General features: G+C 72.5%; 50 protein-coding genes and 1 pseudogene (2 of these 51 cut by a window edge). 12 read left to right on the forward strand and 39 right to left on the reverse strand.

Going from position 1 to position 56,888, the window contains the following annotated elements; all coding sequences use genetic code 11:
- Together ppdK and dusB are read right to left on the reverse strand one after the other, a co-directional pair.
- Window positions 1-690 carry the 5' portion of a pyruvate, phosphate dikinase gene (gene ppdK, locus ABZ842_RS05350; protein WP_361531979.1) on the reverse strand. 2,028 nt of this gene lie to the left of the window's left edge, so the window shows 690 of its 2,718 coding nt (coding positions 1-690); it begins with the start codon at window positions 688-690; its stop codon lies off the left edge, out of view.
- Between the two features lie 443 nt (window positions 691-1,133).
- The gene (dusB, locus tag ABZ842_RS05355) at window positions 1,134-2,330 is read right to left on the reverse strand and encodes a tRNA dihydrouridine synthase DusB (protein ID WP_361531982.1); all 1,197 of its coding nucleotides are present in this window, start codon (window positions 2,328-2,330) and stop codon (window positions 1,134-1,136) included.
- Window positions 2,331-2,403: 73 nt separating this feature from the next.
- Here dusB and ABZ842_RS05360 point away from each other — a divergent pair, with 73 nt between their 5' ends.
- Window positions 2,404-3,849 (forward strand): MFS transporter, encoded by a 1,446-nt coding sequence (locus ABZ842_RS05360; protein WP_361532673.1) that lies wholly within the window; start codon window positions 2,404-2,406, stop codon window positions 3,847-3,849.
- 96 nt (window positions 3,850-3,945) lie between these two features.
- Here ABZ842_RS05360 and ABZ842_RS05365 read toward each other — a convergent pair whose 3' ends face one another.
- Together ABZ842_RS05365 and ABZ842_RS05370 are read right to left on the reverse strand one after the other, a co-directional pair.
- The gene (locus ABZ842_RS05365; protein ID WP_361531985.1) at window positions 3,946-4,182 is read right to left on the reverse strand and encodes a DUF6243 family protein; all 237 of its coding nucleotides are present in this window, start codon (window positions 4,180-4,182) and stop codon (window positions 3,946-3,948) included.
- Between the two features lie 215 nt (window positions 4,183-4,397).
- Complete coding sequence (locus tag ABZ842_RS05370) at window positions 4,398-5,783, reverse strand: glycine--tRNA ligase (protein ID WP_361531988.1); 1,386 nt, start codon at window positions 5,781-5,783, stop codon at window positions 4,398-4,400.
- Between the two features lie 144 nt (window positions 5,784-5,927).
- Between ABZ842_RS05370 and ABZ842_RS05375 the strand changes: the two genes are divergently transcribed.
- The 4 genes from ABZ842_RS05375 (at window position 5,928) to ABZ842_RS05390 (ending at window position 9,288) form a co-directional block, all read left to right on the forward strand.
- Window positions 5,928-6,938: a metal ABC transporter substrate-binding protein gene (locus ABZ842_RS05375; protein WP_361531991.1), complete on the forward strand. Its 1,011-nt coding sequence runs from the start codon at window positions 5,928-5,930 to the stop codon at window positions 6,936-6,938.
- Window positions 6,935-7,714, forward strand: a complete 780-nt coding sequence (locus ABZ842_RS05380; protein WP_361531994.1) for a metal ABC transporter ATP-binding protein — start codon at window positions 6,935-6,937, stop codon at window positions 7,712-7,714. Before ABZ842_RS05375 ends, ABZ842_RS05380 begins: the two co-directional genes overlap by 4 nt.
- A 3-nt stretch (window positions 7,715-7,717) precedes the next feature.
- The gene (locus ABZ842_RS05385) at window positions 7,718-8,590 is read left to right on the forward strand and encodes a metal ABC transporter permease (protein ID WP_361531997.1); all 873 of its coding nucleotides are present in this window, start codon (window positions 7,718-7,720) and stop codon (window positions 8,588-8,590) included.
- A 266-nt stretch (window positions 8,591-8,856) separates the two neighbouring features.
- Window positions 8,857-9,288, forward strand: coding sequence for a transcriptional repressor (locus ABZ842_RS05390; RefSeq protein WP_361532000.1), 432 nt, complete (start codon window positions 8,857-8,859; stop codon window positions 9,286-9,288).
- Between the two features lie 63 nt (window positions 9,289-9,351).
- On the opposite strand, the gene ABZ842_RS05395 is transcribed toward ABZ842_RS05390, so the two are convergent.
- The 6 genes from ABZ842_RS05395 to ABZ842_RS05420 form a co-directional block, all read right to left on the reverse strand.
- Window positions 9,352-10,176: an isoprenyl transferase gene (locus tag ABZ842_RS05395; protein ID WP_361532003.1), complete on the reverse strand. Its 825-nt coding sequence runs from the start codon at window positions 10,174-10,176 to the stop codon at window positions 9,352-9,354.
- A gap of 82 nt (window positions 10,177-10,258) precedes the next feature.
- The gene (gene recO, locus ABZ842_RS05400; protein ID WP_361532006.1) at window positions 10,259-11,005 is read right to left on the reverse strand and encodes a DNA repair protein RecO; all 747 of its coding nucleotides are present in this window, start codon (window positions 11,003-11,005) and stop codon (window positions 10,259-10,261) included.
- 86 nt (window positions 11,006-11,091) lie between these two features.
- Window positions 11,092-11,802, reverse strand: coding sequence for a response regulator transcription factor (locus ABZ842_RS05405; protein ID WP_361532009.1), 711 nt, complete (start codon window positions 11,800-11,802; stop codon window positions 11,092-11,094).
- Entirely contained in the window at window positions 11,799-13,133 is a 1,335-nt protein-coding gene (locus ABZ842_RS05410; protein WP_361532012.1) for a histidine kinase, read from the reverse strand. The genes ABZ842_RS05405 and ABZ842_RS05410 overlap by 4 nt, the downstream gene beginning before the upstream one ends.
- Window positions 13,134-13,198: 65 nt before the next feature.
- Window positions 13,199-15,322 (reverse strand): MMPL family transporter, encoded by a 2,124-nt coding sequence (locus tag ABZ842_RS05415; RefSeq protein WP_361532015.1) that lies wholly within the window; start codon window positions 15,320-15,322, stop codon window positions 13,199-13,201.
- 154 nt (window positions 15,323-15,476) lie between these two features.
- Entirely contained in the window at window positions 15,477-16,271 is a 795-nt protein-coding gene (locus ABZ842_RS05420) for a helix-turn-helix transcriptional regulator (protein WP_361532676.1), read from the reverse strand.
- Between the two features lie 114 nt (window positions 16,272-16,385).
- On the opposite strand from ABZ842_RS05420, the gene ABZ842_RS05425 reads away from it, so the two are divergent.
- The gene (locus tag ABZ842_RS05425; protein WP_361532018.1) at window positions 16,386-17,861 is read left to right on the forward strand and encodes an MFS transporter; all 1,476 of its coding nucleotides are present in this window, start codon (window positions 16,386-16,388) and stop codon (window positions 17,859-17,861) included.
- A 37-nt stretch (window positions 17,862-17,898) separates the two neighbouring features.
- Here ABZ842_RS05425 and ABZ842_RS05430 read toward each other — a convergent pair whose 3' ends face one another.
- The gene (locus tag ABZ842_RS05430) at window positions 17,899-18,603 is read right to left on the reverse strand and encodes a TerB family tellurite resistance protein (protein ID WP_361532021.1); all 705 of its coding nucleotides are present in this window, start codon (window positions 18,601-18,603) and stop codon (window positions 17,899-17,901) included.
- A 220-nt stretch (window positions 18,604-18,823) separates the two neighbouring features.
- The gene (gene leuA, locus ABZ842_RS05435; protein ID WP_361532024.1) at window positions 18,824-20,584 is read right to left on the reverse strand and encodes a 2-isopropylmalate synthase; all 1,761 of its coding nucleotides are present in this window, start codon (window positions 20,582-20,584) and stop codon (window positions 18,824-18,826) included.
- 698 nt (window positions 20,585-21,282) lie between these two features.
- Between leuA and ABZ842_RS05440 the strand changes: the two genes are divergently transcribed.
- On the forward strand, window positions 21,283-22,347 hold the full coding sequence (locus tag ABZ842_RS05440; RefSeq protein ID WP_361532027.1) for a M4 family metallopeptidase: 1,065 nt from the start codon (window positions 21,283-21,285) through the stop codon (window positions 22,345-22,347).
- A 71-nt stretch (window positions 22,348-22,418) separates the two neighbouring features.
- Entirely contained in the window at window positions 22,419-22,685 is a 267-nt protein-coding gene (locus ABZ842_RS05445; RefSeq protein ID WP_361532030.1) for a protealysin inhibitor emfourin, read from the forward strand.
- Window positions 22,686-22,715: 30 nt separating this feature from the next.
- Here the strand turns inward: ABZ842_RS05445 and era are convergent, their stop codons facing one another.
- The 19 genes from era to hrcA form a co-directional block, all read right to left on the reverse strand.
- Window positions 22,716-23,660, reverse strand: a complete 945-nt coding sequence (gene era, locus ABZ842_RS05450) for a GTPase Era (RefSeq protein ID WP_361532033.1) — start codon at window positions 23,658-23,660, stop codon at window positions 22,716-22,718.
- A complete protein-coding gene (locus ABZ842_RS05455) occupies window positions 23,647-24,672 on the reverse strand; it encodes a DUF916 domain-containing protein (protein WP_361532036.1) in 1,026 nt (341 codons plus the stop codon). The genes era and ABZ842_RS05455 overlap by 14 nt, the downstream gene beginning before the upstream one ends.
- Window positions 24,673-24,733: 61 nt before the next feature.
- The gene (locus ABZ842_RS05460; protein ID WP_361532039.1) at window positions 24,734-26,101 is read right to left on the reverse strand and encodes a beta-xylosidase; all 1,368 of its coding nucleotides are present in this window, start codon (window positions 26,099-26,101) and stop codon (window positions 24,734-24,736) included.
- A gap of 234 nt (window positions 26,102-26,335) precedes the next feature.
- On the reverse strand, window positions 26,336-26,821 hold the full coding sequence (locus ABZ842_RS05465; protein ID WP_361532042.1) for a hypothetical protein: 486 nt from the start codon (window positions 26,819-26,821) through the stop codon (window positions 26,336-26,338).
- A gap of 464 nt (window positions 26,822-27,285) precedes the next feature.
- A complete protein-coding gene (locus tag ABZ842_RS05470) occupies window positions 27,286-27,663 on the reverse strand; it encodes a cytidine deaminase (protein WP_361532045.1) in 378 nt (125 codons plus the stop codon).
- Window positions 27,664-27,676: 13 nt separating this feature from the next.
- A complete protein-coding gene (locus ABZ842_RS05475; RefSeq protein WP_361532048.1) occupies window positions 27,677-28,048 on the reverse strand; it encodes an MmcQ/YjbR family DNA-binding protein in 372 nt (123 codons plus the stop codon).
- Entirely contained in the window at window positions 28,045-29,346 is a 1,302-nt protein-coding gene (locus tag ABZ842_RS05480) for a hemolysin family protein (protein WP_361532051.1), read from the reverse strand. The genes ABZ842_RS05475 and ABZ842_RS05480 overlap by 4 nt, the downstream gene beginning before the upstream one ends.
- The gene (ybeY, locus tag ABZ842_RS05485; RefSeq protein ID WP_361532054.1) at window positions 29,343-29,840 is read right to left on the reverse strand and encodes an rRNA maturation RNase YbeY; all 498 of its coding nucleotides are present in this window, start codon (window positions 29,838-29,840) and stop codon (window positions 29,343-29,345) included. The genes ABZ842_RS05480 and ybeY overlap by 4 nt, the downstream gene beginning before the upstream one ends.
- A 14-nt stretch (window positions 29,841-29,854) precedes the next feature.
- Window positions 29,855-30,955, reverse strand: a complete 1,101-nt coding sequence (locus ABZ842_RS05490; RefSeq protein WP_361532057.1) for a PhoH family protein — start codon at window positions 30,953-30,955, stop codon at window positions 29,855-29,857.
- Window positions 30,956-31,360: 405 nt separating this feature from the next.
- Window positions 31,361-32,404 (reverse strand): PfkB family carbohydrate kinase, encoded by a 1,044-nt coding sequence (locus ABZ842_RS05495; RefSeq protein WP_361532679.1) that lies wholly within the window; start codon window positions 32,402-32,404, stop codon window positions 31,361-31,363.
- Window positions 32,405-32,624: 220 nt separating this feature from the next.
- A complete protein-coding gene (locus ABZ842_RS05500) occupies window positions 32,625-33,959 on the reverse strand; it encodes an enolase C-terminal domain-like protein (RefSeq protein ID WP_361532060.1) in 1,335 nt (444 codons plus the stop codon).
- 118 nt (window positions 33,960-34,077) lie between these two features.
- Window positions 34,078-35,085 carry an adenosine deaminase gene (locus ABZ842_RS05505; protein ID WP_361532063.1) on the reverse strand — a complete coding sequence of 336 codons (1,008 nt, stop codon included), beginning with the start codon at window positions 35,083-35,085 and terminating at the stop codon, window positions 34,078-34,080.
- Window positions 35,086-35,182: 97 nt separating this feature from the next.
- On the reverse strand, window positions 35,183-36,091 hold the full coding sequence (locus tag ABZ842_RS05510) for a ribonuclease Z (protein WP_361532066.1): 909 nt from the start codon (window positions 36,089-36,091) through the stop codon (window positions 35,183-35,185).
- 13 nt (window positions 36,092-36,104) lie between these two features.
- Window positions 36,105-36,464 carry a histidine triad nucleotide-binding protein gene (locus ABZ842_RS05515; protein ID WP_361532069.1) on the reverse strand — a complete coding sequence of 120 codons (360 nt, stop codon included), beginning with the start codon at window positions 36,462-36,464 and terminating at the stop codon, window positions 36,105-36,107.
- Window positions 36,465-36,518: 54 nt separating this feature from the next.
- Entirely contained in the window at window positions 36,519-37,082 is a 564-nt protein-coding gene (locus tag ABZ842_RS05520) for a hypothetical protein (RefSeq protein ID WP_361532072.1), read from the reverse strand.
- Window positions 37,083-37,515: 433 nt separating this feature from the next.
- Complete coding sequence (locus tag ABZ842_RS05525; RefSeq protein ID WP_361532075.1) at window positions 37,516-38,259, reverse strand: 16S rRNA (uracil(1498)-N(3))-methyltransferase; 744 nt, start codon at window positions 38,257-38,259, stop codon at window positions 37,516-37,518.
- Window positions 38,256-39,350, reverse strand: coding sequence for a nitronate monooxygenase (locus tag ABZ842_RS05530; RefSeq protein ID WP_361532078.1), 1,095 nt, complete (start codon window positions 39,348-39,350; stop codon window positions 38,256-38,258). Before ABZ842_RS05530 ends, ABZ842_RS05525 begins: the two co-directional genes overlap by 4 nt.
- Window positions 39,351-39,511: 161 nt before the next feature.
- On the reverse strand, window positions 39,512-40,651 hold the full coding sequence (dnaJ, locus tag ABZ842_RS05535) for a molecular chaperone DnaJ (protein ID WP_361532081.1): 1,140 nt from the start codon (window positions 40,649-40,651) through the stop codon (window positions 39,512-39,514).
- Window positions 40,652-41,680: a heat-inducible transcriptional repressor HrcA gene (gene hrcA, locus ABZ842_RS05540; protein WP_361532084.1), complete on the reverse strand. Its 1,029-nt coding sequence runs from the start codon at window positions 41,678-41,680 to the stop codon at window positions 40,652-40,654.
- 210 nt (window positions 41,681-41,890) lie between these two features.
- On the opposite strand from hrcA, the gene ABZ842_RS05545 reads away from it, so the two are divergent.
- Both ABZ842_RS05545 and ABZ842_RS05550 read left to right on the forward strand, forming a co-directional pair.
- Window positions 41,891-42,613, forward strand: a complete 723-nt coding sequence (locus ABZ842_RS05545) for an MBL fold metallo-hydrolase (protein ID WP_361532087.1) — start codon at window positions 41,891-41,893, stop codon at window positions 42,611-42,613.
- Between the two features lie 10 nt (window positions 42,614-42,623).
- Window positions 42,624-43,439 (forward strand): DUF3097 domain-containing protein, encoded by an 816-nt coding sequence (locus ABZ842_RS05550; protein ID WP_361532090.1) that lies wholly within the window; start codon window positions 42,624-42,626, stop codon window positions 43,437-43,439.
- A 166-nt stretch (window positions 43,440-43,605) separates the two neighbouring features.
- On the opposite strand, the gene hemW is transcribed toward ABZ842_RS05550, so the two are convergent.
- The 3 genes from hemW to lepA all read right to left on the reverse strand — a co-directional run bounded on the left by hemW (window position 43,606) and on the right by lepA (window position 49,053).
- Window positions 43,606-44,838, reverse strand: coding sequence for a radical SAM family heme chaperone HemW (hemW, locus tag ABZ842_RS05555; protein WP_361532093.1), 1,233 nt, complete (start codon window positions 44,836-44,838; stop codon window positions 43,606-43,608).
- A 138-nt stretch (window positions 44,839-44,976) separates the two neighbouring features.
- A complete protein-coding gene (locus tag ABZ842_RS05560) occupies window positions 44,977-46,890 on the reverse strand; it encodes an AMP-dependent synthetase/ligase (protein WP_361532096.1) in 1,914 nt (637 codons plus the stop codon).
- A gap of 294 nt (window positions 46,891-47,184) precedes the next feature.
- Window positions 47,185-49,053, reverse strand: a complete 1,869-nt coding sequence (gene lepA / locus ABZ842_RS05565; protein WP_361532099.1) for a translation elongation factor 4 — start codon at window positions 49,051-49,053, stop codon at window positions 47,185-47,187.
- A 263-nt stretch (window positions 49,054-49,316) separates the two neighbouring features.
- On the opposite strand from lepA, the gene rpsT reads away from it, so the two are divergent.
- Window positions 49,317-49,583 carry a 30S ribosomal protein S20 gene (gene rpsT / locus ABZ842_RS05570; RefSeq protein WP_361532102.1) on the forward strand — a complete coding sequence of 89 codons (267 nt, stop codon included), beginning with the start codon at window positions 49,317-49,319 and terminating at the stop codon, window positions 49,581-49,583.
- Window positions 49,584-49,829: 246 nt separating this feature from the next.
- Here rpsT and holA read toward each other — a convergent pair whose 3' ends face one another.
- Complete coding sequence (gene holA, locus ABZ842_RS05575; RefSeq protein ID WP_361532105.1) at window positions 49,830-50,828, reverse strand: DNA polymerase III subunit delta; 999 nt, start codon at window positions 50,826-50,828, stop codon at window positions 49,830-49,832.
- A 203-nt stretch (window positions 50,829-51,031) separates the two neighbouring features.
- Between holA and ABZ842_RS05580 the strand changes: the two genes are divergently transcribed.
- Window positions 51,032-51,280, forward strand: coding sequence for a hypothetical protein (locus tag ABZ842_RS05580; protein ID WP_361532108.1), 249 nt, complete (start codon window positions 51,032-51,034; stop codon window positions 51,278-51,280).
- Between the two features lie 35 nt (window positions 51,281-51,315).
- Here the strand turns inward: ABZ842_RS05580 and ABZ842_RS05585 are convergent, their stop codons facing one another.
- From ABZ842_RS05585 to ABZ842_RS05600, 4 genes and pseudogenes are all read right to left on the reverse strand, one after another.
- A complete protein-coding gene (locus ABZ842_RS05585; protein WP_361532111.1) occupies window positions 51,316-52,125 on the reverse strand; it encodes an arylamine N-acetyltransferase in 810 nt (269 codons plus the stop codon).
- A gap of 151 nt (window positions 52,126-52,276) precedes the next feature.
- Window positions 52,277-54,925: pseudogene (locus ABZ842_RS05590) on the reverse strand (ComEC/Rec2 family competence protein); the annotation flags it as partial.
- The gene (locus tag ABZ842_RS05595) at window positions 54,922-55,779 is read right to left on the reverse strand and encodes a ComEA family DNA-binding protein (RefSeq protein WP_361532114.1); all 858 of its coding nucleotides are present in this window, start codon (window positions 55,777-55,779) and stop codon (window positions 54,922-54,924) included. The gene ABZ842_RS05595 and the pseudogene ABZ842_RS05590, both read right to left, overlap by 4 nt.
- Window positions 55,780-56,308: 529 nt before the next feature.
- On the reverse strand, window positions 56,309-56,888 hold the 3' portion of the coding sequence (locus ABZ842_RS05600) for a DegV family protein (protein WP_361532117.1). It continues 266 nt past the right edge of the window; the window shows 580 of its 846 coding nt (coding positions 267-846); its start codon lies beyond the right edge, outside the window; the stop codon is at window positions 56,309-56,311.

The raw sequence follows: 56,888 nt of genomic DNA on the forward strand, positions 1-56,888 counted from the left end.
GCGGTAGAGCTTGGCGCGGTCGCCGTTCCACGACTCGAAGACGGCCTTGATCGCGAGGTCCATCTGCTCGCGGGCGTCCTGCGGGAAGTCCCGCCCCGCCTGTGCCTTGACGATCTTTTTGAAGTGCTTGACCAGCTTCTTCAGGTCGTCCGCGGCCAGATCGGTGTCCACGGTGACGCCCTTGGCGGCCTTCGCCTCCTCCAGCGCCTCCTCGAAGAGTTCGCCGTCGACGCCGAGGACGGTCTTGCCGAACATCTGGATGAGCCGGCGGTACGAGTCCCAGGCGAAGCGCTCGTCCCCGGCCTGCTGGGCGAGCCCGGCCACGGACGCGTCGGACAGTCCGATGTTGAGGACGGTGTCCATCATGCCGGGCATGGAGAACTTGGCACCGGAGCGGACCGACACGAGGAGGGGGTCGTCGGCCTGCCCGAGCTTCTTGCCCATCTTCCCTTCGAGGGCGTCGAGGTGCGCACTCACCTCGGCGCGCAGCGCCGGCGGCTCGTCGCCGCTGTCCAGGTAGACCTTGCACGCCTCGGTGGTGATCGTGAAGCCCGGAGGGACGGGCAGGCCGAGGTTGGTCATCTCGGCGAGGTTGGCTCCCTTGCCGCCGAGGAGGTCCTTGAGGTCGCGATTGCCTTCGGTGAAGTCGTAGACGAACTTCTGCCCTTGGAGCTCTTTGGTTTCCGACACGGCTCTCGACTCCTCCGAGGCTCGCTGGCTGCCCTGACGGCGAGGAACATACCCAGATCGAAGGCGTCTGGGTACGTCCACTTGGTCGTCATACGGCTGTAACCACTCGTCCGCCACCGGATCGAAAGTGAACTGATGGGCCGGCGGCCGAGAAGCTTTGCTTCATGACTTGAAGCCAAGGAAACGGGTCGTCACGCACGAGCGGGGAGGAAGCGGGGAAGAGTCGACGGAAGGTGAAGGAGTGCTCCACCTTGTGAACGCAGAGAGCCTGGCACGCAGTGCCACTCGTCTGAGATGTGGACTTAACCTTTGAGCGCTCATCTGAGCGCAACCCTTATCAAGGGTGGCGAGAATCACGCGCCGCCGAGGCGGCTCGTTCCATCATCCGGACGAGCGTCCCGCCGCTGACCGCCCTGCCCGGCACCCTCGATCCGGCGGGGCGGTCAGCCCCCGGAGGTGTCCAGCTCCGCGTCGGCGCTGACGCTCGCGCAGTCGTACGGATCCTTCAGCCAACCGTCCGGCAGGACGACGCGGTTGTTGCCCGAGGTACGGCCACGGGGCCCGTCCGCGCCCGCCGGCCACGGCTGGTCCAGGTCCAGCAGCGCCAACTGCTCGTCCAACTCCGCGAGGGACGAGGTGATCGCCAGCCGCTTGCGCATCTCGGAGCCCACGGCGAAGCCCTTCAGATACCAGGCCACGTGCTTGCGGAAGTCGATGACACCGCGTGCCTCGTCCCCGATCCACTCCCCCAGCAGCTCCGCGTGCCGGCGCATCACCGCGGCGACCTCGCGCAGGGTGGGCGCCGCGCGCTGCGAGCCGCCCTCGAAGGCGGCGACGAGGTCGGCGAAGAGCCAGGGCCGGCCCAGGCACCCCCGGCCGACCACCACGCCGTCGCACCCCGTCTCGCGGACCATCCGCAGCGCGTCGTCGGCGGACCAGATGTCGCCGTTGCCGAGCACCGGAACCTCCGGGACGTGCTCCTTCAGCCGGGCGATGGCGTCCCAGTCGGCCGTACCGCCGTAGTGCTGGGCCGCGGTGCGGCCGTGCAGGGCGATCGCGGTGACGCCCTCGTCCACGGCGATCCGTCCGGCGTCCAGATACGTGATGTGGTCGTCGTCGATGCCCTTGCGCATCTTCATCGTGACCGGCAGGGAGCCGGCGTTGCCCACCGCCTCGTGCAGGATGGCGCGCAGCAGGGGCCGCTTGAACGGCAGGGCGGAGCCGCCGCCCTTGCGCGTCACCTTGGGGACGGGGCAGCCGAAGTTCAGGTCGATGTGGTCGGCCAGGTCCTCGTCCACGATCATCCGGACCGCCTTGCCGACGGTCACCGGGTCGACCCCGTACAGCTGGATCGAGCGCGGCGTCTCGCTCGCGTCGAAGTGGATCAGCTGCATGGTCTTCTCGTTGCGCTCGACCAGCGCCCGCGTGGTGATCATCTCGCTGACGAACAGCCCCTTGCCGCCGCTGAACTCCCGGCACAGGGTGCGAAAGGGTGCGTTCGTGATGCCGGCCATCGGCGCGAGCACCACCGGCGGCTGCACCGCGTGCGGCCCGATCGCCAACACGGACGGCACCGGGGACGCGGCCGGCTCCGCGGGCGCGGACGGCGTCGGTTCGGGGGACGGGGCGAGCGTGGTCATCCGTCCATTCTCGCGTATGGCGCACGGCGGAGGCGCAAAGGTCATTAGTTAACCGTACTATCGACATATGCCTGTGTCTGAGCTCACATCGCGGCGCCGACTGCTCGTGCTGGGCATCTGTTGCATGAGCCTGCTGATCGTCAGCCTCGACAACACCATCCTCAACGTGGCACTGCCGTCCATGGGCCGGGAGCTCGAAGCGTCCGTCTCCGGGCTCCAGTGGACGATCGACGCGTACACCCTGGTCCTCGCCTCGCTGCTGATGCTCGCCGGCTCCACCGCGGACCGCATCGGTCGGCGCCGGGTCTTCATGGCGGGCCTGGTGCTGTTCACCCTCGGCTCGGCCCTGTGCTCCGTCGCGCCGAGCCTGGAGCTGCTGGTGGTCTTCCGGATGGTGCAGGCCGTGGGCGGCTCCATGCTCAACCCCGTCGCCATGTCGATCATCACCAACACCTTCACCGACCCGGCCGAGCGCGCCCGGGCGATCGGGGTGTGGGGCGGTGTCGTCGGCATCTCGATGGCCGCGGGCCCGCTGGTCGGCGGGCTGCTGGTGGACACGGTCGGCTGGCGCTCCATCTTCTGGGTCAACCTGCCCGTGGGCCTGGCCGCGCTCCTGCTGACCTGGCGCTACGTCCCCGAGTCCCGCGCCCCCAAGCCGCGCCGCGCCGACCCCGTCGGCCAGCTGCTGGTGATCGCCCTGCTGGGCTCCCTCACCTACGCGATCATCGAGAAGAGCCCGGTGGCCGCCGCGTTCGCCGCGGGCGCGCTGATCGGCGTGCTGCTGTACGAGCCCCGGCGCCGGGAGCCCCTGATCGACCTGCGCTTCTTCCGCAGCGCCCCCTTCAGCGGGGCGACGGTGATCGCGATCGCCGCGTTCGCCGCCCTGGCCGGCTTCCTCTTCATGAACACGCTCTACCTGCAGGACGTCCGCGGCTACTCCGCCCTGCACGCCGGGCTCTACATGCTGCCGATGGCCGGCCTCACCTTCGTCTGCGCACCGCTGTCGGGGCGCATGGTCGGCAGCCGCGGCCCCCGGCTGCCGCTGCTGATCGCCGGCGTGACGATGGCGGCGAGCGGCCTGCTGTTCGCGATCTTCCAGGCCGAGACCTCGAACGCCCTGCTGTTCACCGGATACGTCCTGTTCGGCATCGGCTTCGGCCTGGTGAACGCGCCGATCACCAACACCGCGGTGTCCGGGATGCCGAGGTCGCAGGCGGGCGTGGCGGCGGCGGTGGCCTCCACCAGCCGCCAGATCGGCGCGACCCTCGGGGTCGCCGTCATCGGCACGGTGCTGGCGACCGGGGTCGCCACCGCGGCCGGGGCGGCGGCGCGCAGCACCGCGTACGCCGACTCCTTCCTCGACGCCAGCCGGACCGCCTGGTGGATCATCGCGGGCTGCGGGTTCCTGGTGCTCGTGGTGGGTGCGCTGACGACCGGCGCGTGGGCCCAGAGCACCGCGCTGAGCTGCGCGCACCGGCTGGAGGAGCCGGAGCCCAGCCCTGAGCCGTCCCGTACGTGAACGACGCGACCGGCCCCGGACCGCGTGCTGCGGTCCGGGGCCGGTCCATTGCTCGTGCTCCCCGCTACGGGGGGCCGCTCGGCTACGGAGCGCCGATCAGCCGTCCTGCTGCGCCGCGCCGTCCTCGGCCTGCTGCGGCTCGGTGGACTCGGACGCGGCGGCGGACTCGTCGCCCGTCGCGCGGCTGCGCATCTTGCGCAGCAGCTCCGCCTTCTGGTCAGCGGACGCCTGGCGGTCGGCGGAGCCTACGGGGCCGTTGCCCCGCTGATCGGCCCGGGACAGCTTCCTGCGCTGTCCACCCACGCCGAGGAGGTTGTTACGGCTCTTGGCCACGGTGTTCTCCCATCGTGGTGAGGAGTGACTTGGGGAATCGTCAGATGGGGCGGCGAATCGACCGCCGCGCTCTCACTCGTAGATCTGGAAGAACGAAGACATGTCAGGGACCTTACCCCCGCCCGGCTGCCGGAGGCACCTGGTTTTCCACCGGGCACGCGGGAGGCCGGCCGGGCCGTGCGCCCGACCGGCCTCCTGCTGCGTGTTCCGGTGCCTCAGCAGCCCAGCAGTCGGGCGCCGAGGTACGCCTGGATCTGGTCCAGCGAGACCCGCTCCTGCTGCATGGTGTCGCGCTCGCGCACGGTCACCGCGTTGTCGTCGAGGGTGTCGAAGTCGACGGTGACGCAGAACGGGGTGCCGATCTCGTCCTGACGGCGGTAGCGGCGGCCGATGGCGCCGGCGTCGTCGAACTCGATGTTCCAGTTCTTCCGCAGGTCGGCCGCGAGGCCCTTGGCCTTCGGGGAGAGCTGCGGGTTGCGGGAGAGCGGCAGCACCGCGACCTTCACCGGCGCGAGGCGCGGGTCGAGCCGCATCACGGTGCGCTTCTCCATGACGCCCTTGGCGTTCGGCGCCTCGTCCTCGTTGTACGCGTCGAGCAGGAAGGCCAGCATCGAGCGGCCGACGCCGGCGGCGGGCTCGATGACGTACGGGGTCCAGCGCTCGCCGGCCTCCTGGTCGAAGTACGACAGGTCGTGGCCGGACGCCTTGGAGTGCGCGTTGAGGTCGTAGTCCGTGCGGTTGGCGACGCCCTCCAGCTCACCCCACTCGCTGCCGCCGAAGCGGAAGCGGTACTCGATGTCGGCGGTGCGCTTGGAGTAGTGGGAGAGCTTCTCCTTCGGGTGGTCGTACCAGCGCATGTTCTCCTCGCGCAGGCCGAGGCCCGTGTACCAGTTCCAGCGCTGCTCCATCCAGTACTCGTGCCACGTCTCGTCCTCGCCCGGCTTGACGAAGAACTCCATCTCCATCTGCTCGAACTCACGGGTGCGGAAGATGAAGTTTCCGGGCGTGATCTCGTTGCGGAAGGACTTGCCCATCTGCGCGATGCCGAACGGCGGCTTCTTGCGCGAAGTCTGCTGCACGAGGGCGAAGTTGGTGAAGATGCCCTGGGCCGTCTCGGGCCGCAGGTAGGCGATGGAGCCGGAGTCCTGGGTCGGGCCGAGGTGGGTGGAGAGCAGGCCGGAGAACTGCTTCGGGTCCGTGAAGGCGCCCTTGGTGCCGCAGTGCGGGCAGTTGATGTCGGCGAGGCCGTTCTCGGGGGCCCGACCGCCGTGCTTCTCCTCGTACGACTCGATGAGGTGGTCCGCACGGTAGCGCTTGTGGCAGGAGGTGCACTCGGTCAGCGGGTCGGTGAAGGTCGCGACGTGGCCGGACGCCTCCCAGACCTCGGTCGCCAGGATCACCGACGAGTCGATGCCGACGACGTCCTCGCGGGAGGTGACCATGGCGCGCCACCACTGGCGCTTCAGGTTCTCCTTCAGCTCCACTCCGAGCGGCCCGTAGTCCCAGGCAGCGCGCTGACCACCGTAGATCTCGCTGCAGGGGTAGACGAAGCCACGGCGCTTGCTCAGGCTGACAATCGTTTCGATCTTGTCGGCGGCCACGGTGCTCTCTTCTAGGGAACGACGGCTAAGGGCGAATGCTTCAGGTTACCGGCGCTCGCACCCTCCGGATCAAATCGAGGGGCCCGTTCACGGACCGGGGAAGCTTGTTGACAATCGTTTCCACTTTTGTTGAAAATGAGTGTCATGAACATACGTCGCCCGATACCTACCGCCGCCGCTGCGGGAGCGGCCGTGCTCGGTCTGCTCGCCCTGTCTGCCTGCTCCGACGCCGGGGCCGCCGACGGCAAGGAGGGCGGGAAGCTGTCGGTCGTCGCGTCGTTCTACCCGATGCAGTACCTCGCCGAGCAGGTCGGCGGCGAGCACGTGAAGGTCACCACCCTCACGAAGCCGGGCGTCGAGCCCCACGACCTGGAGCTCAAGCCGCGCCAGACCGCGCAGCTCAGCGAGGCGGGGTACGTGCTGTACCTCAAGGGCGTGCAGCCCTCCGTCGACGGGGCCATCGAGAAGGCCGGCGTCAAGCACACCACGGACGCCGCGAAGCTGACCGACCTGGACGCCCACGGCGCCGAGCAGCCCGCCGAGAAGCCGGCGGACGACGGGCACGGGCACGACCACGCCGAGGGCGAGGAATCGGGCCACAGCGCCGACGACGGACACAACCACGGCGAGGACGGGGCCGACCCGCACGTCTGGCTGGACCCGGTGAAGTACGCGGAGATCGCCGAGGGCGTCGGCGCGGCCCTCGCCAAGGCCGACCCGGACAACGCCGCCGCGTACGAGAAGAACGCGGACGCGCTCGTCACGAAGTTGAAGGCGCTGGACGCCTCCTTCCGGGACGGGCTGAAGAACACCTCCACCAAGACCTTCATCACCACCCACTCCGCCTTCGGCCACCTCGCCGGCCGGTACGGGCTGGAGCAGGAGGGCGTCGCGGGCATCGACCCCGAGGCCGAGCCCTCCCTCGCCCGCATCAAGGAACTCCAGTCGATCGCCGAGAAGGACGGCGTCACCACGGTCTTCTTCGAGACGCTCGCCAGCGACCGCACCGCGAAGACCCTCGCCGCCGACACCGGGCTGAAGACGGACGTCCTGGACCCGCTCGAAGGCATCACCGACAAGTCCAAGGGTCGAGACTACTTCGAGGTCATGGAGGCCAACCTGACCGCGCTCAAGACCGCGCTGGGGGCGAAGTGAGCGCCCGGGGAGCACAGCAGCCGCCGGTCATCGCACTGCGCGGGGCACGGGCCTCGCTCGGGGCCCGGCCCGTGCTGCGCGGGGTCGACCTGACCGTGGAGCACGGCGAGGTCGTCGCACTGCTCGGCGCGAACGGCTCCGGCAAGTCGACCGCCGTACGCGCCGTGATCGGCCGGGTGCCGCTCTCCGAGGGCCGCGTCGAGCTGTTCGGCACCGAGCTGCGGCGCTTTCGCCAGTGGGCGCGGGTGGGGTACGTGCCGCAGCGCACCAGCGCCGCGAGCGGGGTGCCCGCGACCGTGCGCGAGGTCGTCACCTCCGGACGCCTCTCGCGCACCCGGCTCGGGCTGCTCAGCCGCGCCGACCGGGCCGCCGTGGATCGCGCGATCGAACTCGTCGGCCTCGACGACCGGGCGAAGGACTCCGTGGAGGCGCTCTCCGGCGGCCAGCACCAGCGGGTGCTGATCGCCCGCGCCCTCGCCTCCGAGCCCGAGCTGCTGATCATGGACGAGCCGATGGCCGGCGTCGACCTGGCCAGCCAGGAAGTCCTCGCCTCGACGCTGCGCGAGCAGGTCGCGGCGGGCACGACCGTGCTCCTCGTGCTGCACGAGCTGGGCGCGATCGAGCCGCTGATCGACCGGGCGGTGGTGCTGCGCGACGGCTGCGTCGTCCACGACGGCCCGCCCCCTAAGGCCGTGGGGCAGCACGCCCTGCCCGGCCACGACCACGTACATCCGCACGCGGCCGGCGAGCCGCTGCGCACCGGACTGCTGAGCTGAGCCATGGAAATCCTCGAAACGGCGTTCATGCAGCGGGCCCTGCTCGCGGCCCTGCTGGTGGGCGTCACCGCCCCCGCGATCGGCGTCTACCTGGTGCAGCGGCGCCAGGCGCTGCTGGGCGACGGCATCGGCCACGTCGCGATGACCGGCGTCGGCCTCGGCTTCCTGCTCTCCACCAGCCCCATCTGGACGGCGGCCGTCGTCTCCGTGGTCGGTGCGGTCGCGATGGAACTGATCAGGGCGTACGGGCGCACCCGCGGCGACATCGCGCTGGCGATGCTCTTCTACGGCGGCATGGCCGGTGGCGTGCTGCTGGTCAACCTCTCCGACGGCGGCTCCACGGCCAACCTCAGCTCCTTCCTCTTCGGCTCCCTGTCCGCGGTCTCCGACGCCGACCTGGTGGCGATCTCGCTGCTCGCGGGGTTCGTGGTGCTGGTCTCCGTCGGGCTGCGGCGCCAGCTCTTCGCGGTCAGCCAGGACGAGGAGTTCGCCCGGGTCACCGGGCTGCCGGTGCAGGCGCTGAACCTGCTGATCGCGGTCACGGCTGCGGTGACCGTCTCGGTCGCGATGCGGGTGGTCGGGCTGCTGCTGGTGAGCGCGCTGATGGTGGTGCCGGTGGCGGCGGCGCAGCAGGTGTCGCGGTCCTTCCGCGCGACGTTCGTGCTGGCGGTGGGGATCGGGGTGGTGGTGACGCTGGGCGGGACGACGGCGTCGTACTACCGGGACCTGCCGCCCGGGGCGACGATCGTGTTGCTGGCGATCGGGATCTTCGTGGCGCTGACGGCGTCGGCGCCACTCCTGCGGCGGGCCCCGCGGGAGCGGACCCCCGAATGCGCGGCGCCCCCGCGCGAGCCCAGCGTCCCGACACAACGCTAGCCCCCCGACGGTCCGCCGTCTGCGACCTGTCTGTGCGCCCCTGACGAACCCGCCGTAACCCTGCGGAGCGTTGGTCCCTGCGGCCCGTCTGTGGCTGAACCGGCCGCAAGGGCCACGGCGGGTTCGTCAGGGGCGCACGAAAATTGCGCGGGCGAGTGCGGAGAGGGGCGCGGGGCTTACGGAGCGTGGGCCGATGGTTCGGTCCGCGGGTGGCGGGCTGGCAGAATTGGGGGGACAGGGTACGCGGGCCATACGAGGAGGCACCTGTGACGACGGCGCCAACCGGCGGGAACACCGCCCCCGTGCGAGGCCGGTCCACCCGGCAGCGCGCCGCGGTGGCCGCGGCGCTCGACGAGGTGGACGAGTTCCGCAGCGCCCAGGAGCTGCACGACATGCTCAAGCACCGGGGCGACTCGGTCGGGCTGACGACCGTCTACCGCACGCTCCAGTCCCTCGCGGACGCGGGCGAGGTCGACGTGTTGCGCACCAGCGACGGCGAGTCCGTGTACCGCCGGTGTTCCACCGACGACCACCACCACCACCTCGTGTGCCGCGTCTGCGGCAAGGCGGTCGAGGTCGAGGGACCTGCCGTGGAGAAGTGGGCGGAGGCCGTCGCGGCGCAGCACGGCTACGTGAACGTGGCGCACACGGTGGAGATCTTCGGCACCTGCGCGGAGTGCGCCGCCGCCGGGAACTGACCCGGGCCGGCATGCTCACGGAGGAAGGCCCCGGAGGCGCACCGCCTCCAGGGGCCTTCAACGTCAGCCCGCGCTCTGCGCCGGGACCTCGTTCGGCTTCGCGCCCCCGAAGCGGCGGTCGCGCTGCGCGTACTCCAGGCATGCCCGCCACAGGTCGCGCCGGTCGAAGTCGGGCCACAGCACGTCCTGGAAGACCAGTTCGGCGTACGCGCTCTGCCAGAGCAGGTAGTTCGAGGTGCGCTGCTCGCCGCTGGGCCGCAGGAACAGGTCCACGTCCGGCATGTCCGCGTAGTACAGGTACTTCCGGAAGGTCTTCTCGGTGACCTTCGCCGGGTCGAGCCGGCCGGCCGCGACCTCCCGGGCGATCTTCTGCGCGGCGTCGGCGACCTCCGCCCGACCGCCGTAGTTGACGCAGAAGTACAGCGTCATGGCGTCGTTGTCCTTGGTCTGCTCCTGCGCGACCTGGAGCTCCTGCACCACGGACTTCCACATCTTGGGCATGCGCCCGACCCAGCGGATCCGGATGCCGAGTTCGTCCATCTCGTCGCGGCGGCGGCGGATGACGTCCCGGTTGAAGTTCATCAGGAAGCGGACCTCGTCGGGCGAGCGCTTCCAGTTCTCGGTGGAGAACGCGTACAGGGAGAGGTTCTTGACGCCCATCTCCAGGCAGCCCTTGAGCACGTCGAGCACGACGCCCTCGCCGACCTTGTGCCCCTCGGTCCTCGGCAGCCCGCGCTCCTTCGCCCAGCGGCCGTTGCCGTCCATCACGCAGGCCACGTGGTTGGGCACCAGTTCGGCGGGGATCCACGGGGGACGCTCGCCCGAGGGGTGCGGCTCGGGGACCTTGTACTCGCGGCGGGAACGGCCCAGGATTCCGCGTCGTGCCATGCGGCTCACTTCTCCTACACTTCTCGCTCGTACTGCTTCTGCTGCTTCTACTGCTGCTTGAGCTGCTTCGGGTGCTTCGACGTCACTTCTCGACGTACCGCAGGGAGCGCAGTCCGCGCTCCATGTGCCAGTGCAGATACGCGGAGACCAGCCCGCTGCCCTCCCGGATGTGCCGCGCCTCACAGGCGTCCGCCGTCGGCCAGTCACCGGTCAGCAGCGCGCTGAGCAGCGTGATGGCCTCAGCCGAGGGTACGACGCTCCCCGGCACCCGGCAGTCGCCGCATATGACGCCGCCGGCCGCGACGGAGAAGAAGCGGTTCGGCCCTTCCAGGCCGCACTTGGCGCAGTCCACGAAGCTGGGCGCGTAGCCGTTCACCGCCAGCGAGCGCAACAGGAAGGCGTCCAGGATGAGGTGCGGCGCGTGCTCGCCCTGGGCCAGCGCCCGCAGCCCGCCCACCAGGAGGAGGTACTGCTGGACCGCGGGCTCGCCCTCGTGGTCGGTGAACCGTTCCGCGGTCTCCAGCATCGCGGTGCCGGCCGTGTAGCGGGCGTAGTCGGTGACGATGGCGCCGCCGTACGGGGCGATGGTCTCGCTCTGGGTGCACAGCGGCAGGCCCCTGCCCACCAGCTCGCTGCCCCGGGCGAAGAACTGCACGTCCACGTGGGAGAAGGGCTCCAGCCTGGCCCCGAACTTCGACTTCGTCCGCCGCACCCCGCGCGCCACGGCCCGCACCCGGCCGTGCCCCCGCGTCAGCAGGCTGATGATGCGGTCGGCCTCGCCCAGCTTCTGCGTGCGCAGCACGATCGCATCGTCGCGGAACAGACTCATGGGCCCCATTGTCCCCCAGGGCGCCGCCCCGGGCGGACGGCCCCGGAACTCCTCTGCGCCCCGCCAGGCCCTACGCCCGCCAGACCCTACGCCTCGCCGGGAACGACCAGGCCCGACTCGTACGCCACGATCACCAGCTGGGCCCGGTCCCGGGCGCCCAGCTTGCCCATGATGCGGCTGACGTGGGTCTTCGCGGTGAGCGGTGAGAGCGCGAGGGCATCGGCGACCTCGGCGTTGTTCAGCCCGCGGGCGACCAGGGCGAGGACCTGGCGCTCGCGGTCCGTGAGGTGGTCGGGGCCGGTGCCGGCGGTCGGCACGGGCGGAGTGGGCGCGGCCAGCACCCGGGCGATCAGCCGGGAGGTGGGGCCCGGGGAGAGCAGGGAGTCGCCCGCGGCGACGGTGCGGATCGCGGTGAGCAGCTCGGCGGGGCGGGTGTCCTTGACGAGGAAGCCGGAGGCGCCGGCGCGCAGCGCGTCCACCACGTACTCGTCGGTGTCGTACGTGGTCAGTACGAGGACCCGGACGCCCGCGAGGTCGTCGTCGGCGGCGATCCGCCGGGTCGCCTCGATGCCGTCGAGGTGCGGCATGCGAATGTCCATGACGGCGACGTCGGCGCGCTCGGTGCGGGCGAGTTCGACGGCTTCGGCGCCGTTGCCGGCCTGGGCGACGACCTCCATGTCGGGGGCGGAGGAGATGAGCAGTGCGAAGGAGGCGCGGACGAGGTGCTGGTCGTCGGCGAGGAGGACCCGTATCGGGGCGGCGGCGGGGCGTGCGGTGTTGGCGGGTTCGGAGTTCATGCGGCGGGCTCCGGTTGTCGCAGGGGCAGGACGGCGAGGACCTCGAAGCCGCCGTCGGGGCGGGGGCGCGCCAGCAGGGTGCCGCCGACGCTGCGGGCGCGCTCGCGCATGCCGACGATGCCGAAGCCGGGCGCCTGGCCCGGAGTGGCGGCGGGCAGCGGCTCGCCGGCGCCGTCGTCGAGGACCGCGACGTGCAGGGCGTCACCGCGGCGTTCGACCGAGACGTCTATGCCCACGCCCGTGCCCCCGTGGCGGACGGCGTTCGTCAGGGACTCCTGGACGATGCGGTACGCGGCGACCTCGGCGGCCGGCGGGAGCCGGTCCGCGCCCGGGCGCAGGGTCAGTCGGGCGCCGGACGCCGCCGTGAGTTCGGGCAACGAGGCGAGTTCGGGCAGCGGGCCGCTGGGGGTGCCGGCGTCGGCGCGGCCGTGCGTACCGGTGGCGTCGGTGCGCAACACCGTGAGCGTGGTGCGCAGTTCGCCGCGGGCCGCGCGGCAGGTGTCGGCGATGTCGTCGAGCGCCTTGGCGATGGCGGCGCGGTCGAGCCGGTCGGGGTCGACGGTGAGCACGTGGGAGGCGACGGAGGTCTGCACCCCGATCAGGGTGATCGAGTGGGCGAGGAGGTCGTGCAGGTCGCGGGCGATGCGGATGCGCTCCTCGGCGACCCGGCGGGCGGCCTCCTCCTCCCGGGTGCGCTCGGCGTGTTCGGCGCGGGCGACCATGGAGGCGACGTACTGCCGGTAGATCCGTACGTCCATGCCGACGACGAGGAAGACGATGATCCAGCCGGATGTCCGCAGCGACTCCAGGCCCTCGTGGGCGCCGACGGTGAACATGGTGGTCAGGGTGAGGCCGACGACGGCGCCCCCGACGAGGACGGCGTGCAGCGGGCGGACGAGCGACGCGAAGGTGTAGACCGCGAGCATCGACCCGGCCATCGGGGCGCCGTGCGCGTTGTCGAGGGCGTGGTACGGCGCGACGCACAGCACGCCGACGGCGAGCACCGCGTACGGGTGGGAGCGCCGCCACACCAGCGGCAGGATCGCGCCGGCGAGCAGCGTCCAGCCGAGGGCGTCGGGGCGCCGCTCCTCGCCGGCGAGGAAGGCCGCCGCCACGGCGGCCACCGCGATCACGGCGGTGATGATCGCGTCGTTGCGGGTCCGGTGCGGGGTGGACAGCGGGTCCCGGCTCACCGCGGTGAGCACGCCCCCGAGCCGGCCCCCGCTCCCCGCCGCCCCCGACCTCCTCGCCGCCGTCCTCCCCGGCGCCGAGGACGGCGGCGACCAGTGCGCGGTGTCGCCCTTCGACGGCTTCGGCGGCTTCGGTTCCATCGCTCCATCCTGGGTCACGGGCCGGGTTACGGGGAGGGCGGGGGCAACACCCTCTGCTCAGCCGCTCACGCGCCGACGGACTCCCGCTCCACCGCCGGCCGTTCGCGTACGGCCGCCGGCTTGGACAGCTTCCCCGGCCACCACACCGTCCGCCCGAGCAGCAGGCTGGCGGACGTCACCAGGTACGTCCGCACCAGGAAGGTGTCCAGCAGGACGCCGACGGCGACCAGGAAGCCCATCTCCACCAGCGCCACCAGCGGCAGGGACATCAACACCGCGAAGGTGGCGGCGAGGACGACGCCCGCGGAGGCGATCACGCCGCCCGTGGTGCGCAGCGCGGTCAGCGCCGCGTCCACCGGTTCCTGGCCGGCCAGGGCCTCCTCCCGCATGCGGTGCATCAGGAAGATGCCGTAGTCGACGCCGAGGGCGACGAGGAAGACGAAGGAGAGCAGCGGCATGGTCGGGTCGACGCCCTGGAAGCCGAAGAGCGGTTCGAAGACCAGCCCGCCCAGGCCCCAGGCGGCGCCCCACACGGCGACGACCGCGACGGTGAGGACGGCGGCGGCGACCACGGAGCGCAGCAGGGCGATCAGGATCAGCAGGACCGCGCCGAGGACGAGCGGGATCACGATCGAACGGTCCCGGGCGTTGGTGTCCTCCAGGTCGAGCGCCTGCGCGCTGGCCCCGCCGACGTGCGCGCCGGCCAGTTCGTCGCGCAGCCCCTCGATGGTCGCGGTCTCCCCCGCCGACTCGGGCGGGTCCGCGGCGAAGACGGCGAGTTCGGTCCATCCGTCGGCGCTGCGTCCGCGCTCCACGCCGACGACGCCGTCCACGGCCGCGGCCTTCGCCCGCAGTTCGTCGGCGCGGTCGGCGGGCGCGACCACGTTGATGGGCTGGGCGCTGCGCTCGGGGTAGGCGTCGGCGAGCGTGCGCATCGCCGACACGGACTCGGGCCGGTCGGTGAACCCGTCGTCGGTCTTCAGGGCGCCCGGCAGGTTGAACGCGCCGAGGGCGAGCGCGCCGAGCAGCGCTGCGCCGGTGAGGAGCACCGCGAGCGGTCGGCGGCCGGCGGAGCTGCCCATCCGGGCGAAGAGCGAGGTGCGGTTCGGCGCTTCGGCTCCGTACGCCGGGATCAGCGGCCAGAAGACCCGGCGGCCCAGCAGGACGAGGACCGCCGGCAGCAGGGTCATCATCGCGAGGAGGGCGCCCACGACGCCGACCGCACCGACCGGGCCGAGCCCGCTCACGCTGTTCAGGTCGGCCGCGAGCAGACAGAGCAGCCCGGCCGCGACGGTGCCGCTGGAGGCGAGGACGGCGGGGCCGCAGCCGCGCAGCGCGGCGGCCATCGCGTCGTACGGCAGCGGATGGCGGCGCAGTTCCTCGCGGTAGCGAGCGACCAACAGCAGGGCGTAGTCGGTGCCGGCGCCGAAGACGAGGACCGTCATGACGCCGGCGCTCTGGCTGGTGACGGTGAGGTCGAAGCCTTCGACGAGGCCGTAGACGGCGGCCCGGGTCATCAGGGCGGCGACGCCGACCGCGAACAGCGGCACGAGCCACAGGAAGGGGCTGCGGTAGGTGATGATCAGCAGCACGGTCACCACGGCCACGGTCGCGACCATCAGGGTGCCGTCGATGGTGGAGAAGACCTCCTCCATGTCGGCCTGGACGGCGGCGGGGCCGCCGACGTCCACCCGTAGCCCCTCGCCGCCCGAGACGGCGTCGCGGACGTCCGCGACGAACTCCGCCTGCGCGTCCTCGTCGTTGCCGGGCTCGGTGGTGACCAGGGGCACCATGAGCGTCTCACCGTCCTTCGACGGCACGGGCTGCGGCGGCGCGGTCAGCCGGTGCTCGGCGGCGATCGCCGCCACCTGGCCGTCGACGGCGCCCCGGTCGGCTTCGGTGAGGCCGCCGTCCCTGCTGTAGACGAGGACGACCTCGGTCGTCGCGCCGCCGGGCAGGCTCTGCTCGATCTTCGCGACCTGGGTCGAGTCGGCGCTCGCCGGCAGATAGTCGACGACGTTGTCCCGCTGGGCCTCTTCGAGCTTGCCCGCGAAGGGCAGGGCGACGGCGATGACGGCGATCCACAGCGCGAGGACCGCCCATGGCAGGGTTCGTCGGCGCCGGCCCGCGGCCCCCGGCCCGGTCCGGGATGTGGGTGTGGGTGTGGGCGCGGATGTGGTCGAACCCATGGGTGGCTTCCCCCTTCGTCACGTACCTCGCCGGGCCGGGCCCGTGGCCCCCGCTCGCCCGTTCGAGGCCACCAGACTCCCGCCGGAACGCGGCGGATTCGTCGGACGGTGGGGCGAGATGGGTCGTACTGCGGCGGTGGGTCCGCCCGGCTGGTTACTCCCCGGGGAGTACGGCCAACGGCTCGTCCGCGCTACCGCTGAGGTAGCGGCTGGGCGAGGTGCCGACGGTGCGGCGGAACGCGGCGAGGAAGGCGCTGGCGGTGGCGTAGCCGACGGCGTGCGCGACCCGGGACACCGGCTGCCCCTCGGCGAGCAGCGGCAGGGCGGCGCGCAGCCGGGCGTGGGTGCGCCAGCGGTCGAAGTGCATGCCGGTGTCGTGGACGAAGAGCCGGGTGAGGGTGCGTCGGCTGACGCCGATGGCGCGGGCGTGCGCGTCGAGGGTGCGGGGGTCGGCGGGGTCGGCGAGGAGTGCGTCGACCACGGCCCGCACCCGCTCGTCGTGCGGGCTCGGCACGTCTATGGGGGCGGCGGGCAGCGGGTGCAGCAGGTCCGGGACGACGGCTTCGGCGCGCAGCCGGGCGTCGTCGGCGAGGTCGTCGCGCCCCAGGTGGACGATGAGCCGGGCGAGCAGCCCGTCGACGGCGACGGGTGTGGGCTCGGACCAGTCGACGGTGCAGAGTTCGGGTCGGAAGTAGAGGGAGCTGAGGACCGCTTCGCGGGTGGCACCGGGCTGGTGGACGACGCCGGCCGGTATCCACAGGGCGCGGGTGGGCGGCAGCACCCAAAAGGTGTCGTCGACGGCGACGGAGATCACCCCGCGGCTGCTCCAGGCGAGTTGGTGCTGGGAGTGGCTGTGCGCCTCGAACCACTCGCCGGAGGTGAGGGGGAAGCTGCCGACGACGATGGCGCCTATGCCGGACGGGGCGTCGCACGGTTCGTGGGTGGCCACCCGGCTCGTCACCTCCTGCTGCGCGCGCCGGCGCACACCATCTTGTCCTCAATGCGCTATTGCCTGGCCCGGTAGCATATCGCGGCCATCTGACCTGCTGAATAGCGTCGCCGTATGACTGCAATCACAACAACGACGCAGGTCATCCGGGGCAGTCGCCGCACCGCGGCACTGGTCCTGCTGTCCTTCGTCCACTTCATGCTGGTCCTCGACGACTCGGTGGTGAACGTCGCGCTCGCCACCGTCCGGGACGACCTCGGATTCGGCACCGCCGGCCTCGCCTGGGTGGTGAACGCCTACTTCCTCACCTTCGGCGCCCTGTTGCTCCCCGGCGGGCGGGCCGCCGACCTGTTGGGCCGCCGCGCGGTGTTCGTCGTCGGCGTGAGCCTGTTCGGGGCGGCGAGCCTGGCGTGCGGACTGGCGCAGGAGCCCTGGCAGTTGGTGACGGGACGGTTCCTCCAGGGCACCGGCGCCGCGCTGGCGAGCCCGGCCGCGATGTCGATGATCACGCTGATGTACCCGGGGGAGGGCGAGCGGGCGAAGGCCATGGGTGTCTGGGGCGGGGTCGCGGCGCTGGGCGGCACGACGGGCCTGGTGGTCTCCGGTGTGCTCACGGACCTGCTGTCCTGGCGGTGGGCCTTCTTCATCAACGTGCCGATCGCGGTGGGCGCGCTGCTGCTGGCGCCGCGTCTGCTGCCCGGCGGCCGGCCGGCCCACCGGCCCCGCATCGACGTCCCCGGCGCGCTGCTGGGTACCGGCGCCCTGCTGGCGCTGGTCAACGGTCTGCTGCGGACGGCGGAGGCGGGCTGGGACCCGCAGACCGCGGTGTCCCTGCTGCTGGCGCTGGTGCTGGGCGCGGCGTTCCTCGCCGTCGAGGCGCGCACCGCCGAGCCGTTGGTGCCGCTGGCGTTCCTGGCGGTACGGGTCCGGGCAGTGGCGTACGGCACGTCCCTGCTGTTCACCGCCGCCTTCTTCGCCCTGACCTTCCTGATCATGCTGCATCTGCAGAACGTGATGGGGTACAGCCCGCTGAAGGCGGGCATGGCCTATCTGCCGTACGCGGCGGGCGTGCTGACCGGCGTCTGGCTCTCGGCGCGCACCGTCGCACGCTTCGGCGTGCGCCCGCCGCTGGTGGTGTCGTTCGTCGTGAGCGCGATCGGCATGCTGATGCTGTCGCGGGTGTCGGAGGGCGACGGCTACGCCGCCGCGGTGCTGCCCGGGGTGATCGTCGTCTCCGTCGCTTCGGGGCTGGGCTTCCCGGCGCTGGCGATCGCCGCCGTCACCGACACCACGGAACGGGACGCGGGCCTCGGGTCGGCGCTGCTGAGCTCCGTGCAGCAGATCGGCGGCGCGGTGGGCATCGCGGCGCTGGTGTCCCTGGCGGCCAGCCAGGGCGATCCGGTGCACGGCAGCGGGGACGCGGCGACGGACGGCTTCGCCCTCGCGATGGTGGTGGCCGCCGGGTTCATGACGCTCGGCGCGGTGGTCATCGCGACCCTAATGCCGGGGCGCGCCCCGACCGAAGGACAGCCGGACGGCACGGTGGAGGCGACGACCTCCGCCGCGACGTCACCGGACGCCGACGGGTGAGCGCCCGCTTCAACGCCCGCGCCGGCGTCAGGGGGTCTCAGGGCGAGTGGGTGCGGGCGGTGTCCAGCAGCCGTACGGTGTCGGCAGCCGGCAGCCGCAGCGCCGCGCCCACCGTCGTCAGCACCTCCCGCTCGGCCGGGGTGTACGGCCCGTCCGCGAGCGCGATCCGCGCGCCCTGGAGCAGGATCGACTCCCGCCCCGCGGGCGCGAGATGGGGTGCCAGCGGCTCCAGCGCCTCGTGCAGTTCGATCGCGAGGGCGGCGGCAGCGCCGCCGTAGGGCCCGGCGTCGGTGACGAACCGGCCGGTGTCCGCGGCCAGCGCCTCGATCAGCCCGGTGAGCTGGTCCTCGGTGCAGTCGTGCAGCCCGGCGGCCCGGACGGTGGCCAGGGCCGTCTCCCGCACGGAGCGCGACGAGGTGCCGCCGGAGACGAGGACGGCGAGGGCGACGGTGTGCACCGCGTCGCGCAGCATCGCGGAGAAGCGCGCGGTGGTCGGGTGGTCGAGCGCGTCCATGCCGAAGTGGCCGTGACAGGCGGCGCATTCGACGACGGGCCCGGCCGAACCGCGCGGCAGCAGCGGAATCCCGAGCAGGGTGAAGCGGCGACGGCCGGTGCGCCGGCGGTAGTTGCGGTCGCCGCCGCACGCCGTGCAGAAGAACTCCCCGTCGCCGACGGTGTTCCACGAGGTGTGAACGCCGCAGACCACTACCTTCCGGCCAAATACCCCTCGGCCAGTCCGCACTCCGCACCTCCGCCATACTCCCCGCGGCACCGCCGCGTTGGCGTGATGTTAGCCACACGGACGGCGCGTCGTCAGCACCTCGGAGTCAGCCGGACGGCACATGGCCGATTCCCGACGACCGTCACGACACCCGCGCCCCGGGCCGTTTCCGTACGGAAACGGCCCGGGGCGCGGGTGTGAACGCCGTGGCGTCGGACGGGCCGGAAGGGGCCCGAAGGGCTCAGCGGGCGGCGCGGTTGACCGCCGACACGACGGCCTTCAGCGAGGCCCGGGTGGTGTTGGCGTCGATTCCGACGCCCCACAGCACCTTGCCGTCGATGGCGCACTCGATGTACGAGGCGGCCTGCGCGGAGGCGCCCTCGCTCATGGTGTGCTCGGTGTAGTCCAGCAGCCGTACGTCGATGCCGATGGCCTGGAGGGCGTCGAAGAAGGCGGAGATCGGACCGTTGCCCGTCCCCTCCAGTCGGGTCTCCGCGCCGTCGACGACCGCGTCCACGGTCAGCGCGTCCACGCCGTCGGTGTCCGTGGTGGACTGGCCGGAGCGCAGCTGGATCCGGCCCCAGGCGTTGTCGGGGTTGGGCAGGTACTCGTCCCGGAAGACGTCCCAGATGGCGGCCGGGGTGACCTCGCCGCCCTCGGCGTCGGTCTTCGCCTGGATGATCTTCGAGAACTCGATCTGCATCCGGCGCGGCAGGTCCAGCTTGTGGTCGTTCTTCAGGACGTACGCGATGCCGCCCTTGCCGGACTGCGAGTTGACCCGGATGACCGCCTCGTAGGAGCGGCCCACGTCCTTGGGGTCGATCGGCAGGTACGGCACGTTCCACTCGACGTCGTCGACGGTCTTGCCGACCGCGGCCGAGTCCGCCTCCAGCGCGTCGAAGCCCTTCTTGATGGCGTCCTGGTGGGAGCCGGAGAAGGCGGTGTAGACCAGGTCACCGGCGTACGGGTGGCGCGGGTGGACCTCCATCTGGTTGCAGTACTCGCTGGTGCGACGGATCTCGTCGATCTGCGAGAAGTCGATCTGCGGGTCCACGCCCTGCGAGAACAGGTTCATGCCCAGGGTGACCAGGTCGACGTTGCCGGTGCGCTCGCCCTGGCCGAACAGACAGCCCTCGACGCGGTCGGCGCCCGCCATCACGGCCAGCTCGGCGGCGGCGACGGCGGTGCCGCGGTCGTTGTGCGGGTGCGTGGACAGGCACACGTACTGGCGCCGGGTGAGGTTGCGCGACATCCACTCGAAGCGGTCCGCGTGCGTGGACGGGGTCGACCGCTCGACGGTCGCCGGCAGGTTCAGGATGATCTCCCGGCCGTCCTCCGGCTGCCAGACGTCCATGACGCCCTCGCAGACCTCCAGGGCGAAGTCCAGCTCGGTGTCGGTGAAGATCTCCGGGCTGTACTGGTAGCCGAAGACGGTCTCGGGGCCCAGCAGCTTCTCGGCGTACTCCATCACCAGCCGGGTGCCGTCCACCGCGATCTGCTTGACCTGCTCCTTCGAGCCGCGGAAGACGACGCGGCGGAAGGTGGGCGCGGTGGCGTTGTACAGGTGGACGGTGGCCCGGTGCGCGCCCTTCAGGGACTCGACCGTGCGCTCGATCAGCTCTTCGCGCGCCTGGGTGAGGACGGAGATCGTCACGTCCTCGGGGATCGCGCCCTCCTCGATGATGGAGCGCACGAAGGCGAAGTCGGTCTCGCCGGAGGAGGGGAAGCCGACCTCGATCTCCTTGTACCCCATCCGTACCAGCAGGTCGAACATCGCGCGCTTGCGCGCCGGGGACATCGGGTCGATCAGCGCCTGGTTGCCGTCGCGCAGGTCGGTGGAGAGCCAGCGGGGCGCCTTGGTGATGCGCTGCTCCGGCCAGCTGCGGTCGGCGATGTCGACCGCGTCGAAGGGCCGGTACTTGTGGATCGGCATCCCGGACGGCTTCTGCGTGTGACTCGCGTTCGTCAGCGGGGTGGGACGACCAACGGTGGTGTCGGACATTGCGCGGGCTCCTCGGAATCCGGATGGAAGGTCTCAACCGGCCGACGGTTCGAAGCAGCAGCAGGTCCCGCGGGGAGGGGGTCGGCCTACGACTACAGGCCCTCGCCGCGGCAGCTAAGAAGAAGCAGCCCGAAACGCATGATGCCTGGCATCGTAACCGACACCCCGCGATTAGGCTCCGCCCGTATCAGTATGCGGAACCCCGAATGTCCGCGGCGACGACGCGGTTGCCTTGTCGGGCGCGGTCCCGCCGTGGGCGGCTGAGCAATCGTGGCGTCTGCGGACCCGTCTGCGGCTTGTCGCGTCCCCGCGCCCCTGTTTCGCCGCCCCCCGTTACTTGTCTGCGGGCTGAGGGCAGGGCGTTTGGGGCGCTGGGGGTACCACCACGCCCTTCGGGCGTAGGGGGCGGAACTGCGCGAACAGCCCACCACCGAACTGTGGACGCCAAGGTCCCTTGACCACCACGGCGCTACCGCGCCCGCTAAGGCAACGGCATCACCCAAAGGGCGTGGGGGACCCCCAGCGCCCCCGTTTCGCTCACCTTGTCGCTCATCTGCGGGATGGGCCCCAGGCCCTCTGGAGCCGAGGGGGCTCATGGGACCCCGGTGAGCGTCAGTGAAACGGGGCGCTTCACTCCATTTCACTAAAGGCCGTCGCAGCTAGTGACAGTGCCGTAACTCGGTGCCACATTGCCAGACATGGCATTCCACACCGCCCCCACAGTCTTCTGCACCGTCGTGCCCCCTCACCTCCTGGACCGCATCGCGCGCTCCGGCGCGGGCGCGGTCGCCCAGCGCGCCCACCGCACCCTGGAGCTGGACGCCCTCCAGCGCACCCGCCGCCGGGTCACCACCGTGCGCGGCCTGGCCGCGGCGGCTGCACCGCCCGGCCCCAGGGACACTCCACGACGCACCGTGTACGACTGCGAGAACGGCACCGACCTGCCGGGCAGGAAGGTCCGCGGCGAGGGCGACGCACCCGTCCAGGACGCCACCGTGAACCGCGTCTACGCGGGCCTCGGCGCCACCTTCGAGCTGCTGCTGAAGTCCTACGGGCGCAGCTCCCTCGACGACGCCGGACTGCCGCTGAAGGCGAGCGTCCACTACGACCGGGACTACGGCAACGCCTTCTGGGACGGCAACCAGATGGTGTTCGGCGACGGCGACGGCGAGATCTTCCTGGACTTCTCCATCCCGATCGACGTCATCGCGCACGAGCTGGCGCACGGGCTGACCCAGTACACCGCGAACCTGGAGTACTTCACCCAGTCGGGGGCGCTCAACGAGTCCGTGTCGGACGTCTTCGGCTCGCTGGTGAAGCAGTACACCCTGGACCAGACCGCGGAGCAGGCGGACTGGCTGATCGGCGCCGGGCTGCTGGCGCCCGGGGTCAGCGGGGTCGCGCTGCGCAGCATGAAGGCGCCGGGCACCGCGTACGACGACGACGTACTCGGCAAGGACCCGCAGCCTGCGACGATGGACGACTACGTGCGCACCGGCCGGGACAACGGCGGCGTCCACATCAACTCCGGCATCCCGAACCACGCCTTCTACCTGCTGGCCACCCAGCTCGGCGGCAAGTCGTGGGAGCGCGCCGGGCAGATCTGGTACGACACCCTGACCGGCGGGGAGCTGTCCACCGACGCGGACTTCGCCGACTTCGCCCGCCAGACGGTGGCGGCGGCGCGGGCGCGCTACGGTGAGGGCGACGAGACGGAGGCCGTGCTCAAGGCGTGGTCCACGGTGGGCGTGCCCACCGCGTAGCGGGACGAGGCGAAGGGCCCGCGGCGACTGCGCCCGGGCCCTTCGGCACATCGGCGACGAGAGCGGGGGCCATGCGCATCCAGGTTCGACGCACCGGCGGATTCGCCGGCATCGAGCGGTCCGCGACGGTCGACACCGCGGGCCGGCCCGACGCGGACGACTGGCGGGCGCTGGCCGAGGAGGCGCTCGCGGACCCGGGCGGCGCCCCGCGCACCGGGGTGCCGGACGGCTTCGCGTACGAGATCACCGTGGACGGGCGCACGGTGCACACCGCGGACCCCCGGCTGACCGACGCCCAGCGCCGGCTGGTGTCGCGGGTGCTCAAAGAAGGGGCCTAGGGCCCCTCCCCCGTACGCCCTTGGTACGGCTCAGAAGCCCAGCTTGCGGAGCTGCTTGGGGTCCCGCTGCCAGTCCTTGGCGACCTTCACGTGCAGATCGAGGAAGACCGGGGTGCCGAGCAGGGCCTCGATGTGCTTGCGGGACTTGGTGCCGACCTCCTTCAGCCGGCTGCCCTTGGGACCGATGATGATGCCCTTCTGGCTGGGCCGCTCGATGTACACGTTGGCGTGGATGTCCAGCATCGGCTTGTCCGCCGGGCGGCCCTCGCGGGGCAGCATCTCCTCGACGACGACCGCGATCGAGTGCGGCAGCTCGTCCCGTACGCCCTCCAGCGCCGCCTCGCGGATCAGCTCGGCGACCATGACCTGCTCGGGCTCGTCCGTGAGGTCGCCCTCCGGGTAGAGCGGGGGGCCCTCGGGCAGCAGCGGGACCAGCAGGTCAGCGACGAGCGTGACCTGCTTGCCGCCGGTCGCGGACACGGGGATGATCTCGGCCCACTCGATGCCCAGCTCCTGGCCGAGCCGGTCGACGGCGAGCAGTTGCTCGGCGAGCCGCTTGGAGTCGACCAGGTCCGTCTTGGTGACGAGGGCGACCTTCGGGGTCTTCTTGATCCCGGCCAGCTCCTGGGCGATGTAGCGGTCGCCGGGGCCGACCTTCTCGTTCGCCGGCATGCAGAAGCCGATCACGTCGACCTCGGCCCAGGTGGTGCGCACGACGTCGTTCAGCCGCTCGCCGAGCAGGGTGCGCGGCTTGTGCAGGCCGGGGGTGTCGACCAGGATCAGCTGGGCGTCCGGGCGGTGCACGATGCCGCGCACGGTGTGCCGGGTGGTCTGCGGACGGTTCGAGGTGATCGCCACCTTCTGACCGACCAGAGCGTTCGTCAGGGTGGACTTGCCGGCGTTGGGTCGGCCGACGAAACAGGCGAAGCCCGACCGGTGGGAGGCGGACTCGGTGGGCTGGTTACGCACGCTCATGCCGTTCATTGTCGCTGATGCCCGCCGCGCCCGTGTCCGCCGTGCCCCGTACGGCGCTGCCGCGGGCCCTCAGCCGCGTACGGGCCCACGCTCCGCCGCCCCCGAGCAGCACCGCCGCGACCGCGGCGAGCAGCCACGGCAGGGCGAAGAACGAGACCACTGCCGACTCCCGGACGTCCTCGGCCCGCGCGGTGAGTCGGATCTCGCCCCAGTCGGCCTGCGGGGAGCCGCGCCAGCGCTCGGTGAGCCGGATCTTCTGCCGGGGCAGCAGCTCGGACGGCACCTTCCGCAGCTCCCGCGCCAGCAGGTCGCGCCCGAACAGCCCCTCGGCCTTGAGGGCGACCCGGGGGTTCAGGGTCACGTTGCCGCGGTTGTGGAGGGTGTACGAGATGACGGCGCTGGCCTCGCCCGCGCCGGGCAGCAGCGGTCGGTCCTGGCTGAGGGTGACGTCCTCGACGGAGAGCGCGGGCACCGCGGGGCCCTTCACCCGCAGGTACACCCGGGCGCCGACGGCCTGCTGCACGCCGAGCGCGACGTCCCCGCCCAGCCGGCCGACGCGTTCGTCGAGGGCGACCAGCGCGCCGGGGTGGTCCCCGGGCTCGGCGCCGTCGGGGACGGTGAGGGCGTAGCCGACGGTGACCGAGGAGCGCGGCGGGACGGTGACGCGCTCGCGCTCGGGCCTGGCCCAGGCGCCGATGCCGCGCTGCTGCTCGTCGGGGGCGCGCACGGCGAAGCCGCCGTCGCGTTCGGTGTTGTACGCGTCGGCCGCGTAGAGCCGGAAGGTCAGGGGCGCGGCGGTCTTGTTGCCGATGGTGATCCGGTCGGTGAGGGTGCTCCCCGGTTCGGCGGTGAGGTAGAAGTACGGCCGGCTGCCCAGCTCGGAGGCGGCGGGGTAGACGGACCACTCGCCGTTCTCGGCGGCCCGGGCGGCGGGCGCCGGCGAAGCCAGCAGCGCGGCGAGCAGGGCCGACAGGACGGCTGCCCGTGCGCGCGCTCGGAACGCTGTCGTCATGGGTGCGGATCCCCTGATGTCGGGGCGGGCCGACCGGGTGCGCGCCCGGCCCGCCGTTGGGTCAGGTGAGGGTGAGGGTGAGGACGCCGGCGTACGCGCCGGGCGGGGTGAACGCGGGGACGTCGAGCGAGACCTTCGCGTCCACTGTGAACTCGCCGCCGGTGACGGTGGCGTTGGGGGTGGTGGCGAGGGTCGCGCCGGCGCTGCCCACGGTCCCCGCGGAGCCGGGCACGCAGGTGCTGGGGCTGCCCGCCTTGGTGGTGCACGCGGGGGTCCAGCCGAGCTTCCCGGCCTCGATCCGGCCGCCGGGTCCGGTGAAGTCGGTGACCTTGCCGGTGAGGGACCAGCCGGCGGGCCCGCCGCGGAAGTCCTTGACCGTCACCTTCTGGAGGTCGCCGGTGGCCGCGCCGCCGGTGCCGAAGTTCACCGACGAGAGCTGGACGGCGTCCCCGGCCTGGGTCATGGACAGGGTGCCGGCGACCACGGACGCGGTGAGCTTCTGGCTGTTGCCGGGCACCGGGGTGTCGTCGACGACGGTGTACGCGGCCGGCCCCGCGCCCTTGTCGGCGGACCAGGCGGCGCCCTCGTACGCGACGACTCCGGTGGTCGCCTTGTCGTTCACCTTCAGCCGGGCGGTGAAGCCGCCGGCCGCGTCGGCCTTGACGGTCATCCGGTCGGCGGTCTCGGCCGCGCCGGCGCGGCCGACGACCGTGACGTCGGCGAGGGGGGTGAACTTGTCGCCGGTGACGGTGACGCGTTCGCCGGGCTTGCCGGACGCCGTGCCCAGCGAGATCGCGCGCTCGTTGGCGCCGGGCCGCTCGCTCGCCACGATCGTCTGGGAGACGGGCGCGGGCGGGCTGCTGACCGTGCAGGGGGTGTCCAGCTCCATGATGTAGCTGGTGTGGATGTTGTAGTCACCGGGCGAGAGGGTGATCGAGCCGGCCGCGGTGACCGTGAACGTACCGGTCATGGCGAACGGCGGGAACTCCCCCTTGCCGGGCACGGGCGGGTTCTTCTTCGGGCCGGCGACGGTGAGGGCGCCGGACTGGGCGCCGCCGAGGGTGACCTTGCCCGTGGGGGTCATGATGTCGGCGGGGAGCGCGAGGTCGACCGGGTTGCTGGCGGCCGGCTTGGTGACCTTGTAGGTGACGGTGACCGTGTCGCCGACCTTCGGGGCTGCGTTGTCGACGCTGATCTCCGCGGTCGTGGTGCCGTTGATGGGCGGGAGGCCGGCGATCGGCGGCGGCACGCAGCGGGTCGCGAAGTCGACGGGTGCGGACGCGGTGGGCGACGCGTGTACGGGCGTGGCCAGGGCTGCGGTGCCGGCGAGGAGTGCGACGGCGCCGAGCGCGGCGGTCCACCGCCGGCGCCCGTCGGCGCGCCGGCGGGCCGCTGGTCTTCGCCCGGCGTTGCGGGTGGCTGAGGCCATGTGGTGTGCCCCCTTCACAGGGAATGCGGCCGGCCGGTGACGGGCGGCCGGGAGAGCGGACGGCCATTGACCAGGGGCGCTCAAAAGAAGTCAAGGGAAGCGAAATCCGCCAACTGATGACCCATCAGTTACTGTCAAGATCGGTGCACCCGCCGCCCCGGACGGGCGGACCGGGGGCCGGCGCCACACGTGGCGACACCGGCCCCGGCCCCGTACGTACGGACGGACGACGGGTCAGAACACGAACGGCCCCGGCGACTGCGAGGTCACGGCGTCACAGCTCACCGGGAACCCGAAGATCGACATCGTCAGGGCGGGCCCGGCGAAGTACGAGTTGAGGCTGTCGCCGAGCGCGACCGTCGCGGTCAGCGGACCGATCTCCACCGACGAGCCGGCAGCCAGCGCCGGGTTCTTCTGCCCGGTGAACTGCCGGGTGCCGCCGCCGGCCTTCGCCAGCGTGAGGGTCGCGTTGATGGTGTCGGCACCCACCGCCACCGGGGTCTTCACCGCGGACCGCACGGTGATCGTGGCCGTGGTGCCGTTCTGGGTGGCGGTCAGCCGTGCCAGGCCGCCGCCCCACATGCCGCAGTCGTACTCCGCGGTCGCCTCGGTGGGCGTGACCGCCGCCGCGCCGGGGGCGAACGCCAGGGACGTGACGGCGAGCACCCCCGCCGCCACCGCGGAGCCGATGCCCAGTCTGCTGCGTCTACTGCCTCGCATGATTCCCCTTTCCCTTGCCAGGGATCGTCGGGACGGCCCGTCGCACGCGGCGGACCGTGCGCGTGGTGACACGTGGACGTCATCGCGCACGGACGCGCCGCGCCGCGGGCTGCGTCACAAGGGTGTGCGTGGATCGTCGGTGAACTCCGTGGGCGGGGTGCGCACGCCGCACGGACGAAGGGACGGCCGGACTCGGCTCGGGACCGCGGCTCGGGTCCCGGACCGGACCGTCACGGGTGGAACGCGTTGGAACAAGGTGGATCTGACGATCCGTCGGGTTGAGCTGTTGTTCATTGATGCGCAACCGGCCGACGAAGGCAAGATGAACGGCCGTGATCCTTCTGGGAATCGACGGCGGGACGCACCGGACGGGTCGATTCACGAGGTCGTACGAGCGTGACCTACGAGCGCAACCGTGCGAGCGTGACCGTGCGAAGGGGTACGGGCCGGGCCCGTACGGCGGCTCAGCCGGCCGTGACCGTGGCCCTGAGCTGTCCGTCCGGGCCGGCCAGCAGCACCGGGGTGGCGGGCCCGCCCGCGTCCCGTACGGCCGCGCGGTCCTGCTCCGCGACGGCGGCGGACTCCGAGACCACGGCCGCGGCCTCCAGCGACGTGGCCCCGCTCGCCACCGCCATCGCGACGGCCGTCTGCAGCGCGCTCAGCTTCAGCGAGTCGAGCGCCACCGTCCCGGCGACGTACGTCCGCCCGGTCTCGTCCCGTACGGCCGCGCCCTCGGGCACCGCGTTGCGGGCCCGGGCGCTGCGCGCCAACGTGATGATCTTGCGGTCCTCCGCGCCGAGGTCAGCACCGCCGGCGCCCTGGGATTCACTGCTTGGGGTCATGCCCGAAGCATAGTCACGGCCGGTCCAGGCGCAGTCGCTCCGCCCTGTGCAGACCGGCCACCACCAGGTCGTACGAGTCCTCGATCAACTCCTTGACCAGGCGCGCGGGCAGGTCGGCCACGGCGAGCGTGTTCCAGTGGCGCTTGTTCATGTGGTAGCCGGGGGTGATCGCGGGGTGTTCGGCGCGCAGCCGCACCGCGTTCTCCGGCTCGCACTTCAGATTGACCGTCAACGGCCGGCCGTCCAGGGCGCTGAGCGCGAACATCTTCCCCGCGACCTTGAAGACCGAGGCTTCGGGGCCGAAGGGGAAGGTCTCGACGGCGTCGTTGAACTCCAGGCAGAACGCCCGCAGCTTGGCCGCGGTGAGCGGGCGGGGCGCGCTCATCCGGCGCCCACCTCCACCTCGGGGCGGTGCTTGACCGGCTCCGCGAGCACGGTGACGATCTTGTTGCGGCGGCCGGCGGGGGACTCCGCCGTCAGCCGCAGGGACCGGCCGTCGGGCAGGTCGACCAGCGCGGTCGCGCCGGCGATCGGGACCCGGCCCAGCGACTTGGCGAGCAGCCCGCCGACGGTCTCCACGTCCTCGTCGTCCAGCGCGCCCACGCCGTACAACTCGCCCAGGTCGCCGATGTCGAGGCGGGCGGTGACCCGGAAGCGTCCGCCGCCCAGGTCCTCGACGGGCGGCAGCTCGCGGTCGTACTCGTCGGTGATCTCGCCGACGATCTCCTCCAGGATGTCCTCGATCGTGACGATGCCGGCCGTGCCGCCGTACTCGTCGATGACGACGGCGACGTGGTTCCGCTTCTGCTGCATCTCGCGGAGCAGGTCGCCGGCGTTCTTGGTGTCGGGGACGAAGACCGCGGGCCGCATCGCGGTGGCGACCAGGTCGCCCTCGGCATCCCGGTTCACGTGCGTCTTGCGCACGAGGTCCTTCAAGTACACGACGCCGACGACGTCGTCCTCGTTCTCCCCGGTGACGGGGATCCGGGAGAAGCCGGAGCGCAGCGCGAGGGTGAGCGCCTGGCGGACGGTCTTGAAGCGCTCGATGCAGATCAGGTCGGTGCGCGGCACCATGACCTCGCGCACCAGGGTGTCGCCGAGTTGGAAGACGGAGTGCACCATGCGGCGCTCCTCGTCCTCGATCAGCGACTCCTGCTCGGCGAGGTCGACCAGCGCCCGCAGCTCGGCCTCGCTGGCGAAGGGGCCCTTGCGGAAGCCCTTGCCGGGGGTGAGGGCGTTGCCGATCAGGATCAGCAGCTGCGGGATCGGGCCCATGATCCGGGCCAGCGGGAGCAGGACGTACGCGGCGGCGGTCGCGGTGTTCAGCGGGTGCTGGCGGCCGATGGTCCGCGGGGAGACGCCGACGGCGACGTACGAGACGAGGACCATCACCGCGATGGCGACGGCCAGCGCCTCCCAGGTCTCCGGGAACGCCTGGAGGCAGACGTAGGTGACGAGGACGCCCGCGGCCATCTCGCAGGCCACCCGCACCAGCAGGGCGACGTTCAGATAGCGGGTGGGGTCCGCGGTGACCTGCGCGAGCTTGCTCGCACCGCGCCGGCCCGAGCGCACGGCCTGGTCCGCGCGGAAGCTGGAGACCCGGGCGAGGGCGGCCTCGGCGCAGGCCGCCAGCCAGGCGACGACGACCAGCAGGACGGCTCCGACGATCAGGAGGCCGCTCATGACACGGTCGGCGCGGGAGAGGGGCCGGTCAGCCCCCGCTCGGCCCGCCAGCCGTCGACGATGGCGGCCTGGAGGCCGAACATCTCGGCCTTCTCGTCCGGCTCCTCGTGGTCGTACCCCAGCAGGTGGAGCACTCCGTGGACGGTGAGCAGTTGCAGCTCCTCGTCCATGGAGTGCTGGGTGGGCGCCTGCTCGCCCTGCTGGCGGGCGACCTCGGGGCAGAGCACGATGTCACCGAGGAGCCCCTGCGGGGGCTCCTCGTCGTCCTTCACCGGCGGACGCAGCTCGTCCATCGGGAAGGACATGACATCGGTCGGCCCTGGCAGGTCCATCCACTGGATGTGCAGCTGCTCCATGGCTTCGGCGTCCACGACGATCACCGAGAGCTCGGAGAGCGGGTGGATGCGCATCCGGGCGAGCGCGTAGCGGGCCACGTCGAGCACCGCCTGCTCGTCGACCTCGATTCCGGATTCGTTGTTGACGTCGATCGACATGGTGTGGTGGTGCTCTACTTCCCCTGGGCGTTGCGGCCGGAGTGCTGGTGGTGGTGCTGGTGCGCGGCCTGCTGGCCGTGCGGGGCACCGCCGTGCTGGACACCGTGGCGGCCGTCGTACTTCTCGTACGCGTCGACGATACGTCCGACGAGCCGGTGGCGGACCACGTCGTGCGAGGTGAGCCGGGAGAAGTGGACGTCCTCAACGCCGTCGAGGATCTCCTGGACCTGGCGCAGACCGCTCTTCGTGCCGTTCGGCAGGTCGACCTGGGTCACGTCGCCGGTGATGACGATCTTCGAGTCGAAGCCGAGCCTCGTCAGGAACATCTTCATCTGCTCGGGGCTCGTGTTCTGGGCCTCGTCGAGGATGATGAACGCGTCATTGAGCGTACGGCCACGCATGTACGCCAGCGGCGCGACCTCGATCGTGCCCGCGGCCATCAGGCGCGGGATGGAGTCGGGGTCGAGCATGTCGTGCAGCGCGTCGTACAGCGGGCGCAGATACGGGTCGATCTTCTCGTAGAGCGTGCCGGGCAGGAAGCCGAGCCGCTCCCCCGCCTCGACGGCGGGCCGGGTCAGGATGATCCGGGTGACCTGCTTGGACTGGAGCGCCTGGACCGCCTTCGCCATCGCGAGGTACGTCTTGCCGGTGCCGGCGGGGCCGATGCCGAACACGATCGTGTGCTTGTCGATGGCGTCGACGTAGCGCTTCTGGTTGAGGGTCTTGGGGCGGATGGTGCGACCGCGGCTGGAGAGGATGTTCTGGGTGAGCACCTCGGCGGGGGTCTCGGCGCCGTCTCCGTCGCCGTTCGCCTCCGCCCTGAGCATGGCGATCGAGCGTTCCACGGCGTCCTCCGTCATCGGCTGTCCCGTGCGGAGCACGAGCATCATCTCGTCGAACAGGCGCTGGATCAGGGCGACTTCCGCCGCGTCTCCGACCGCGCTGATCTCATTGCCCCGGACGTGGATATCGGCCGCCGGGAAGGCCGCCTCGATCACGCGCAGCAGTGCGTCACCCGAGCCGAGGACCGTCACCATGGGGTGCTTGGGCGGGACGGTGAAGAAGGCTCGTGCCTGACCTGGCGCCGAGGTCTGTGCTGTGGGTGTCTGAGTCATGGTCCGGCTCTGCGGCCTGCGTGACCTCCTCGTGCGGGGTTCTCGCCACTCGACAACCTCTGGTACCCCAGCGTACGTCCCCCCACCGCCAACAGCGGAAGCCTTTTCCTGCGCAACCCGCGTCCTGGTTGCGGGTGCAGCATGCGGGCCTACCCGCCGTGACCCTGCGGATGCGTTGGCGGGTGCGGGCCGTCTGTGGCTTGTCGCGCAGTTCCGCCCCCTACGCCCAGAGGGCGTGGGGGGACCCCCAGCGCCCCTAAGAATCCCCTGCGCCAGCCTGCACTTAAGTGGCGGGAGCAGCGAAACAGGGGCGCGGGGAACTGCGCGAGCAAGCACAGACGGGCCGCACCAGGCAACGCACCCGCAGTGACCCCGCAACCACAGCGGAGCGTCACGCGCGGAGCGTCAGGCGTGGCGGAAGCCGATCGTGGGGACCGCCCGCCGCAACGGCCGCGGTGTCGCCGGCGTCGGCAGCAGGTCGTCCAGGAAGGCGTACCGCCGCAACGCCGCCGGATCCTGGTCCCGCTCCCCCCGCACGTACTGCCACCACGCCGCGATCTCCCACCACCCCGGCGCCGACAGCGAACCGCCGAACTCCTGCACGGACAGCGCCGCCGTCAGCCCGGCGAACGCCAGCCGGTCGGCGAGCGGCCAGCCGGCGAGCGTGCCGGTGACGAAGCCGGCGACGAAGACGTCCCCCGCGCCGGTGGGGTCCAGCGCCTCCACCGCGATCGCGGGGACCTCGGCCGCCTCGCCGGTGACCGCGTCGACCGCGTACGCCCCCTCCGCACCGAGCGTGACGACCGCGGTGGGCACGTACGCGGTGAGCGCCCGCGCAGCCGCCCGCGGGCACTCCGTGCGCGTGAAGCGCATGGCCTCCTCCGCGTTCGGGAGGAACGCCTCGCAGTGCGCCAGGTCCGCCAGCCGCCCCGGGTCCCAGCGGCCGGTCTCGTCCCAGCCCACGTCCGCGAAGATCCGGGTGCCGTCGGCCGCCAGCCCGGCGATCCACGACGAGCCCTCGGGTTCGAGGGAGGCGATCGCGGCGCGGCTGCTCGGCGGGCAGTCCGGGGCGGGCTCCGGCGGCGGGGCCTCGTGGCCGTGGGAGACCATGGTCCGCTCGCCCTCGTACGCCATCGACACGGTCACCGGCGAGTGCCAGCCGGGCACGGTGCGCGACAGGCTCAGGTCGATGCCCTCGCCCTGTTCCAGGGCGTCCCAGCAGTAGTCGCCGTAGTGGTCGTCGCCGAAGGCCGCGGCGAGCGAGGTGCGCAGGCCGAGCCGGGCGAGCGCGGTGGCCATGTTGGCGACGCCGCCGGGGCTGGAGCCCATGCCGCGGGCCCAGGACTCGGTGCCGCGCACCGGTGCGCACTCCAGCCCGGTGAGGATGATGTCGAGGAACACCGTCCCGGTCAGGTACACGTCGCAGACCGGGTCGTCCGGCGTCCGCAGGGGCGCGAGCGGGTCGAGGAGGCTGGCGTGCCGGTTGGGGTGGGGTTGGGGATGGTGGAAGTGGGTGGGGGCGTGGGAGTGGGTGTGCCGGGGATGAGGGTGTTGCGTGCCGTGTCGCGTGGTCACCGTGCCGCTCCTGTGCGTGGTGCAGATCCGGTCAGTCTGCCAAATCCACGCCCGCCCGGCGCTGGGAAAGCCGTATCCCCGAAGGGGCCGGCGGCTACCAGCGCGGCACGGTCGGCGCCGTCCACGACGGGTCGGTGACCCGCATCGCCCGGGCGTCGTCGCGGTCGCGCAGCGCCCCGTCGTCGTCCAGCCACCGCTGGTGCAGCGCGCGCAGCTTCCCGCGGTCCAGCTCCACGCCGAGCCCGGGTCGCTCGTCGACCTGGAGCGCGCCGCCTTCGAAGACGTGCCGCTCGGTGATGACGTCCTCGGTCTGCCAGGGGTAGTGGCTGTCGCAGGCGTAGTCGAGGTTGGGCACGACCGCGGCGACGTGGGTCATCGCGGCGAGGCTGATGCCCAGGTGGGTGTTGGAGTGCATGGAGAGCCCGACGCCGTGGACCCGGCAGATCCCGGCCAGCTCCCGGGTGTTGTGCAGCCCGCCCCAGTAGTGGTGGTCGCTGAGGAGGACCTGCGTCGCCCCGCGCTCCAGGGCCTCGGGCAGCTCGGCGAAGGTGGTCACGCACATGTTGGTGGCCAGCGGCACGGAGGTGCGGGCGGCGACCTCGGCCATGTGCGCGGTGGTGCTGGTGGGGTCCTCCAGGTACTCCAGTACGTCCCGCAGCTCGTCCGCCACGCGCACCGAGGTCTCCACTGACCAGGCGCCGTTGGGGTCGAGCCGCAGCGGCGCCCCGGGGAACGCCGCCGCGAGCGCCCGCACCGCCGCGACCTCCTCGTCCGGCGGGAAGACGCCGCCCTTCAGCTTGAAGGAGCTGAAGCCGTGGTCGCGGGCGAAGCGGCGCGCCTGGGCGACGACGCCCGCGGGGTCGAGGGCGGCGCCCCAGTCGTCGGGCTCGCCGGCGCCGTCCGGGTGGGCCGCCCATCGGTAGAAGAGGTACGCGCTGTACTCGACCGTGCTGCGGACCTTGCCGCCCAGCAGGGCGTGCACGGGCAGGTCGAGGCTCTTGCCGAGGGCGTCCAGGAGGGCAACCTCGAACGCCGAGACCACCGAGAGCCGTAACTTCTCGCTGGTGCGCACGCCCCGCAGGCCGGCGGCGTCGACCGAGTCCGCGGCAGTCGAGCCCGTGGAGCCGGGGTCCGTCGAGTCCGCGCCCGCGGGGTCCGCGGCCCGGCACACCACCTCGGCGAGTTGGTGCAGTCCGTTCACGTCCGTGACCGGGTGTCCGGGCAGCGCATCGGCCAGCGGAGCGGCCAGTTCCAGATAGGCGGCGTCCCCGTACGTCTCGCCCACGCCGTCGACCCCGTCGGCGGTGCTGACCTCGACGATCAAGCGGGGCGTGTACGGCTGGTGGACGCCCTGGACGTTCAACAGCGGTGGATCGGCGACGAGGACAGGAGTGAGCCGCACTTCGCTGACCCTGAGTTCCCGGAGCATGCGTCGCCCTCCCACCCGCTCGCGTACACATTCGAGAATCGAGGCTAGGTAGGTGAACTGAGGCCCGTCAACGGGTCGTTGGGCACCCCGTCACCGGGCCGGCGGGGTGCGCACCGGGTCACTCGGCCGCTTCGGCGGCGAAGTCGTACGCGTCGACCTCGGCGATCAGCCGGGCCCTGCGCTCCTCGTCGTCGTCCAGGAAGGCCGCGACGAAGGAGTTGCGGGCCAGTTCCCGCAGTCGCTCCGTGTCCAGCCCCAACGCCTCGTGCACCGCGTGGAAGGTGTCGCCGACGTAACCGCCGAAGTAGGCGGGGTCGTCGGAGTTCACGGTGCACAGCAGGCCGGCGTCCATCATCCGCGGCAGCGGGTGCGCCTCCAGGGTGTCGATCGCCCGCAGCCGTACGTTCGACAACGGGCAGAGCGTCAGCGGCACCTGCTCGTGCACCAGCCGCGCCACCAGCTCCGCGTCCTCGATGCAGCGCAGCCCGTGGTCGACGCGCTCCACGCCGAGCACGTCCAGCGCCTCGGCGACGTACCCGGGCGGGCCCTCCTCGCCCGCGTGCGCCACCTTGCGCAGCCCGAGCGCGGCAGCCGCCTCGTACACCTCGCGGAACTTCGACGGCGGGTGCCCCACCTCCGCCGAGTCCAGGCCGACGGCGGTGATGCGGTCCAGGTACGGCCGGGCCGCCTCCAGGGTCTCCATCGCCTCGGCGGCCGGCCGGTCGCGCAGGAAGCACATGATCAGCCGGGTGGAGACGCCGTGCCGCTCCTCGGCGGCGTCCAGCGCTCGGGTCAGGCCGTCGATCACGGTGCCGATGGACACGCCGCGCGCCGTGTGCGCCTGCGGGTCGAAGAAGATCTCGGCGTGGCGCACGCCCTGGGCCGCGGCGCGGGCGAGGTAGGCGTCGGCGAGTTCGGCGAAGTCGTCCTCGGTGAGCAACACCGCCATCAGGCCGTAGTACAGGTCCAGAAAGGACTGGAGGTCCTCGAAGAGGTAGGCGCGGCGCAGCTCTTCGGTGTCCCGGTAGGGCAGGGTGACGCCGTTGCGCGCGGCGAGCGCGAAGGCGAGTTCCGGTTCGAGGGTGCCTTCGATGTGGAGGTGGAGTTCGGCTTTGGGCAGCGGCACGGTCGGGTCCTCGCTCGCGTTGGTGCAGGTAGTGCAGGTAGTGCAGGTGGTACGGGTCGGGTGGTGCGGGTAGTGCTGGTGGTACGGGTCAGGTGGGTCAGGTGGTGCGCTTGGGCACGGGTACGCGCAGCAGGTCGTGGGCGACGGTGAGTTCGCCCTCGTACCCGGCGGCCCGCGCCTGTCGTTCGAACTCCTCGGCGTCCGTGTAGCGCTGCGAGAAGTGGGTGAGCACCAGGTGGCGCACGCCCGCGTCCCGCGCCACCCGGGCCGCCTGTCCGGCCGTCAGGTGCCCGTGGTCGGAGGCCAGGTGCTCGTCCTCGTCGAGGAAGGTCGACTCGATCACCAACAGGTCGCAGCCGTCCGCGAGGGCGTAGACGCCGTCGCACAGCCGGGTGTCCATGACGAAGGCGAAGCGCTGCCCCGGGCGGTGCTCGCTGACCTCGTCGAGGGTGACGCCGTCGACCTCGCCGGTCCGCTGCAGCAGGCCGACGGCCGGCCCGCGGATGCCGCGCTCGGCCAGCTTCCGCGGCAGCATGCGGCGGCCGTCCGGCTCGACGAGGCGGTAGCCGTACGACTCCACGGGGTGCGAGAGCCGGTGCGTGTGGAGGGTGTACGCGGGGGTGCGCGCGAGCACCCCGTCCGCCGCGTGCGGGGCCTCGGTCAGCGAGACGGTCTCGCGGTACGCCGTGGCGTACCGCAGCCGCTCGAAGAACCTCTGCCCGCTCGCCGGGTAGTGCGCGGTGACCTCGTGCGGGACCCGGTCGAGGTTGATGCGCTGGATGACGCCGGCGAGCCCGAGGGAGTGGTCGCCGTGGAAGTGCGTGATGCAGATCCGGTCGATGTCGTGCGCGGCGACCCCGGCGCGCAGCATCTGCCGCTGGGTGCCCTCGCCGGGGTCGAACAGGATGCCGTCGGAGTCCCACCGCAGCAGGTAGCCGTTGTGGTTGCGGTGGCGCGTGGGGACCTGGCTCGCAGTCCCGAGGACCACGAGTTCTCGTACGGACACGGGTCAGTCCGGTCTATCCGGGGGGCCATTCGAGGCCGCGCCCGCCCAGGAGGTGGGCGTGCGCGTGGAACACGGTCTGCCCGGCGCCGGCGCCGGTGTTGAACACGATCCGGTACCCGGTGCCGTCCAGCTTCTCCTCGGCGGCGACCTCGCCCGCCTCGCGCAGCACGTCGGCGGCCACCTGCGGCGCCTTCGCGGCGAGCGCCGCGGCGTCCGGGTAGTGGGCCTTGGGGATCACCAGGACGTGCGTGGGCGCCTGCGGATTGATGTCCCGGAACGCGACGACGGTCTCGGTCTCCCGCACCAGGGTCGCGGGCACCTCCCCCGCGACGATCTTGCAGAACAGGCAGTCCGCCTGGGCCTCTCCGGCCATGCCGGCTCCTCCTCGGTGGTCGTCGCTGGTGTGCTGCGCCCGCCATCGTATCCGTCACCTGCGCGGGGTGGCCGTGACGGTCTCGGTGACGGTGACCGTCACGGTGGGGCGGGCCCGGTCGTCCCCGGCGGGCCGTCGGGTGGCGGCGTCGCGGGTGGGGGTGCGGGAGGGGCCGCCCGCGCAGTTGCCGAGGTAGCGCGCCTCGAAGACGAGCTGCCCGTCGACCCGGGCGTCGAGGTCGCCGCGCACGCACGCGCCGGCGATCTCGTCCGTCACCTTGCCCTTGAGGGCGATGGCCTGCCCCTTGCGGGTCTTGCCCTCGCAGGCGACGGTCGCGGGCTCGGTGACCCCGCCCGGCGGCGCCTTGGTGGCGCCGTCGCCCCGTACGTCCTCCTCGCCGTTCTTCGCCTCGGCCGCCCGCTCGACCGTGGCGGTGCAGTTGAACCAGCGCACGTCGAAGCCGATCCGCTCCAGCGTGTTCGTCGCGGTCTGGTCGGTCGTCAGCGAGACGGAGTTGGCGGAGAGTTCGTGCGCGGTCGGCTCGCACGCCGTCAGCACCACCAACGCCGCACCGATCAATCCGGCCGTGGCGGCCTGCACCGTCGTCCTGCGTCTCATACCCGGCATGCTCGGAAGAGTGGCACCGCGGAGCGGTGAGCAAAAGGGTGGTTGCGGCCAGAAACCACCCGTTCGGAGTACACCCTCCCCAGAATGCGCCCCTCCCCGTGCGCCCCGAGGAGCGCCCCCACGTCGCCGCCGCGTCCCTGCGAGCGCACTGCCCTGTGGGACCCGTCTGTGGTTTGTCTCGCCCCTAAAAACCCCTGCCCCAGCCTGCACTTAAGTGACGGGGGCAGCGAAACAGGTGGCGCTGGGGGTCCCCCCATGCCCACTGGGCATAGGGGGCGGAACTGCGCGAACAAACAACCACGGTCTGCAGAGACCAAACCTGCCCGCAGGGCTACGGCGGGTGAGTCCAGGGGCGCGCGGCGCTGCGCGACAAACCACAGACGGGTCGCACAGGGCAGCGCGCTCGCGGGGCGCCGCAGGGGCGTTAGGACCAGCGGCCCGTGCGGGTCAGGAGGAGCGCCGTCGCCGCCGTACCCGCCGTCGACGTGCGCAGCACGCTCCGGCCCAGCCGGTACGGCCGCGCCCCCACCGCCTCGAACGCCGCCAACTCCTCCGGCGACACCCCGCCCTCCGGGCCGACCACCACCACGATGGAGCCCCCCGCCGGCAGCTCCGCCGTCGCCAACGGCTGCGCGCCCTCCTCGTGGAGGACCGCAGCGAAGTCGGCGTCCGCCAGCAGCGCCGCCACCTGCTTGGTGGTGGCCGCCTCCGCGACCTCGGGGAACCGCAGCCGGCGCGACTGCTTGCCCGCCTCGCGGGCCGTGGCGCGCCACTTCGCCAGCGACTTCGCCGCCCGCTCGCCCCGCCACTGGGTGATGCACCGCGCCGCGGCCCACGGCACGACCGCGTCCACGCCGGTCTCCGTCATGGTCTCGACGGCGAGTTCGCCCCGGTCGCCCTTGGGCAGGGCCTGGACGACGGTGATGCGGGGCGCGGGCACGGGCTCCTCGGGGAAGGCGACCGGCTCCACCACGAGCCGGTCCTTGCCCTCGGTGCGCAGCACGACCCCGGCCGCCCCCCGGCCGCGGCCGTCGGTGAGGACGACCTGCTCGCCGGCCGTCAGTCGCTTCACGGAGACGGCGTGCCGGCCCTCGGGCCCGTCGAGCGTGAGGACTTCGCCGGGCCCGACGCCTTCGAGGGAGTCGACGACGAAGACGGGCGCGGTCACCGGGACTCCCCCGGGCCGGCGAAGCGCTCGACGGCTTCGGTGGCCTCGGCGACGAGGGTGTCGACGAGTTCGGCCGCGGGCAGCGCGCGGGCCAGCCGGTGGCCCTGGCCGGCCCACAGCGCCATGCCCTGGGCGTCCCCCGCCGCTGCTGCGGCCTTGCGCACGGGCGCGGTCAGGTGGTTCACCTCGGGGTACGCGGAGGGCGCGTACGGGCCGTGTTCGCGCAGGAAGCGGTTGACGAGCCCGCGGGCCGGCCGCCCGGTGAAGGCCCGGGTGAGTTCGGTCCGGGCGAACAGCGGGTTGGTCAGGGCCTGCTTGTGCAGCGGGTGCGCACCGGACTCGGGGCAGGCCAGGAACGCGGTGCCGAGCTGCGCCGCGCACGCCCCCGCGGCGAGCACGGCCGCGATCTGGCTGCCGCGCATCAGCCCGCCGGCCGCGATGAGGGGCAGGTCCACGGCCGAGCGCACCAGCGCGAGCAGGGCCAGCAGCCCGACGGCGCTGCCGTCGGCCGCCGGGTCGTCCCGGTGGGTGCCCTGGTGCCCGCCGGCCTCGATCCCCTGGACGCAGAGCGCGTCCGCACCGGCGCGGGCGGCGGCCTGCGCCTCGTCGGGCGTGGTGACGGTGACGACGGTGTACGTGCCCACCTCGCGGAAGGAGGCGAGGACTTCGGGGGTGGGGCAGCCGAAGGTGAAGGAGACCACCGGCACCGGGTCGTCCCGCAGGATCGCCAACTTGGCCTCGTAGCCGTCGTCCCAGCCGGTCTCCGGGTCGCCGAGCTCGCTCTCGTACCAGGTGGCCTCGCCGGCGAGCTGCTGTCGGTAGACCTCGACGGCGCTGGGGTCGGCGGCCCGGGTCTGCGGCATGAAGAGGTTCACGCCGAAGGGCCGGGAGGTCAGCGCCCGGATCTCCTTGACCTCCTGGTACATGCCGCCGGTGGTCTTGTAGCCGGCCGCGAGGAAGCCGAGCCCGCCCGCCTCGGACACGGCCGCCGCGAGCCGGGGCCCGGAGGCGCCGCCGGCCATCGGGGCCTGCACCAGGGGGTGGCGGCAGAGTTCGGAGGGGGTTCTCGGGGTGGAGGGCGCGGAGGACATGCCTGCATCGTGCCACCGCGGGCCGGCCCGCCACGAATCGACCCCGCTGCGGTGTTTGCCCCCGGCCCTTCAGGGCGTCCGCACGCGTCCGCGCGCGGTGTTGCGCGTACGTCCCGGGGCACCGCCGACCGGCGCGTCACGCCGGTCGGCCCACCGGGCCGTCACCTGCCGTTGAAGGCGTCCTTCAGACGGGAGAACAGCCCCTGCTGGCCCGGCTGGAACTGCCCCTGGGGCCGCTCCTCGCCGCGCAGCTTCGCCAGCTCCCGCAGCAGCCGTTCCTGCTCGGGTTCGAGCTTGCTGGGCGTGGTGACCTCGACGTGCACGATGAGGTCGCCGCGTCCGCCGCCCCGCAGGTGCGTGACGCCGCGGCCGTGCAGCGGGATCGACTGGCCGGACTGGGTGCCCGGCCGGATGTCGACATCCTCCATGCCGTCCAGGGTCTCCAACGGCACCTTCGTGCCGAGCGCGCCCGCCGTCATGGGGATGGTCACGGTGCAGTGCAGGTCGTCGCCCCGGCGCTGGAACACCGAGTGCGGCAGCTCGTGGATCTCGACGTACAGATCGCCCGCGGGTCCGCCGCCGGGGCCGACCTCGCCCTCGCCGGCGAGCTGGATCCGGGTGCCGTTGTCGACACCGGCGGGGATCTTCACCGTCAGGGTCCGCCGCGAACGGATCCGGCCGTCGCCCGCGCACTCCGGGCAGGGGGTGGGGACCACGGTCCCGAAGCCCTGGCACTGCGGGCAGGGCCGGGAGGTCATGACCTGGCCCAGGAAGGAGCGGGTGACCTGGGAGACCTCGCCACGGCCGCGGCACATGTCGCAGGTCTGCGCGGACGTGCCGGGCGCGGCGCCCTCGCCGGAGCAGGTGGTGCACACCACGGCGGTGTCGACCTGGATGTCCTTCGTCGTGCCGAAGGCGGCCTCGTTGAGCTCGACCTCCAGCCGGATCATGGCGTCCTGGCCGCGCCGGGTGCGCGAGCGCGGCCCGCGCTGGGAGGCCGTGCCGAAGAAGGCGTCCATGATGTCCGAGAAGTTCCCGAAGCCGCCCGCGCCGAAGCCGCCCGCGCCACCGGCGCCGCCGGCCTGGGACAGCGGGTCGCCGCCGAGGTCGTAGACCTGCTTCTTCTGCGGGTCCGACAACACCTCGTAAGCGGCGTTGATCTCCTTGAACCGCTCCTGGGTCTTCGGGTCCGGATTCACGTCCGGGTGCAGTTCGCGGGCGAGGCGGCGGAACGCCTTCTTGATCTCGTCCTGCGACGCGTCGCGGCGTACGCCGAGTACGGCGTAGTAGTCCGTGGCCACTTACGACTCCGCCAGGATCTGTCCGACGTAACGTGCCACTGCGCGTACCGCTCCCATCGTTCCGGGGTAGTCCATGCGGGTCGGTCCGACCACGCCGAGTTTGGCAACTGCCTCGCCGCCCGAACCGTAACCGACGGATACGACGGACGTTGCGTTGAGGCCCTCGTGGGCGTTCTCGTGACCGATGCGTACGGTCATGCCCATCCCGCCCGACTCCGTGGCCTCGCCGAGCAACTTGAGCAGCACCACGTGCTCCTCAAGGGCTTCGAGCACCGGCCGGATGGTGAGCGGGAAGTCGTGTCCGAAGCGGGTGAGATTGGCGGTGCCGCCGATCACCAGCCGTTCCTCGGTCTCCTCGACGAGGGTTTCGAGGAGGGTGGAGAGCACGGTGGCGACCGTGCCCTGGTCGTCCGGTTCGTCGAACGAGTCCGGGAGGTCCTGCACCAGCTGCGGGATGTCCGCGAACCGGCGGCCCACCACCCGGCTGTTCAGCCGGGCCCGCAGATCGGCGACGGACGCCTCGCCGAAGGGCGCGGGGCAGTCGATGACCCGCTGCTCGACGCGGCCGGTGTCCGTGATGAGCACGAGCATCAGCCGGGCCGGCGCCAGAGACAGCAGCTCCACGTGCCGGACCGTGGAACGGTTCAGCGAGGGGTACTGCACGACGGCGACCTGCCGGGTCAGCTGCGCCAGCAGCCGCACCGTGCGCCCGACGACGTCGTCGAGGTCGACGGCGCCCTCCAGGAAGCCCTGGATGGCGCGCCGCTCGGCGGCCGACAGCGGCTTGACCCCGGCGAGCCGGTCGACGAAGAGGCGGTACCCCTTGTCGGTGGGGATGCGCCCGGCGCTGGTGTGCGGCTGGACGATGAAGCCCTCGTCCTCCAGCACGGCCATGTCGTTGCGCACCGTGGCCGGGGAGACGCCGAGCTGGTGCCGCTCGGTGAGGGCCTTGGAGCCCACGGGCTCCTCGGTGCCCACGTAGTCCTGGACGATGGCGCGCAGGACCTTGAGTCTGCGTTCGCTCAGCATCGCGCGCACCTCCAGCTGGTGTCTCTAGGTCGTGCCTCGGTGACCGCCTGGCACTCCCCGGGTCCGAGTGCCAAGTTTTTCCCGTGCCAGTGTACGGCCGCCGGGTACGGCCGTAGCAAGGGCGACCGATCACGCTACCGTGCCCCGCCTCCGTTCTGGTCGGTTCCCGGCCGGTCCTGGCCACGAGGGCACTGGCAGTAGCGTCGCCGTATGAACGTCACTTGGGAAGACCTCGGCTGGGAGCGGCTGGCCGAAGGGGTGGGTCGACGCCGGCTGCCGGGGTGGGACGCCACCTGCGGGCTGGTCGTGGGGCGGGACGGCGCACTGCTGTACGACACCGGGTCCTCGCTCCGCGAGGGCGCCGAGCTGCGCGCCCAGGTCGAGGCGCTGCTGTCGGGCCGCAGGGTGACGCACATCGCACTCGGCCACCCCCACTTCGATCACGTGATGGGAACCGCGGCCTTCGCGGGCGCGGAGGTGTTCGGCGCGGTCGGCGTGGACGCGCTGCTGCGGCGGGAGGCGGAGGTGCTGTGCTCGGACGCGGTGCGCCACGGGATGCCGGCCCACGAGGCGGCTGCCGCGGCCGAGGTGCTGGTGGCGCCGACGCACCTGGTCTCCGGGGAGCGGACGTTGGACCTCGGCGGGCGGCAGGTGCTGTTGGCGAACGTCGGCCCCGGGCACACCGGCCACGACCTGGCCGTGCTGGTGCCGGGCGAGCCCGAGGTGGTGTTCTGCGGCGATCTGGTGGAGGAGTCGGGCGAGCCGCAGGCGGGGCCGGACGCGATCGGGGCGCGCTGGCCGGCCGCGCTGGACCGCTTGTTGGCGCTCGGCGGCGCGGACGCGGCGTACGTGCCGGGGCACGGCGCGGTGGTGGACGCGGCGTTCGTACGGGCCCAGCGGGCCGCGCTGGCGGAGCGGTTCGGGGTGTCGTAGCGTCGGGCGAATGCGCAGCTACAGCCCTGATCTGACACCTCCTTGGAAGAAGAAGCCGGCGCCGGCGCCGGAGGTGGCGGCGGATCCCGCGGACCCCGACCTGGTGGTGGAGGAGGTCGGCACGGGCTTCTGCGGTGCGGTGGTGCGCTGCGAGGCGGGGACGGTGACTCTGGAGGACCGTTTCGGCAAGCACCGGGTGTTCCCCATGGAGCCGCGCGGCTTCCTGCTGGACGGGCAGGTGGTCACGCTGGTGCGGCCGGGGGCCGGCGCTCCGGCGCGCCCCGCGCGTACGGCGTCGGGCTCGGTGGCGGTCCCGGGGGCGCGGGCCCGGGTGGCGCGGGCCGGCCGGATCTACGTGGAGGGCCGGCACGACGCCGAGCTGGTGGAGCGGGTGTGGGGCGACGACCTGCGGATCGAGGGGGTCGTCGTGGAGTACCTGGAGGGCATCGACGACCTGCCGGCGATCGTGGCCGAATTCCGCCCGGCGCCGGACGCCCGGCTCGGGGTCCTCGTCGACCACCTGGTGCCCGGCTCGAAGGAGTCCCGGATCGCGGCCTCGGTGACCGATCCGCACGTGCTGGTGGTGGGACACCCGTACGTGGACGTGTGGGGCGCGGTGAAGCCGTCGGCGCTCGGCATCCCCGGCTGGCCGTCGGTGCCGCGTGGGCAGGACTGGAAGACCGGCGTGTGCCGGGCCCTCGGCTGGCCGGAGAACACCGGAGCCGCCTGGCAGCACATCCTGTCCCGGGTGCACTCCTACAAGGACCTGGAGCCGGAGCTGCTGGGCCGGGTGGAGGAACTGATCGACTTCGTCACGGGCGAGTGACCCGCCCTGGTCCGCGCCCGTAGGGCCCCGCGTGCCCGTCTGCACCCAGCCCGCGCTCAAGGACGGGGAAGCGAAACAGGGGCGCGGGGAACTGCGCGACAAGCCACAGACGGCCCGCGGAGACCCACGCTCCCGCAGGGAAACGGCGGCTACAAGGTTCGGTCGATCAGTCGACGAGGTCGCGCACGACGCCGTCGGCCAGCAGCCGCCCGCGCAGGGTGAGGACCGCGCGCCCCTCCTCGTACGGCCCGGGCTCCAGCAGACCGTCGGCGAGCGCCTGCCGCGCCGCGTCGAGTCCGGCCGGGCGCAGCAGGGAGAGCGGGACGCCCTCGCGCAGTCGCAGTTCCAGCAGGATGCGCTCGACGCGCCGGTCCTCGGGGGCGAGGACCTCGCGGCCGGCACCGGGCGAGCGGCCCTCGGCGAGCGCGGCGGCGTACGCGCCCGGGTGCTTCACGTTCCACCAGCGCACCCCGCCGACGTGGCTGTGGGCGCCGGGCCCGGCGCCCCACCAGTCGGCGCCGCGCCAGTACAGCTCGTTGTGCAGGCACCGGCCGGCGTCGGTGGTCGACCAGTTCGAGACCTCGTACCAGGAGTAGCCGGCGCCGGACAGCAGTTCGTCGGCGATCAGGTAACGGTCGGCGTGGACGTCGTCGTCGGTCATGGGCACCTCGCCGCGGCGGATCCGGCGGGCGAGCTGGGTGCCCTCCTCGACGATCAGCGCGTACGCCGAGACGTGGTCGGGTCCGGCGCCCACGGCCGCCTCCAGGGAGGCCCGCCAGTCGTCGTCGGACTCGCCCGGGGTGCCGTAGATCAGGTCGAGGTTCACGTGGTCGAAGCCGGCGGCGCGGGCCTCGGCGACGCACGCTTCGGGGCGGCCGGGGGTGTGGGTGCGGTCCAGCACCTTCAGGACGTGCGGGCGTGCGCTCTGCATGCCGAAGGAGATCCGGTTGAAGCCGCCGGCGCGCAGCTCGGCCAGGTAGGCGGCGTCCACGGACTCGGGATTCGCCTCGGTGGTGACCTCCGCGTCGTCCGCGAGCCCGAATTCGCCGCGTACGGCGTCCAACATCGCCACCAGGTCCGCGGCGGCGAGCAGGGTGGGGGTGCCGCCGCCGACGAAGACGGTCCGCACCGGGCGCGGGTCGTCGCCGAGGACCTTGCGCGCCAGCCGTACCTCTTCGGCGAGGGTCGCCGCGTAGTTATCCCTGGAGGCGAGCACTCCGCCGGATCCGCGCAGCTCCGTCGCCGTGTAGGTGTTGAAGTCGCAGTAGCCGCAGCGTGTGGCGCAGTAGGGCACGTGCAGGTAGAAGGCGAGGGGGCGGTCGGCGGCGCCGGCGAGCGCGGACGCGGGCAGCGTCCCGTCGTCGGGTACGGGGTCGCCGTCGGGCAGTACGGAAGGCATGGGTCCCATTGTCCGACACGCGGGACGGGTCGGGATCCGGGCAGCCGTCCGGGACGGGCCGCGCCCGGGACAGCGGCGGGCCGGCGCGGGGTCCGGGCCGCCGCGTTCGTGGTGCTGCGGCCCGGACCTGCGCGGCGGTCACTTCGCGTTCTGGCCCGCGTACATCTCGTCGATCAGTCCCTGGAACTCGCGCTCGACGGCCGGTCGCTTCAGCTTGAGGCTGGGCGTGAGGTCGCCGTGCTCGACGTCCAGGTCGCGCGGCAGGATCCGGAACTTCTTCACGGTCTGCCAGCGCTGGAGGCCGGCGTTGAGCTGGTCCACGTACCCCTGGATCAGCTCCGTGGTGGCGGGGGCGGCCACCACCTGTGCGTACGCCTTGCCCTCCAGGCCGTTCTCCGCGGCCCACGCGAGGAGCGCCGCCTCGTCCAGGGCGATCAGGGCGCTGCAGTAGTTGCGGCCGGCGCCGATGACGACCACGTTGGAGACCAGCGGGCAGATCGCCTTGAACTGGATCTCCACCTCCGTGGGCGCGATGTACTTGCCGCCCGAGGTCTTGATCAGGTCCTTCTTGCGGTCGGTGATGGTCAGATAGCCGTCGTTGGACAGCTCCCCGATGTCACCGGTGTGGAACCAGCCGTCCGCCTCCAGGACCTCCGCGGTCTTCTCCGGCAGGCCGTGGTAGCCGGCCATGATGCCCGGGCCGCGCAGCAGGATCTCGCCGTCCTCCGCGATCCGCACCTCCGTGCCGGGCAGCGGCTTGCCGACGGTGCCGGTGCGGTACGCCTCGCCGGGGTTCACGAAGGACGCGGCGCTGGACTCGGTCAGTCCGTACCCCTCCAGGACGTGGACGCCGGCGCCGGCGAAGAAGTAGCCGATCTCGGGCGACAGCGCGGCCGAGCCGGAGACCGCGGCGCGCAGCCGGCCGCCGAAAGCCTCGCGCAGCTTTCCGTACACGAGGGTGTCGGCGAGCTTGTGCTTGGCGCTCAGGCCGAGGGGCGCGGAGGCGGTGCCGGTGCGCCGGAAGTTGTCCTGGGTGACCTTGGCGTACTCGCGGGCGACGCCGGCCGCCCACTGGAAGATCTTGTACTTGGCGGGGCCGCCGGCGCGCGCCTTGGCGGCGACGCCGTTGTAGACCTTCTCGAAGATGCGGGGGACGGCCGCCATGTAGGTGGGCTGGACGACCGGCAGGTTCTCCACGATCTTGTCGATGCGGCCGTCGACCGCGGTGACGTGGCCGACCTCGATCTGTCCGGAGGTCAGCACCTTGCCGAAGACGTGGGCGAGCGGCAGCCACAGGTACTGCACGTCGTCCCGGGTGATCAGCCCGGTGGCGGCGATGGCCTTGGCCATGTACGACCAGTTGTCGTGCGGCAGCCGGACGCCCTTGGGGCGGCCGGTGGTGCCGGAGGTGTAGATGAGGGTCGCGAGCTGGGTGGCGGTGATCGCGTCGATCCGCTCCTTGACGGCCGAGGGGTGGGCCTTCTGATGGGCCCGGCCGCGCTCTTCGAGGTCGTCGAGGGTGAGGACGAAGTCGTCATCGGCCGCCACGCCGTCCGCGTCGATGACGACGACGTGCTGGAGCTCGGGGAGGTCCGTGCGATGGGCGAGGGCCTTGGCGAGCTGGGTGGCGTCCTCGGCGACCAGCACCCGGCTGCCGGAGTCGGCGAGGATGTACGCCGTCTCCTCGGCGTTCGTGGAGGGATAGACCGTCGTCGTCGCCCCGCCCGCGCACATCACGCCCAGGTCGGCCAGGATCCACTCGATCCTGGTTGTGGACAGGACGGCCACCCGGTCCTCCGGGCCGACCCCGAGCGCGACCAGCCCGGCGGCGATCGCGTACACCCGGTCCGCGGTCTCACGCCAGCTCAGCGACGCCCACTCGGAGGGGCCGGCGGAGGGACCGGCGAAGGGGCCGGCGGAGGATCCCTCGCCCGTCGTCGCGGGCAGCGGGTAGCGGAATGCCTCGGCGTCCGGCGTGGCGTCCACGCGCTCGGTGAACAGGGTCGCCACCGAGGGCGGGCGGTTCTCGATCATGGTCTGGGTGTCGCTCAAGACGTCCTCCGGGCGGGCGGCAGCTCGGCACTGGGCAGCGCTGCACGAGCACTGCACGACCGTGCACGACGGGCTGTGTTTTACGCACGACGGCTGTTGTTGACTGGCGAGTAACTATCGAGTCGCGATCACATTAGAACGCGCCACACCCGCTGCGTAAGGGGACGGAGCCGACCGCTTCACCGCGATGCCCGACGTCTGCGCAGGCTGCCCGGGGTGCGAATGGCCCGTGCAGGGTGCGGGCCGCGGGGCTGGAGGCGCTCGACGGCGCCGTCCCGCGGCCCGCCCGGGTGGCTACTTCTTGCCCTTGCCGGCGCTGTCGTCGCTGGAGAGCACCGCGATGAACGCCTCCTGCGGCACCTCGACGCTGCCGACCATCTTCATCCGCTTCTTGCCCTCCTTCTGCTTCTCCAGCAGCTTCCGCTTGCGGGAGATGTCACCGCCGTAGCACTTGGCGAGGACGTCCTTGCGGATGGCGCGGATGGTCTCGCGGGCGATGACGCGGGAGCCGATGGCGGCCTGGATGGGCACCTCGAACGCCTGCCGCGGGATCAGCTCCCTCAGCTTGGCGACCAGCCGCACGCCGTACGCGTACGCCTGGTCCCGGTGCGTGATGGCGGAGAAGGCGTCGACCTTGTCGCCGTGCAGCAGGATGTCGACCTTCACGAGCTGGGCCGACTGCTCGCCGGTGGGCTCGTAGTCCAGGGAGGCGTAACCGCGGGTCTTGGACTTCAGCTGGTCGAAGAAGTCGAAGACGATCTCCGCGAGGGGGAGCGTGTAGCGGATCTCCACCCGGTCCTCGGACAGGTAGTCCATGCCGAGCAGCGTGCCGCGACGGCTCTGGCAGAGCTCCATGATCGAGCCGATGAACTCGCTGGGGGCGAGGATCGTGGCCCGAACGACGGGCTCGTACACCTCGTCGATCTTGCCTTCGGGGAACTCGCTCGGGTTCGTGACGGTGTGCTCGACGCCGTCCTCCATCAGGACGCGGTACACCACGTTCGGCGCGGTCGCGATCAGGTCGAGCCCGAACTCGCGCTCCAGGCGCTCGCGGATCACGTCCAGGTGCAGCAGACCGAGGAAGCCGACGCGGAAGCCGAAGCCGAGGGCGGCGGAGGTCTCCGGCTCGTAGACCAGGGCGGCGTCGTTGAGCTGGAGCTTGTCGAGGGCGTCGCGCAGCTCGGGGTAGTCCGAGCCGTCCAGCGGGTAGAGGCCGGAGAACACCATCGGCTTGGGGTCCTTGTAACCGCCGAGGGCCTCTTCGGCGCCCTTGTGCTGCTGGGTGATGGTGTCGCCGACCTTGGACTGGCGGACGTCCTTCACACCGGTGATCAGATAGCCCACCTCGCCGACGCCGAGGCCGTCGGCCGGCAGCATCTCGGGCGAGTTGGTGCCGATCTCCAGCAGCTCGTGGGTGGCGCCGGTGGACATCATGCGGATGCGCTCGCGCTTGCCGAGCTGGCCGTCGACGACCCGGACGTAGGTCACGACGCCGCGGTACGAGTCGTAGACCGAGTCGAAGATCATCGCGCGGGCGGGGGCGTCGGCGACGCCGACCGGCGCGGGCACCTCGCGGACCACGCGGTCCAGCAGCGCCTCGACGCCCAGACCGGTCTTGGCCGAGACCTTCAACACGTCGTCGGGGTCGCAGCCGACCAGGTTCGCCAGCTCCTCGGCGAACTTCTCCGGCTGGGCGGCCGGCAGGTCGATCTTGTTGAGGACGGGGACGATCGCGAGGTCGTTCTCCATCGCCAGGTAGAGGTTGGCGAGGGTCTGCGCCTCGATGCCCTGGGCGGCGTCCACCAGCAGGACCGTGCCTTCGCAGGCGGCGAGGGAGCGGGAGACCTCGTAGGTGAAGTCCACGTGCCCCGGGGTGTCGATCATGTTCAGGATGTGCGTCCGGCCCTTCCCCTCGCCCTCGGTGGGGGCCCACGGCAGCCGGACGGCCTGGGACTTGATCGTGATGCCGCGCTCGCGCTCGATGTCCATGCGGTCGAGGTACTGCGCGCGCATCTGCCGCTGCTCGACCACCCCGGTCAGCTGCAGCATCCGGTCGGCAAGCGTCGACTTGCCGTGGTCGATGTGCGCGATGATGCAGAAGTTGCGGATCAGCGCCGGGTCGGTACGGCTCGGCTCGGGCACGTTGGGAGGAGTCGCGGGCACGCAGGGTCCTGATTCTTGAGGCGCTCCGGCGGCACCGGGCGTCTCGTCTCGGGCGAAGGCGGATCGATACGTAGCCTCCATCGTCCCACGCGAACGGGACTGCGCCCGGTTTGGGCCGCTCGGAGGGCGACTGGTAACGTGGTCAGCTGTGTCTCGTGCCCGACGGGCGGGCGCTCCGATGGTCAACCGCAGGAGCCTCCGTACGGCCCGGCGGTGCAGGGGCGCACACATCACAGATCAACCGAACCTGAAAAGGCTCTTTCGTGGCGAACATCAAGTCCCAGATCAAGCGGAACAAGACGAACGAGAAGGCGCGCCTGCGCAACAAGGCCGTCAAGTCCTCGCTCAAGACCGCGATCCGCAAGGCCCGCGAGGCCGTCGCCGCCGGCGACGTCGAGAAGGCCGCCGTGGCCACGCGTGAGGCGTGCCGCAAGCTCGACAAGGCCGTCTCGAAGGGCGTCATCCACAAGAACGCCGCCGCCAACAAGAAGTCGGCGCTGGCGTCGAAGGCTGCCACCCTGCAGGGCTGATCACCCAGGCACCACCTCCGGTGACGCCCCCGACACGGACGGCCGACCGGAAGACTTGATCGTCGGTGGACCGGAGCGGGCCCTCTCTCATCCGCTCCCCCGCCGACGTTTCGGACCCGCACTTGGTCCTGCGTTCGCCACGCAGGTGCGGGCCCACCCAGCAGTAGGCCGAAGGCCCCGAGCTTCCCCGCTCGGGGCCTTCGCCATGTGGCTGCCGGCGCATGCGGCTGCTAGGTCGTACGGCTGCTAGGGGCGGACGCCGCGGCCGGAGCGGGCCGCGCGGGCGATGGTGACGACGGCCTTCTCCAAGGCGTACTCCGGGTCGTCGCCACCGCCCTTCACACCGGCGTCCGCCTCCGCGACGGCGCGCAGCGCAACGGCCACGCCGTCCGGCGTCCAGCCCCGCATCTGCTGCCGCACCCGGTCGATCTTCCACGGCGGCATGCCGAGCTCCCGCGCCAGGTCGGCGGGGCGTCCGCCGCGGGCGGAGGAGAGCTTGCCGATGGCCCGTACGCCCTGGGCGAGCGCGCTGGTGATCAACACGGGGGCCACGCCCGTCGACAGCGACCAGCGCAGGGCCTCCAGCGCCTCCGCCGCCCGGCCCTCCACGGCCCGGTCGGCGACGGTGAAGCTGGACGCCTCGGCGCGGCCGGTGTAGTAGCGCCCGACGACGGCCTCGTCGATCGTGCCCTCGACGTCCGCCGTGAGCTGCGAGACGGCGCTCGCCAGCTCCCGCAGGTCGCTGCCGATGGCGTCGACGAGGGCCTGGCACGCCTCGGGCGTCGCGGACCGCCCGAGCGTGCGGAACTCGGACCGCACGAACGTCAGCCGCTCCGCCGGCTTCGTCGTCTTGGGGCAGGCGACCTCCCGGGCCCCCGCCTTGCGGGCCGCGTCCAGCAGCCCCTTGCCCTTGGCGCCGCCGGGGTGCAGCAGGACCAGGGTGATCTCCTCGATGGGTGCGCCGAGGTAGCCCTTGATGTCCTTGATCGTGTCGGCGGAGAGGTCCTGTGCGTTCCGCACGATCACGACCTTCCGCTCGGCGAAGAGCGACGGGCTCGTCAGCTCGGCCAGGGTGCCGGGCTGGAGCTGGTCGGCGGTGAGGTCGCGTACGTCCGTGTCGGCGTCGGCGGCCCGCGCCGCCGCCACCACCTGCTGTACCGCGCGGTCGAGGAGCAGGTCCTCCTGCCCCACCGCGAGGGTGACCGGAGCGAGCGGGTCGTCTGTCGAGTTCTTCCTGGTGGCCATCGCGCTCCAGCATCCCACGGTGCACCGACAGCGCCGGCCCGGGAGGGTCGCCCGGGAGCGGGCGCGGCGACGGCCCCAAGGGCGGGGCGGGTGCCGGGCGGGCGCCGGCGCGGGTGACGGAGGTCAGGGCGGAGCAGGTGCCGGCGCAGAGGACGGAGCGGGGGACGGATCGGGTGCCGGATCGGGTGCCGGACAATGACCGGGTGAACGATGGACGACACGTGCTGGTGCTGCCGGACCGCGACGCCGCCGAGGAGGTGGCGCAAGAGCTGGCCGACCGCTTCGGAGTGGCCGAGGAGCCCCAGCTCGTCCGGGACGCCCTGGCGGGCGAGGACGACGCCGAGGACGCCCAGTGGCTGGTCGTGGTGGAGGACCCCGCGGCCCGCCTCGACCCCGCGGCCCTCGACGACTTCGCCGCCGAGTACGAGGGCTGGCTGGAAGCGCCCCGCTAACGCCCCCGCGGGGTCGCAACGGGCGACTGCGCAGGTCAGCGGCGCGTCGCGTCGCGCGGATCGGCGGGCAGCCGGTCCAACACGATCCCGAAGTGGTCGCGGTAGGCCGCGAGGACCGCGGCGTCGTCGGACAGCTGCTCCGTGTGCCGCTCGCCGTGTGCGGTGGTGACCAGGGTGTGACCGCTGAGCGTGAGTCGCCCGTCCTCGGTGAGCCGGGAGCAGACCAGGGACTGCGTGAAGTGGGACCGCGGCGACGTGCTGTGCCACCAGGCTCCCGCCGTGAAGTCCGCCAACACCCGCGGCCGGGTCTCGATGCGGAACTGCGGCTTCCCGTCCCGGTACAGGTCGAGGTCCCCGTGGTCCCCATGGATCCCGTCGCCCCACTCGCCCCCGGTCTCGACCAGCCGGAACGTCCCGGCCGGGTCCGATTGGTCCTCGCGCAGGTCGAAGGCGAGGGGGTGGTGGGTGTGGTCCCCGAAGCCGACGTCCACGAGCCAGCGCCCGGCGGCGTCCTCCGTCTCGACCAGCAGCACGAGGTGGTCGTAGGGGATCCCCAACCGCCCATCCTCGTCGAAGACCCGCGCCTGGAGGTGGGTGACGGCGTACCCGAGGTCCTTCAGCAACGCGGCGAAGGCACCGTTGAGTTCGTAGCAGAAGCCACCGCGCCCCGCGCCCACGATCTTGTCGAGCAGCGGCTTCTGCTCCAACACGATCTCCTCGCCGAGGTGCACCGAGAGGTTCTCGAACGGAACGGTCCGTAGGTGGCGCAGCTGCAACTCGCTCAAGTGCGCGGCGTCCGCGTGCCGCGGGCGGTCCATCCCCAGTCGAGCGAGGTATGCGTCCATGGGGACAGTGTGACCCGGACCGGGCCCGCGCGGCATCGTCTGCCGCCCGGCTTGGTCCCAAGGTCCGAGCCCTGGGGGACCTGCGACCGAGCGACGCCCCGGTCCGGAGGCCGAGCGACCGCGGGCTGCCCCGACGCGTGCCGCGCAGGGCCGCGCGCAGGCCGGTGCCCTCGCCCGTCACCGCGATCGGGCCGTGCTCGTCGGTGCGCAGCACCACCGCTCCCCCGGCCCGCAGCGCCCGGACCGTACGGGGCGCGGGGTGGCCGTAGCCGTTGTCCCGGCCGACGGAGATCAGCGCGAGGGCGGGGCGCAGCGCGGTCAGCAGGCCGGGGTCCTGGTGGGCGGAGCCGTGGTGGGCGACCTTGACGACGTCCACCCGGGGCAGCCCGGGGTGGGCCAGCAGCAGGCCGCGCTGGGCGGGTGGTTCGAGGTCGCCGAGCATCAGCAGGGTGGGGCCGGCGGCGACGCGGACGAGGAGGGTCACGCTCGCGTCGTTGGGGCCCTCGGGCGGCGGCCCCGTCGCCGCGGTGGGCGCGGCGGGCCACAGGACCTGCCAACTCAGCCGTCCAACGGTGCGCCGCTCCCCTTGGGCCGCGGGCAGCAGGGGCACACGGGCCTGCTTCGCCGCGCGGCGCACGAAGTAGCTCTGCTCGCGCGGTTCGTCGAACGTGGTGGTCTGCACGGCGCCGACCGCCCGCCCCTTGAGCACCCCGGGAAGCCCCCGCACGTGGTCGGCGTGGAAGTGGGTGAGCACGACCAGGGGAACGCTGGTGACGCCCAGTTCGCGCAGGCAGCGGTCGACGGCTTCGGGGTCGGGGCCGACGTCCACCACCACGGCGGACCCCGCTCCGGCCGCCAGCACTCCCGCGTCCCCCTGCCCCACGTCGCACATCGCGAAGGACCAGTCGGGCGGCGGCCAGCCGGTGATGACGCGGGTCAGCGGGGCCGGGCGGACCAGAGCACACAGCAGGAGCAGCGCACCGGCCGCGGCCACCCAGGGCCGGCGGGGCAGGCGGCGGACGATCAGCACGGCGAGGCCCGTGGCAGCGGCCAGGAGCATTCCGCCGCGCCAGCCGCCCGGCCAGTCCACCTGTGCCCCGGGCAGCCCGGCACCCGTGCGGGCGACCGCCGCGATCCACTCGGCGGGCCACCCGGCACCCGCCGCCAGCACTTCGGCCGCCGGCATCGACACTGTGGCCGCAGCGAGCGCGGCGAAACCGAGGACGGTCACCGGGGCGACCGCGAACTCCGCGGCCAAATTGCAGGGGATGGCGGTCAGACTGACCTTCGCGGCGAAGACCACGACCACGGGGGCGCACACGGCCTGCGCCGCCCCGGACGCGGCCAGCACCTCGGCGAGCCTGGGCGGCACCCCCCTGCGGACCAGGGCCGCGCTCCACCCAGGGGCGACGACCAGCAGCGCACCGGTCGCGAGGACGGAGAGCGCGAAGCCGTAGCTGCGGGCCAACCCCGGGTCGTAGAGCACCAGTAGCAGCACGGCACCTGCGAGGGCCGGCAACAGCGACCGTCGGCGCCCCGTGCCGATGGCGAGCAGGGTGATGGCGCCGCAGACCGCCGCCCGCAGCACGCTCGGCTCGGGCCGGCACACCACGACGAACGCCAGCGTCAGTCCGCCGCCGACGAGCGCCGTCTGGCGGAGCGAGATACCCAGCCGTGGGGCGAGGCCGCCCCGCTCCGCTCGGCCCGCTCTGCTCGGCGGCCCGATCAACAGCATCAGCACGATGGTGAGGTTGCTCCCCGACACGGCCAGCAGATGCGTGAGGTCGGTCGCCTCGAACGCCGTCCGCAGTTCGGGGGTGATCCGTGCGGTGTCCCCGACGGTGAGCCCGGGAACCAACGCACGGGCGTCCGCGGGCAGTCCGTCGGTCGCCACCCGCAGCCCTGCACGCAGCCGGCCCGCGGTACGTTGCACGGCGGACGGGGCGCCGACGACCTCGGGCGGCCGGTCGGCGCCGACCGTGATCACGGCCACGAAGCGGTGCTCGCCGTCCATCGGCGGGGCGAGCCGCGCCGTGAGCTTCAGCCGGGTCGACGGCAGCAACTCCCGCCAGCGCGCGAGCGCCTGCGGTGCCTCCTGGGGCCGGACCAGGAGCAGCACCGGCGTACGGACGGCTTCGGACGTCCCGGCGGGCCCGGCGATCCGCAGCGCCTCGGCCTCGATGGCGAGCGGCCGTTCGGATGGCACGCCGCCGTCACCGCTCCCGCGAGGGCGGGTCGGTCGCGGGTCCGCAGTGACGGACAGCTCCACGGTGGCGTGGGCGTAGCGCTCGGCGAGCCCGGGCAACGGCCCTCGGCGCAGGTCCGCGCCCTGCAACCCGGCGGCGACGATGCCCGCGCCCGCGCACAGCAGGACCGCCGCGAGCGCGGTCGCATGCTGCCGGTGCCATCGCCCCGTACTCCCGCCCGGCCTCGACGGCCCGCGCCACGGCGGCCGTCGGGCCCGGGAAGAGGATGCGTCGTGCGGGGGCAGGTCGAACGTCTCGGTGCGGTACGGCTCTTGGGGGCGTCCGCGACTGACGGGCACCCGGCCGGCGCGAGTCCCGCTGGCCCGCGTCCGTAACCACCGGGCGACCATCGGCACCAGCAGCACGGCCGCCGACGCGAGGCAGAGCGCCGCGCTCGGCGCCGTCCACCGCCCGGGCGCCCCCACGGCCAGCGCCGCGGCGCCCCAGGCGGCCACCGCGGGCAGCACCAGGCGCAGATCGACCGGCCCCTCCCAGCGGGGGTGGGACGCGCCCAGCCGGTGACCGGACTCGGCGTGGACGGCTGGGCGCCTCATGGCCGTACGAGGGGCTTGAGGTCGGCGAAGCGCCGGGCGCCGATCCCGTCGACCTCGCGCAGCTCGTCGATGGACCGGAAGCCGCCGTGCTGCGTGCGGTAGTCGACGATGTGCTGGGCGAGCACGGGGCCGACGCCGGGCAAGGTGTCGAGTTGCTGCACGGTCGCGGTGCTCAGGCTCACCGGGCCGGGCGGTCGCACCCCCGTCGCGGCGGCCCCCGCGACGGCTCCGGCAGCATCGACGGGTGGCCCGCCGGGCGGCGCCGCGCCCGGCGGCAGCGGCACCCCGACCACGACCTGCTCCCCGTCCACGAGCACCCGTGCGCGGTTGAGCCCGGTCAGATCAGCGCCGTCCTTGGGGCCTCCCGCGGCCGTGAGGGCGTCGGTGACCCGGGAGCCGGCGGGCAACTTGAGGACCCCCGGCCGCCGCACCTTTCCGCTCACGTCCACCACGATCCGCCCTCCCGCCCCCGCCCCGGGCGACGACGGCGCACCGGGCACGGGAAACTCGGATGACTGGGATGCCTGGGACGACTCGGATGACGGGAACGACCCGGGCGACTTCGCCAAGGGCGCACCCCGCTGGACCAGTTCAGGAGCGCGGACCGTCTCGGGCCGGCCCAGCCAGAAGTGGTACACCGCGAACGCCGCGGCCACCGCCAACACGACGGTCAGCGCAGCGAGGGACCTCGGCTCAAGCCCGCATCTGAGCTGCAGCCACACCGGCAGTCGATCCCGCAGCGCGAGCGCCGCGCGACGCAGCGCATCGCCCCGCCCTGGCTCGACCGCAGGTCCCCGGACCCCCGGGTGGAGGCCGGCGCCCGCGTCGGTGCCCGGCTCTTCGGCCGTCGGCACGGTGCGCACCGGCTCGCCGGGAGCCCGGGCACCGAGCAGGAACGCATCCGCCCTCGCGCGGGCGTGGGCAACGGAGGCGTGGCCCGGCGTGGGACGTCCGACGCGTAAGCGTGGTGGGCCGGCCCTCCGGCGGCCTCGCCCCGGCCCTCGGCCCGCGGCCAAGCGGCCGGAACCGACGGCACTGACCGTGGCCGAGCTCGCGCCCGAGCCCCAGCCCATGTCCACACTCGCGCCCGGGCCGGGCGGCCCCGAGGCGGAGTCCCGCGCGGGGACCGTGACCGGTCGGCGCCGTGGACGAACGCGACCGTCGGACGTCGGGCCCCGGCCGGGCCCACTGCTTACAGAGCGTGATCGAAGAGTCATGCGTACGACCGTAGGCACCTTCGACGGATCCCGCTGAACCCGCCCAAATTCCGTGGATAACCACCGCGTTGTGGATAACTCCGTCACCCACACGGGGAGCTAACGGCGCCACGCCACGCCTCACGACCGTGCATCCGGCGCTACCGCACCCCCCGCCCCGTGCCGCTCAGTGCGGCGAGACCACCGCTCCCAGCAGCCCCGGCCCCGTGTGCGCCCCGATCACCGCACCCACCTCGCTGACGTGCAGCTCCGCCAGCCCCGGCACCCGCTCCCGCAGCCGCTCGGCCAGCGTGGCGGCCCGCTCCGGAGCGGCCAGGTGGTGCACCGCGATGTCGACGCTGCCCGCCCCCGCGCACTCGACGGCCAGCTCTTCCAACCGGGCGATCGCCTTCGAGGCCGTCCGCACCTTCTCCAGCATCTCGATCCGACCGCCGTCGAGTTGGAGGAGCGGTTTCACCGCGAGCGCCGAACCCAGCAGCGCCTGCGCCGCCCCGATCCGGCCGCCGCGCCGCAGGAAGTCCAGCGTGTCGACGTAGAAGTACGCGGCGGTCCCGGCGGCCCGCTTCTCCGCCGCGGCCACCGCCTCGTCGAGCGTGCCGCCGCTCTCCGCGGTCTCCGCCGCGGCCAGCGCGCAGAACCCGAGGGCCATCGCCACCATCCCGGTGTCCACCACCCGCACCGGCACCGGAGCGTTCTTGGCGGCCAGCACGGCCGCGTCGTACGTGCCCGAGAGCTCGGCGGACAGA

Origin of the sequence: Streptomyces sp. NPDC047315 (assembly GCF_040643215.1) — a bacterium.
Taxonomy (GTDB): domain Bacteria; phylum Actinomycetota; class Actinomycetes; order Streptomycetales; family Streptomycetaceae; genus Streptomyces.

Excerpts from the sequence above, each read along its gene's own strand:
- leuA (WP_361532024.1), bottom strand. The coding sequence starts at position 20,584 with ATGTCCGACACCACCGTTGGTCGTCCCACCCCGCTGACGAACGCGAGT.
- ABZ842_RS05530 (WP_361532078.1), bottom strand. The coding sequence starts at position 39,350 with ATGTCCTCCGCGCCCTCCACCCCGAGAACCCCCTCCGAACTCTGCCGC.
- ABZ842_RS05545 (WP_361532087.1), top strand. The coding sequence starts at position 41,891 with ATGAACGTCACTTGGGAAGACCTCGGCTGGGAGCGGCTGGCCGAAGGG.
- ABZ842_RS05465 (WP_361532042.1), bottom strand. The coding sequence starts at position 26,821 with ATGCGAGGCAGTAGACGCAGCAGACTGGGCATCGGCTCCGCGGTGGCG.
- ABZ842_RS05440 (WP_361532027.1), top strand. The coding sequence starts at position 21,283 with ATGGCATTCCACACCGCCCCCACAGTCTTCTGCACCGTCGTGCCCCCT.
- hemW (WP_361532093.1), bottom strand. The coding sequence starts at position 44,838 with ATGCCTTCCGTACTGCCCGACGGCGACCCCGTACCCGACGACGGGACG.
- era (WP_361532033.1), bottom strand. The coding sequence starts at position 23,660 with ATGAGCGTGCGTAACCAGCCCACCGAGTCCGCCTCCCACCGGTCGGGC.
- ABZ842_RS05585 (WP_361532111.1), bottom strand. The coding sequence starts at position 52,125 with ATGGACGCATACCTCGCTCGACTGGGGATGGACCGCCCGCGGCACGCG.
- ybeY (WP_361532054.1), bottom strand. The coding sequence starts at position 29,840 with ATGTCGATCGACGTCAACAACGAATCCGGAATCGAGGTCGACGAGCAG.
- ABZ842_RS05455 (WP_361532036.1), bottom strand. The coding sequence starts at position 24,672 with ATGACGACAGCGTTCCGAGCGCGCGCACGGGCAGCCGTCCTGTCGGCC.
- ABZ842_RS05515 (WP_361532069.1), bottom strand. The coding sequence starts at position 36,464 with ATGGCCGGAGAGGCCCAGGCGGACTGCCTGTTCTGCAAGATCGTCGCG.
- ABZ842_RS05375 (WP_361531991.1), top strand. The coding sequence starts at position 5,928 with ATGAACATACGTCGCCCGATACCTACCGCCGCCGCTGCGGGAGCGGCC.
- dusB (WP_361531982.1), bottom strand. The coding sequence starts at position 2,330 with ATGACCACGCTCGCCCCGTCCCCCGAACCGACGCCGTCCGCGCCCGCG.
- recO (WP_361532006.1), bottom strand. The coding sequence starts at position 11,005 with ATGAGTCTGTTCCGCGACGATGCGATCGTGCTGCGCACGCAGAAGCTG.
- ABZ842_RS05415 (WP_361532015.1), bottom strand. The coding sequence starts at position 15,322 with ATGGGTTCGACCACATCCGCGCCCACACCCACACCCACATCCCGGACC.
- hrcA (WP_361532084.1), bottom strand. The coding sequence starts at position 41,680 with ATGCTGAGCGAACGCAGACTCAAGGTCCTGCGCGCCATCGTCCAGGAC.
- ABZ842_RS05395 (WP_361532003.1), bottom strand. The coding sequence starts at position 10,176 with ATGGCACGACGCGGAATCCTGGGCCGTTCCCGCCGCGAGTACAAGGTC.
- ABZ842_RS05460 (WP_361532039.1), bottom strand. The coding sequence starts at position 26,101 with ATGGCCTCAGCCACCCGCAACGCCGGGCGAAGACCAGCGGCCCGCCGG.
- ABZ842_RS05405 (WP_361532009.1), bottom strand. The coding sequence starts at position 11,802 with ATGAACTCCGAACCCGCCAACACCGCACGCCCCGCCGCCGCCCCGATA.
- ABZ842_RS05490 (WP_361532057.1), bottom strand. The coding sequence starts at position 30,955 with ATGACTCAGACACCCACAGCACAGACCTCGGCGCCAGGTCAGGCACGA.
- ABZ842_RS05445 (WP_361532030.1), top strand. The coding sequence starts at position 22,419 with ATGCGCATCCAGGTTCGACGCACCGGCGGATTCGCCGGCATCGAGCGG.
- ABZ842_RS05470 (WP_361532045.1), bottom strand. The coding sequence starts at position 27,663 with ATGACCCCAAGCAGTGAATCCCAGGGCGCCGGCGGTGCTGACCTCGGC.
- ABZ842_RS05410 (WP_361532012.1), bottom strand. The coding sequence starts at position 13,133 with ATGGAACCGAAGCCGCCGAAGCCGTCGAAGGGCGACACCGCGCACTGG.
- ABZ842_RS05520 (WP_361532072.1), bottom strand. The coding sequence starts at position 37,082 with ATGAGACGCAGGACGACGGTGCAGGCCGCCACGGCCGGATTGATCGGT.
- holA (WP_361532105.1), bottom strand. The coding sequence starts at position 50,828 with ATGGCCACCAGGAAGAACTCGACAGACGACCCGCTCGCTCCGGTCACC.
- ABZ842_RS05500 (WP_361532060.1), bottom strand. The coding sequence starts at position 33,959 with ATGCTCCGGGAACTCAGGGTCAGCGAAGTGCGGCTCACTCCTGTCCTC.
- ABZ842_RS05550 (WP_361532090.1), top strand. The coding sequence starts at position 42,624 with ATGCGCAGCTACAGCCCTGATCTGACACCTCCTTGGAAGAAGAAGCCG.
- ABZ842_RS05480 (WP_361532051.1), bottom strand. The coding sequence starts at position 29,346 with ATGAGCGGCCTCCTGATCGTCGGAGCCGTCCTGCTGGTCGTCGTCGCC.
- ABZ842_RS05385 (WP_361531997.1), top strand. The coding sequence starts at position 7,718 with ATGGAAATCCTCGAAACGGCGTTCATGCAGCGGGCCCTGCTCGCGGCC.
- ABZ842_RS05425 (WP_361532018.1), top strand. The coding sequence starts at position 16,386 with ATGACTGCAATCACAACAACGACGCAGGTCATCCGGGGCAGTCGCCGC.
- ABZ842_RS05475 (WP_361532048.1), bottom strand. The coding sequence starts at position 28,048 with ATGAGCGCGCCCCGCCCGCTCACCGCGGCCAAGCTGCGGGCGTTCTGC.